Consider the following 43127-nt stretch of genomic DNA (forward strand, 5'->3'; position numbering starts at 1 on the left):
GTCGAACGCGCCTTCTGTCGCATCAAGGACTTCCGCCGCGTCGCCACCCGCTACGACAAGCTCGCCCGCACCTACACCGCAGCCATAGCCCTCGCCGCTATCGTCACGTGGTGGTTATGAGGCTGGACCCTAGCGCTGGCAAGCGGAACAGAAGAAACTGGACCGCCCGCCCTGCACGATCCGGCGGATCGTGCCCGCGCAACCGGGGGCGGTGCAGGGCGCGTCCTTGCGGTCATAGACGCGGAAGCTGTGCTGAAAATAGCCCAGTTCGCCGCTGGCCTGCCGGTGGTCGCGCAGCGACGAGCCGCCTGCGGCGATGGCATCGGTCAGCACGTTTCGGATGTGGCCCACCAGGGCCGCGACCCGGGCGGCGCCGATGCGCCCCGCCGCCCGGCGCGGGTCGATCCCGGCGCGATGCAGGGCCTCGGACACGTAGATATTGCCCAGGCCTGCGACGATGCGCTGGTCCAGCAGCGCCTGTTTCACCGGGACGCGCCGCACCGAAAGGGCCGCGGCCAGATAAGCGGGGGTGAAGCTGTCGTCAAAGGGTTCCGGCCCCAGATGGTCCAGCAGGGGATGGGCGCTGCCCTCGCGGATCAGATCGACCATGCCGAACCGGCGGGCGTCGTTGAAGGTGATGGTGGCGCCCGCATCGGTCGTCAGCACCACATGATCGTGGCGCGGCAGGATCGCCGGGTCGCGGTGGAAATCGCCAAGGCTGCCGCCCTGGACCAGCATCCGCCCCGACATGCCCAGATGCATCAGCAGCGTGCCGCCCCGATCCAGTTCCGCCAGCAGGTATTTCGATCGCCGCCGCAGCGCCGTGACCGTGGCCCCCGTCAGAACCTGCACCAGATCGGGCGGCAGGGGCCAGCGCAGGTCGGGGCGGCGCACCTCGGCCCGCGCGATGCGCGCGCCCTCCAGGTGCGGCACAAGGCCGCGGCGCACGGTCTCGACTTCGGGCAATTCTGGCAATCCGATCCCTTTCTCTGCATTGTGCCGCAGGCAGGCCGGGCTTATCTGGCGATGAAACAGGCGGACGGCAAGCGCATGAGCGAGAAGAAGCAGACCCATTTCGGTTTCCGGACCGTGGACGAGGATGCCAAGGCCGGAATGGTCCACGGGGTCTTTTCGTCGGTCGCCAGCCGTTACGACCTGATGAACGACCTGATGAGCGCGGGCATCCATCGCATCTGGAAGACCGCGATGATGGACTGGCTGGCCCCGCGCAATGGTCAGCATCTGCTGGACGTGGCGGGCGGGACGGGCGACATCGCCTTGCGGTTCCTAGACCGGGCGCCGGGCGCGCGCGTCACCGTCTGCGACATGACCGAATCCATGCTGGCCGAGGGCAGGAAGCGCGCCGATGCGGTCGAAAAGGGCGACCGGCTGGCCTGGGTCACGGGCGACGCGATGGCGCTGCCCTTTGCCGATGCCAGCTTTGACCGCTACACGATCAGCTTCGGCATCCGCAACGTCACCCGCATCGCCGATGCCCTGGCCGAGGCATATCGCGTCCTGCGTCCCGGCGGGCGGCTGATGGTGCTGGAATTCAGCCAGATCCCCGTGCCGGCGATGCAATGGGCCTATGACCGTTACAGCTTCAATGTCATCCCGGCCATGGGTCAGGCGGTCACGGGGGATCGCGACAGCTATCAGTATCTGGTGGAATCGATCCGCAAATTCCCCGACCAGGACAGTTTCGCCGACATGATCCGCACCGCCGGATTCGGTCGGGTGCATTATCGCAACCTGTCGATGGGAATCGCCGCGCTGCATTCCGGCTGGAAGCTGTAATGCGGGGTCCGCACAACCTGCTGCGCCTGATCCGCACGGGCGCGACCTTTGAACGCACGGGCGCGATGCGCGCGGTCCTGGACGCCGTCGAGGCGCCGCCCCGGCTGCGGGTTGCCGCCCGCGTGCTGGGCTGGCCGTTCCGCTGGCTGGGCTACAAGGGCGACCCGGCGTTGCCGCCGATCACGCGGGCGATCACCGCCCTGGGTCCGGCCTATGTCAAGTTCGGCCAGATCCTGTCCACCCGCGCCGATGTCGTGGGGGTGGAAATGGCCATGCAGTTGCGCCTGCTGCAGGATCGCCTGCCCCCCTTTCCGACCGACATCGCGAAACAGATCGTCCAGGCCGACCTGCGCCAGCCGGTCGATCTGCTGTTTTCAGAATTCTCGGAACCCGTGGCCGCCGCATCCATTGCCCAGGTCCACCGCGCCCGCGTGCGCGAAACCGGGCGCGAGGTCGCAGTCAAGGTGATCAGGCCCGGCATCGCCGCGGCCTTCCGCCGCGACATCGACGCCTTTCATTTTGCCTCAGGCATCATCGAGGTCCTGTCGCCCGGCAGCCGCCGCCTGCGCCCGCGCGATGTGGTCCGCCATTTCGAAGCCACCGTGACGGCCGAACAGGACATGCGGCTCGAGGCGGCCAATGCGTCCGAATTCGCCGAGAACACCAAGCACGATCCGGGATTCGCGATTCCCCGGCCGCTCTGGGATCTGTCCTCTCGCCGGGTACTGACCTCTGACTGGGCCGAAGGGCTGCCGATGGGCGACAGGGACGCGCTGATCGCGGCGGGCCACGACATCAGCCGCATCGCCACGCGGGTGATCCAGTTGTTTCTTCAACATGCCCTGCGCGACGGCTTCTTTCATGCCGACATGCATCACGGCAACCTGAAGGTCGCGGCCAATGGCGACGTGCTGGCCTATGACTTCGGCATCATGGGCGAAATCGACGAATACACCCGCCGCGTCTATGCCGAGATCCTGTATGGCTTCATCCAGCGCGATTATCGCCGCGTGGCGCGCGTGCATTTCGAGGCGGGCTATGTGCCCCGCGACCGCGACGAGGCGCAGTTCGCCCGCGCCCTGCGCGCCGTGGGCGAGCCGATCTTCGGCGCCGATGCCACGCGCATCTCGATGGCGAACCTGCTGGCCTATCTGTTCGAGGTCACCGAACGGTTCGGGATGCGCACCCAGACGCAGTTGATCCTGCTGCAGCGCACCATGGTCGTGGTCGAGGGCGTGGCCCGGTCGGTCGATCCGCAACTGAACATCTGGGACGCGGCAAAGCCCGTGGTATCGGATTACATCCGGTCCAACATCGGCCCCAAGGCCTTGGCGGGCGACATGGTCAAGGTGGCCCAGACCGTGGGCCGCTTCGGCCCGCTGCTGCCGCAGATCGTCGAACAGGCGCTGTGGGAACGCGCCCATCCCGAAGACGCCCGCCCCTCGCAGCCGATCCTGGCGCGGCGCGGCGCGCCGGTGTGGCTGGCGGTGGCGCTGGCTTTGGGGGCGGGCGCGGCGCTGGGAATGGCCCTGGCCTAGAAACAGAGGATTTCGGCCTCGGCCTCGGCGCGGCGCAGGTCGGCCACAATCTCGGTCATCTGGGCCATGCTCTTGAACATGCCGGCCCGTTCACCGGTGGTCTGCTGCATCCGCATCACCGTTTCGGCCTCGACATAGGCCTGAAAGGGCAGCACCTCGGCGATCCGGTCGATGGCGCAGGAACAGCGGTCCAGCATGTCGCGGGTCTGCCCGTTGGTGGCCATGCAGGCAAAGACATATTCGGCGCGTGCATTGGTGGGATAGTCGTTCACCGCCTGCGCATGAACCTGACCCGCGGCCAGGGCGATCAGCAGGGCAGCAGGGAACCGGCGGGTCATTGCAACTCCATCCGGGTCAGATAGCCGGGCTGCGGCCCCTGCGTTTCGGCGCGCAGCTCGCGGATCGGCTGACGGGGATCGCCCAGAACGAAGCTGAGCGTGAGGGTGCTGAAGCCGCCCATCCGGGGCGCGTTCGCATCCTGGGCAAAGGGGGAAAAGCGGGCCACCGAGCCGTCGCCCTGTCGGTCGATCTTGCCGCCCTCGAACAGGGCGTCCTTGATGCGGTTGCGGATGTAATGGGGGCTGCCGCCGGTCAGCCGCGCCATGTCGCGCGTGACCTGTTCCAGGAAAAAGGTCAGCACCGGATCGCCGCCCGACACGGGAAAGGGGCCGATCTCGCGCATTCGGGTATCGGTCTGCTGGACCAGGCGCAACACCGGCTGCTGGTCGGACGGGTCGATGGCTTGGGTCAAGGTCAGGCTGCCGTTCTTGATCGGCAGGAACCCTGGCATTTCCGGGCCTTCGACATGCAGGCTCCAGCGCAGACCGGCGTCTTCCAATGACCACGGCCCCCGATCGGCGAACACGGCGTCGCCTGCCTCGCCAGCGGGGGCCATGCCTGCCCATGCCGTCATCAGGATCGCCGCGACAAGGTTACGGATCATGCGTTTCCTCCCATATCCCTGCCGGACAGAGTTACGTTCCCCGGTCCGGGGTGCAAGCCCCGATGGCGGGGATCGGCCTTTGGTCGCAGGGCATCAGGCCAGGATCGCGCCCAGGATCTCGGCCAACTCGGGGGGGCGGACCGGCTTTTCCATCAGATGCACCCGCATCGCCGTGCAGCTTTTGGCGATCTGCGGGTCGCGATGGGCGGTGACCATGACGGCGGGTATCGCCCGGCCAGCGGCCCGGCGCAATGCCCGGATGGCCCGGATGCCCGTATCGCCGTTTTCCAGATGATAGTCGGCCAGGATCACGTCGGGGGGGTCGTCGCCCATCGTCGCCAGCGCCTCGGCCGTGCCGCCGGTGGCGCGCACGACCATGCCCAGCGCGTCGTGAAGGATCATTTCGTAGCCCCGGCGCATCTCGGGATCGTTCTCGACCACCAGGGCCAGACGACCGCGCAGGGGCAATGCGGACCGGCCCGATGTCGCGGGTCTCGAGGCCGGGCTGTTCTGGACAGGGGGCAGGCCCACCCGGAACAGCGTGCCGCGCATCGCCTCGGATTGCAGGTCGATGGGATGGCCCAGCTTGGCGCAGGCGCGGCGCACGATGGACAGGCCCAGCCCCATGCCGGGGGTGGTTCCGTCCCCCGACAGGCGCTGGAATTCGTCAAAGATGCGGTTGCGGTCCACCGCCGGGATGCCCATGCCCGTGTCATAGACACACAGCCAGCACAGCCCGCCGCGCCGGCGCGCGCCCACGGCCACGCCGCCCCGCTGCGTGTACTTGATCGCGTTCGACACCAGGTTCTGCGCAATGCGCCGCAGAAATACCGGATCGCTGTCGACCACCGCGTCGGTGGGCACGAATGACAGGCGCAGGCCCTTGGCCTCGGCCATGGGCGCGAATTCCACGGCCAGCCTGCGGAACAGATCGCCCAGGGGGACTGGCTGGCGGTTGAACTCGATCCGCTGGCTGTCCAGGCGCGAGATGTCCAGAACCGCATGCATCAGTTGTTCCACCGATTCAAAGGCGCCCGACAGCCGGCTGGTCAGTTCGGTCTGAAGTTCGTTCATCGGCGTGTCGGTCAGCATCGACAGGAACAGGCGTGCCGCGGACAGAGGTTGCAGCAGGTCGTGGCTGGCCGCACGCAGAAAGCGGGTCTTGGACCGGTTGGCTTCCTCGGCGCTGGCACGGGCCACGGCCAGTTCGCGGTTGCGCTGCGACAGGTCGGCCAGGGCGCGTTCCAGATCGCGGGTCCGGACCATCACCTCCTGTTCCAGGGCCACGGCGGCCTGGAACATCGACCAGGCCGAGCCGCGCGATTCCTCCAGCCGGTCGATACGGTCGATCAGCACCCGGTTGATGCGATCCAGCTTTTCGATCTGCCGTTCAAGGCTGTCGTCGTCACGCAGCATCGTCGCCGGCCGGTGCCTGGGGCATGAACGCCAGGCCCACGAAGGTCTGGTTCACATGCATCCCGCTGTGCTGTTCGCCATAGGTGTTGAAGCCCGCCACGCGATAGCGTGCCAGAAGCTCGGACATCCGCTCGGCCAGCCCCTCGCGTTCCACAGCCAGGCGGCGCAGGATGCAGTCGAACCCCAGAACCATCAGCGGCGGACGGGGCAGGGATGCCAGCGCCTCGGCGAATCCGCGCGTCATGTCCTCGGTCCGGCCCAGCGTCAGCACGGTGCCGGTGTCGATGGCCGACATCAGCGACAGGCCGCCGTCGGGGGTGGCCTCGCCGATGGCGCGGACATGGTGGCGGCGGCCCATGCGCAGCAGCAGGGGATGGCGGGCGAATTCGGTGGGCGTCAGCGACGCGGGGTCCAGCCCCGCCAGGCGGGCGTATTCCGCGGCTGCGGGTTCGGCGTTCAGTTCCAGGATGCGGCGCTTTTCGGGCAGGGCGGCGGTGACGACCATGCGGGTGGCGGTGGGGCTGAAATGGGCGAACGTGATCTCGGCCACGGCCAGATCGGTCTCGACCAGCAGAAACACCGCCGCGTTGTCGATGACGCGCCCATGCGCCAACAGCCAGGTCTGCTGAAAGGACAGCCCGTCGCCCGCCGACCCGCCCAGCGTCGGGACCGAGGGCAGGGCGGCGTCGATGCTGGCCACCAGCGCGTCCTCTTGCCCGGCCAGGCCATCCACCAGCAGCAGCCCGAACAGCGAACGGCGGGGATCGGGTCCGAATCCGGCATGCAGCCGGCGCAGCGTGGCCATCCAGTCCGACACCGGCAGCCGGTCCAGATCGGGCAGGATCTGCGCCTGCGCGCGAAAGCACGAGGATGGAAAGCCGATCGCCACGACGCTGTCGCTGGCATAGCCATTCGGCCCGATCTCTCCGGCCGACGAACATCCCGCGACGATACAGCCCTCGGGCAGGCCCTTGCGCAACGCCGCGTCCAGCGCGGCCAGATCGGGGCCATCCGCGCCAAAAACCAGCACCAGTCCCGGATCGGCGCCGCGCAGGCCTTCCAGCAGGATGCGACCGCAATCGGCCGCTTTGCGGTCGGCCTGCACGGCCACCGGCCCGGCGGCGCCCTCCCTCGCGGCCGGGCCGGTATTCATCAGCCCGCCTCGAACAGCCGGACCGTGTTGGCAAGCAGCACCGCCTGGGTGCGGCGGCGCGCGTTGATCTTGGACATGATGGCGGTGATGTGGGTCTTGACCGTCGCCTCGGCGATGGACAGTTCGTAGCTGATTTCCTTGTTCGCCTTGCCCTGGCAGATCAGCCGCAGGATCTTCATCTGCTGCGGCGTCAGGGTGGCAAAACGGCGGGCGAGTTCGGCCTTGGCGGCATCCTCGGCCTCGGCCTGTTCGGGGGCATAGCCGTCGGGGGTGACATGCTCGCCCTCCCACATGCGGCGCAGGCTGTCCACCAGGGCCTCGCGGCCCAGCGACTTGCTGACATAGCCCTGCGCCCCCGCCGCCATCGCGGCCGAGATCATGGTGCCGTCCAGGTCGGCGGAAATCATCGTGATGGGCACGTCGGGCAACTGCCGGCGCAGGGTCACGATCCCCTCGGCCCCGCGCGCGTCGGGCAGGTTCAGGTCCAGGATCACCGCATCGGGCGCGCCCTGCGACCGGATCTGGTCAAGCGCGGCGCCCAGGCTGCGGGCGGTGCGGACGTTTTTCAGGCCAAAGCTGATCTTGAGCGTCAGCGCCAGCGCGTCGCACATCAGCGGGTGGTCGTCCACGATCAGGATTTCGCGCACCTGATCGGCGCTTTGCCGTGGCGTCTGCGGCACGCGGGCCTGCATGGCTGCGGCTGTCATTCGTTCTCCTCCCATGTCGGCATGACCGCAGTCTCCTCCTGCGGATGCCATGGCCGATTGTAGGCCAGCCGCCCCGCAAAGCAAGCCGCATCTGCGACAAAGGTCGGACAGGCCCGGATCTGGGGGATCAGGCCGCCGCCTGCGCGGAAATCCAGTCGCGGGCGTCCGTCACCGTGGCATAGCCAAAGGCCAGCCCGCTCATCATCGCGGCATGAACATGGGCGGCGGGGACGGTGGTGCCCTGGAATTCCAGGTCGCGTGTCGCGCAGGCATCGGCGATCACCGTGGTCCGGTAGCCCAGGTCGGACGCGGCACGGGTCGCGGCGTCGATGCACATGTGGCTCATGGCGCCGACGATCACGACATCGGTGACGCCGTGCTTTTCAAGGATGGCTTGCAGGTCCGTATCCCTGAAGGCGTTGACCTGGGTCTTGGTCACCACGATCTCGCCGTCCCGGGGCGCGGCGGCGGGGTTGATCATGGCCCCATCGCTGCCCGGATGAAAGAAGGGCGCCCCAGGGTCGGCGAATTCATGGCGCACATGGACGATCAGGTCGCCACCTTCGCGGGCGGCATCCAGCACGGCCCGCGCCTTGGCGGCGGCATTTTCCATCCCTTCCAGCGGAAATTTCCCGCCGGGAAAATAATCGTTCTGGATATCCACGGCGACGACGGCGCGTTTGGTCATGATCGGTTCCTATCCGCTGACGGCTTCAAAGGTCTGGTCCCAGCGATTGCCATCGGTATCCTCGACCCGAACATGGATCGGCTGGCCATTGGGGGCATAGGCGAAACGGAACACCGGATCTTCGCTGATGGAAATCCCGGCCTCCAGGGAAAACAGCATTTCGTCGCCCTGCCGGACCTCGAGCCGGTCGATGAAATGGGCGGGAATGTTCAGAAGCGTCACCTGATCGCGCTGCAACCCGGAAAAGTTCGGGTGCCGGATCATCAGCGTGCCGACATGGCGCCCGTTTTCCGGTGCCGAGCGCCAGCGCATCTGGCCCATGGTCGCCTCGACCTCGGCCATGTCCTTGCCGGCGGGCGCCGAACAGCCCCCCGAGGCCTTGACGAACCGGCCCGCCATGACCCGGCTGCCGTTGCCCGTGTCGGCGATCACCCGCACATCCGAATAGCTGTCCACGCGCACGCGCATCTCGAAGTCCAGCGGCATCAGCGCGGGGCCGAAACCGTATTCGGCGGCCACGGGGGCCGGGTTCTCGTCGATGACCAGCGTCGCGGCCCGCACGGGCGGGGCATCCGCCGGCTGGACCAGGCGGACGGGAACGATGGCAGCCTCGTAGGCGCGCAGCGGTGCCTCGAGGTCAAGGACGGTCGCATCCTGCGCCACGTCGCCGGCAAGACCCAGGACGGATTGGCGCAGGTCCTCCCATGTGGCCGAGGGTTGCAGGGGGTTTTCCTGCGGCAGGGCCGGACCCCCGGCCAAGAGCAGGGCAGCAAGAAGCGCGGCTTTCATGACGTGTCTCCCTTCTTCATGCGGCGGTAGATCAGTTCGCCGGGATCGGCATCCGCATCGGCCTCGGCGCGGGCCACGACCTGCTGATGCAGCGGCGACAGCGAACAGACCGGATCGGTCGCCCGCGCATCGCCTGCCAATGCCATGGCCTGGCAGCGGCAGCCGCCGAAATCGACGGTCTTGCGGTCGCAGGACCGGCAGGGTTCGGGCATCCAGGCGGTGCCGCGAAAGGCGTTGAAGCTGTCGGACAGGTGCCAGATCTCGGCCAGGGGGCGGTCGCGGACATTCTCGAACTGCATCCAGGGGATCGACTGGGCGGCATGGCAGGGCAGCACCGTGCCGTCGGGCGCGACGTTCAGGCCCGTGCTGCCCCAGCCGCCCATGCAGGCCTTGGGATAGACGGCATGGTGGTCGGCGGGCACATAGTCGATGACCATGCGGCCGCGCAGACGGATCCGCGCGTCGTTCACGACGGTCCGAGCGAATGCCGCCTGTTCGCGCGTGGGCATCAGCGCACGGCGGTTCAGATCCGCCCAGCCGTGGAACTGCACGGTCGCCACCTCGATCCGCCGGGCGCCCAGGGTTTCGGCCAGATCGATCATGTCGGGCAGGCGTTCCAGGTTCTGGCGGTGGACCACGGCGTTGATGGTCAGGGGAAAGCCGATGTCCTGCACCCAGCCCGCGAAGCCCATCTTCTTGTCCCAGGAACCGGGATGGCCGCTGATCCGGTCGGCCATGTCGGGACGGATTCCCTGCAACGACAGTTGCACGTGATCGACGCCCGCGCGGTCCAGCTCCTCCAGCCGGTCGCGGGTGATGCCGATGCCGGATGTGATCAGGTTCACATACAGCCCCGCATCGCGCGCATGGGCCACGATCTGCGCCAGATCGCGCCGCGCGCCCGGTTCCCCGCCCGAGATATGGACCTGCAACACGCCCAGATCCGCCGCCTGCCGGAACACCCGGCCCCAGTCGTCGGCGGTCAGCTCCTGCGCGGCGCGGGTCAGTTCGACCGGGTTGGAACAATAGGGACAGGCCAGCGGGCAGCGATGCGTGATCTCGGCCAGCATGGCCATCGGCAGGCCGGGGGTGACGGGGTTGCCGTCCAGGTCGCGGGGCTGCTGTTGAAGCTGGTCCCTCATGGCCGTTCCCGGACAAAGACCATCCGCCGTTCGATCAGCCCGGTCAGGAAATCGCGCACGTCGCCCGCGATCTGGTCCGGCGGCGCATTATAGCGGGCGGCAAGGTCGCGGACGATGGCGCCCATGCTGCGGACGCCGTCCAGTTCCCCCAGGATCGCATCGCCGATGGCGTCCAACTGCATCGCGCGCTCGGGCGCCTGCAGGACCCGGATGCCGCGCACCCGGTCGTCGGCCAGCCGCACCCCGCGCGGCAGATAGGGAATGTCGTCGGCACCGATCAGCGGGGCGGGGGTGAGGCGGGCAGGCTGGACGGTCATGGCGCCATCCCCTCGCCCGGCCGCCAGGCGCCCGGCGGGATGTTGCCCTCGACATAGCCATGCCACAGCGCGTCAAGCTGCGCCCACAGCACGTCGGTCTTGAAGGTCAGCGCCGCCGCCGCCGCGTCCTGTCTTTCGCGCGTGTCGGCATGGGTCAGCACATAGTCCAGGCCGAATTGCACGTCTTCGGGCGCCTCGGTCAGGCGCTTCCTGAAATAGGCCAGGCTGGTGTCGTCGGCGAAATCGTAATGGGCCAGCAGCCCCTCGATCCGCTGGGCGTGAATTCGCGGGGCGAACAGTTCGGTCAGGCTGGCGGCCACCGCGTCCAGCAGGGGCATCTCGCGCACGAAGCGGACATAGGCATCGACGGCAAACCGCGTTGCCGGCATGATCCCCACGCCGCTGGCGACGTAATCGGGGTCCAGTCCCACCGCCTGCGCCAGCGCCAGCCAGCGGCGGATGCCGCCGCCCTCGGCCACAGTGCCGTCGTGATCCTCGATCCGTTTGCGCCAATGGCGGCGCAGGTCGGGATCCTCGACCCGGGACATGAAGGCCGCGTCCTTCATGGGGATTCGCGACTGGTACATCCAGCGGTTGATGACCCAGGCCCGCACCTCGTCGGGGGTGCAGTGGCCGCCATGCAGGCGTTTGTGGAACGGGTGGCGGTCGTGATAGCGCTGGGCGCCGATGGCGCGCAGCCGGGCCTCGAAATCCTCGCGCGATTGCGCCTGGTCCTGCACATCCTTCACAGCGTGATCTCCATTCCATCGCGGCCGACCTGCCAGCCGCCGGCCTCTGCTTCGTGCGTCTGCGGGCTGGCCGGATCGACCAGCGGATTGGAATTGTTCATGTGAACGAACACCCGCCGTTCCACCGGAACATCGCGCAGGGCGGCGATAGAGCCGGCCGCAGGCATATGGCCCATGCGCCGCCCGGTCTTGTGCCCCAGGCCCATGCGGATCATCTCGTCATCCTCCCACAGGGTGCCGTCGAACATCAGCAGGTCGGCCCCGGCGATTCTGTTCGTCAGCCAGTCCGGCAGATCGGCGCAGCCGGGAATATAAAGCGCCCGGCGCCCATTCGCCACAAGTTCCACGCCCACTGTGTTCTCGCCCATCAGGCCCGTCTCGACAACGGCACCTTCCTGATAGAGCGGCACCTTGCCCGGCACCGCGAACAGTGTCGCGGTCAGGCCCGGCGCGATCTCGACGCTTTCGTCCAGCACGACCGGCTGGCGCGCCACCAGATCGGCGCGCAGCGCGGCAAGCATGGGGTTGCCGGCCAGGGTCGCGTGGATCGCAGGCGTGGCGAACAGCGCAAAGGGCTGGCTTTCCCGCAGGGTCAGCAGGCCCGCCACGTGGTCGATGTCGCCATTCGTCACCAGCACCGACCGCAACGGCATGTCGCGCAGCCCGGTCGGGTACAGCGCAGGCGTCGCGGCCAGTTGCACCCGGATATCGGGCGATGCGTTCAGGATCGACCAGCTTTCCCCATCCGCGCTGACGGCGATCGAGCTTTGCGTCATGGCGGACAGGCGTCCGGTCCGCGCGCCATCGCAGTTGCGGCAGCCGCAGTTCCATTGCGGCAGACCTCCGCCCGCCGCCGCGCCCAGAACGATGATCCGCATGATCCTCCCGACGAAAAAACCCCGCCCGATGACGTCGGACGGGGCCGTCTAAGTTGCCCGAGGCATCTGCCTCAGAACAGGACGGGTTCGTCCTCGGCCGGGGCGTACATGTTGATTTCCATGCCGCAGGCGATTTCCTTCAGGGTAGGTTTGGTCCAAGCCATGCAGTCTCCTCCAGAGTTTGCTCGCGGTCCTTGCCGCAGGATGACATGTTAGAACAGGACCGTTGCGAATCAACAGGACTAAGGTCGCAAGTCACGAAAAGTTAGAGCATTAGTCCGGCCATCGGGAAGATTTGGACATGCTGTTTGCCGTTTTGTCGGCATGCCTGGCGGGAAACCCTGCATTTTGCGGGCCGGTGGTCCTGACCGGACGGCCCTTCGACACCGTATCCGAATGCCGGGAACAGGCACCGCGATTCGCGGCTGACTGGCTGGCGGGACAGCCCGGTCTGACCCAGGATGGGCTGGAATGCCGGGCACTCTCGGATCTGGCTGCGCTGCCGTTGCAGCCGGTGGCCGAGGGGGTCCATGTCCATCTTGGCCAGATCGCCCCGTTCGAGGACAGCCCGGACGGCCGGATCGCCAATCTGGGGGTGGTGATCGGGCGCGACAGCATCGCCGTGATCGACGCCGGCACCTCGCGCGCGCAGGGGCAGGCGCTGCTGGCGGCCATCCGGGGCATCAGCGACAAGCCGGTCAGCCATGTGATCCTGACCCATGCCCATCCCGATCACGCCCTGGGCGCCTCGGTCTTTGCCGAGGCCGGGGCGGCGGTGGTCGGTCATGGGCGGCTGGCCGATGCGCTGCGGACACGGGGGCCGGTCTATCTGGACAACATGACGCGGATTTACGGATCGGCCGCCATGATCGGCACGCGCATCGTGCTGCCAGATGTGGCGGTGACGGACCGTCTGGAGATCGACCTGGGCGGGCGCGTCCTGACCCTGACCGCGGCGGGGCCCGCCCACAGCGACAGCGACCTGACCGTGCTGGACCGCACCACCGAGACGCTGTTTGCCGGAGATCTGGTGTTTCGCGGCCTGACGCCCATCGTCGATGGATCCTTGCCCGGCTGGCTGGCATGGATGGAGGGCGCCGGGCATGGAGGGATGATCGTGCCGGGCCATGGCCCCGTGGCGGCCGATTGGTCCAGCGCGATCCTGCCCCAGCAGACCTTTCTGACGGCGCTTGGGGATGCCACCCGCCAGACGCTGGATGCGGGACTGCCCTTGTCGCGTGCCGTGCCCGCCATCGTCGAGGCCCTGCGGCCCCTGTCCGGGGAATGGATAGCCTTTCCGGACTCGGCGGCGCGCGATGCGACGGCGGTCTTCAAGGAACTGGAATGGCGGTAGGAATTGACACAACCCCCGGTTTCGGTTGACCATCGCCGCAACGCCGAAAACCAGGGGAGAGCAGGCACATGAAGGCATCGTTTTGCGCGACGGCGGCCGTGGCCGCGCTGATCGCGGGCACGGCACAGGCGCAACTGGTCATCGAAAAGAACAGCGACGACCGCATCGACTGGCAAAGCCTCGAGGATTTCGCGGCAGCCCATGCCGATCTGGACGGGCAGAGCGTCACCATCCTGGGGCCGTGGCTGGGGGTGGACCAGGAACTGTTCACCTCGATCGCCGCCTATTTCGAGGATGCGACGGGCGCGACCGTGAACTATTCGGGGTCGAACAGCTTTGAACAGCAGATCGTCATCGACAGCGAGGCCGGATCGCCCCCCGACATCGCCGTGCTGCCGCAACCGGGGCTGGCCGCCGAACTGGCCGCCAAGGGCTATCTGCGGGATCTGGGCGAAGACACTGCGCAATGGCTGCGTGACAACTATGCGGCGGGCGAAAGCTGGACCGCGCTTGCGACCTATGCCGGGCAGGACGGAACAGAACGCCTGTTCGCCTTTCCCTACAAGGCAGACGTGAAGTCGCTGGTCTGGTACGTCCCCGAGAATTTCGAGGATGCGGGCTATGAAATCCCCGAAACCTACGAAGAGCTGAAGGCGCTGACCGAACAGATCGCCGCCGACGGCGAGGTGCCGTGGTGCATCGGTCTGGCCTCTGGCGGGGCAACGGGCTGGCCCGCGACCGATTGGGTCGAGGATCTGATGCTGCGCCTGAACACGCCCGAGGATTACGACGGCTGGACCACCAACGCGCTGCCTTTCAACGATCCCAAGGTCGTGGCCGCCATCGAGGAGTTCGGCTGGTTCGCCAAGAACGACGCCTTTGTGGCGGGCGGCCCGGCATCCGTCGCCTCGAACGATTTCCGCGAAAGCCCGAACGGGTTGTTCGAAAGCCCGCCCGCCTGCTACATGCACCGGCAGGCCAGCTTCATCCCCTCCTTCTTTCCCGAGGATACCGTCGAGGGCGAGGATTACGACTTCTTCTACTTCCCCGCGCCCGCCGATGGCAGCATGGGCCAGCCGGTCCTGGGCGGCGGCACGCTGTTCGGGGTGTTTTCCGACAATCCGGTGGCGATGGCCTTTATCGAGTTTCTGAAAACGCCTGCCGCCCATGAATTGTGGATGGCGCAATCGGGGTTCACCACGCCCCATGCCGGCGTGAACATGGACGCCTATGCCAGCGACACTCAGCGCAAGATGGGCGAGATCCTTCTGGATGCCACGACCTTCCGCTTCGACGGGTCCGACCTGATGCCCGGTGCGGTCGGCGCGGGCGCCTTCTGGACCGCCATGGTCGATTTCGTGGGCGGGGCTTCCGCGCAGGAGGTTGCAGACCGCGTCCAGCAGACCTGGGCCACGCTGCAATAACGGCCGGATGCGGCGGCCCCGCCGCCGCGTCCCGTCATATCGGAAGGGACACGGATCATGGAACTGTTCTGGCTGGCCATCGGCACGATTGCCATCGGCGTCTTTGGATGCGTGGCGTGGTTCTGGGGGTCGAACCTGATCCTGGACCGCATCTATCCGCCGCGCGGCCCGAAGGCGGGGGACAATATCCGCAAGGCCAGCCAGATCCGGCCCTGGCTGTTTCTGGGACCGGCGATCCTGTTTCTGGCCGTCTATCTGGTCTATCCGATCTTCGACAGCCTGTGGCGATCGGTCCACAACGCGCGCGGGACAGAGTTCGTCGGCGGGGCGAACTATGCCTGGTTGATGGGCGACGGCAAGTTCCGCGAATCGATGCGCAACAACCTGGTCTGGCTTTTGGTAGTGCCGGCGCTGTCCACGCTGTTCGGGCTGATCGCCGCGCAACTGACCGACCGGCTGAAATGGGGTGCCATCGGCAAGTCGCTGATCTTCATGCCCATGGCGATCAGCTTTGTCGGCGCCGGGGTGATCTGGAAATTCATCTACGAATACCGTGCGCCGGGCGAAAATCAGATCGGCCTGCTGAACGCCATCGTCCAGGCCCTGGGCGGCGGGCCGCAGTTGTGGCTGACGCTGATCCCCTGGAACAATTTTTTCCTGATGGTGGTGCTGGTCTGGATCCAGACCGGGTTTGCCATGGTGATCCTGTCGGCCGCCCTGCGCGGCATCCCCGAGGAAACCATCGAGGCCGCGATCCTGGACGGCGCGTCCCCCTGGCAGGTGTTCTTCAAGATCAAGGTGCCCCAGATCATGGGCACCATTGCCGTGGTCTGGACCACCATCACCATTGTCGTGCTGAAGGTCTTCGACATCGTGTTCGTGATGACCAACGGGCAGTGGGGCACGCAGGTGCTGGCGAACCTGATGTACGACTGGATGTTCCGCGGCACGCCCGATTACGGCCGCGGATCGGCCATCGCCATCATCCTGATGCTGCTGGTCACGCCCATCATGATCTGGAACATCATAAACGCCCGCAGGGAGGTGCGCTGATGGAAGGCATGGCCGGACGGAAATCCTCGCTGGTCTGGGCGGTCAACATCGCGGCCTTCCTGCTGGTGCTGCTGTGGACCATCCCGACGCTGGGACTGCTGGTGTCGTCGTTCCGGGACCGGGACCAGATCCTGACCTCGGGCTGGTGGCAGTCGTTCTCGGCACAGGAAGCCACTGGTTTCGTGCGCACCGGCACGGCCGAGGATGCCGTCCAGCAGGACGGACTATATGTCATCGAAGGAACGGTTCTGACCGAGGGACAGTCCCTGATCGCCTGGGGCACCGGCCCGCGCGACCCCGCCGCCCACCAGCCCGGTGAGACGGTCGAGATCGAGGACGGCTGGCAACTGACCGTGGCCGAGGATGGCCGCTATCGCCTGACCTCGGCCGCCCCGTTCGAGATGCGCCGCGGTGAACGGATCTTCGTGACCACGGGCGCCCCCGCCCGCCTGACGACCGAAAATTACAGCCGGGTCCTGACCGCCGAAGGGCTGGGCCGCGCCTTCATGAACACCCTGACCGTCACGATCCCCGCGACCGTGATCCCGATCCTGATCGCGGCCTTCGCGGCCTATGCGCTGGCCTGGATGGATTTTCCGGGCCGGGCGCTGCTGACGGCCGCTGTGGTGGGCCTGCTGGTCGTGCCCTTGCAGGTGGCGCTGATCCCGCTGCTGCGGCTGCACAACGAACTGGGGATCGGCAAGGGATACCTGGGCATCTGGCTGGCCCATACGGGCTTCGGCCTGCCGCTGGCCATCTATCTGCTGCGCAACTACATGGTCGGCCTGCCGCGCGAGGTGATCGAATCCGCCCGCGTTGACGGCGCGACCGAATTCCAGATCTTCCGCAAGATCATCCTGCCGCTGTCCTTTCCGGCCCTGGCGTCATTCGCCATCTTCCAATTCCTGTGGGTCTGGAACGACCTTCTTGTCGCCACCGTTTTCCTGGGCAATACGCGCGAACAGCTTGTCATGACCGGCGTGCTGCGCGAGCTGATGGGATCGAAGGGCGGCGAATGGGAAATCCTTGCCACCTCGGCCTTCATCTCGATCGCGGTGCCGCTGGTCGTGTTCTTCGCGATGCAGAAATATCTGGTCCGCGGGCTGCTGGCCGGATCGGTGAAAGGTGGATGAATCTTGACGGACGCGAAAATCGACTGGTGGAAGGGCGGAGTGATCTATCAGATCTATCCGCGAAGTTTCCAGGACACGACCGGCGACGGTGTGGGCGATCTGCCCGGCATCACGCAGCGCCTGCCTTATGTGGCCTCGCTGGGGGTGGACGCGGTCTGGATTTCGCCCTTCTTCACCTCGCCGATGAAGGATTTCGGCTATGACGTCAGCGATTATCGGGGCATCGAGCCGCTGTTCGGCACCATGGAGGATTTCGACTTCCTGATCGAGCGGGCGCATGAGCTGGGCCTGAAGGTGATGATCGACCTGGTGATGTCGCACACATCCGACCAGCACCCCTGGTTCGTCGAAAGCCGCGCCAGCCGCGACAATCCCCGCGCCGACTGGTATGTCTGGGCCGAGCCCAAGCCCGACGGCACGGCCCCCAACAACTGGCTGTCGATCTTCGGCGGGCCCGCCTGGCAATGGGACGCCCGGCGCGAACAGTATTACCTGCACAACTTCCTGACCTCGCAGCCCGACCTGAATTTTCACAATCCGGCCGTTCAGGACGAACTGCTGGACATGGCGAAGTTCTGGCTGGACAAGGGCGTGGACGGATTCCGGCTGGATACCGTCAATTTCTATTTCCACGACGCCCAGCTTCGCGACAACCCGCCCCTGCCCCGGGAACAGCGCAAGTCCGACACGGCCCCGGCGGTGAACCCCTATAACCACCAGAGCCACCGCTACGACAAGTCGCAGCCCGAAAACATCGCCTTTCTGGAACGGATGGCCACGCTGCTGCGCGGCTATGGCGCCGCCGTGATCGGCGAGATCGGCGACAGCGAACGCGCCCTGGAGCTGCTCGAGGAATATACCGGCGTCGCGGGCCGGATGCAGATGTCCTATGTGTTCGATTTCCTGTCGGGCAGGGATCTGGCCGCAACCCGCATCGCCGAGGTATTCGACGCCTTGCATTCGGTGGCGCCCAATTCCTGGCCCTGCTGGGCGATGTCGAACCATGACGTCGTGCGCCATATCAGCCGCTGGAACCTGTCGGACCAGGCCGCCAAGGCCTATGCCACGATCCTTCTGTGCATGAAGGGGTCGGTCTGCCTGTATCAGGGCGAGGAACTGGGCCTGCCCGAGGCAGACATTGCCTATGAAGATCTGCAAGACCCGTATGGCAAGGAATTCTGGCCCGAATTCAAGGGCCGCGACGGCTGCCGGACGCCGATGGTCTGGGACATGGGGGTGAACGGGGGCTTTTCGACCGCCAAGCCCTGGCTGCCCATTCCCCACACCCATCTGCAACGCACCGTCGTCAGCCAGGAATCCGACGCCCAGTCGATGCTTCATCACTATCGCTGGGCCATCAACCTGCGGCGCAAGCATTCCGCCCTGCGCGGCGGCACCATGTCCGACATGACGGTTGATGGATCGATCCTGACCTTCACGCGCGCCGACACCCAGCAGACGCTGGAAATCCGGGCCAACCTGTCCGACGAACCTGTGGGCGGCCTGCGTCCCTGGCAGGTCCGGATCATCGAGGGATAGCGGCAAAGGGGGAACGCCGATGGCCGATCTGACACTGACCGATGTCGCCAAATCCTATGGTGACGTGCATGTTCTGCGAAACATCGACCTGAAGATCCGGTCGGGCGAATTCATCGTCTTTGTCGGTCCCTCGGGCTGCGGCAAGTCCACCCTTTTGCGGATGATCGCAGGGCTGGAGCGGATCACCGGCGGCACGCTGGAAATCGACGGGCAGCGGATGAACGACATCCCGCCCAGCCAGCGGGGCATCGCCATGGTGTTCCAGTCCTATGCGCTGTATCCCCACATGACGGTGCGCGACAACATGGCCTTTGCCCTCAAGATCGCGGGCAAGTCCAGGGCCGAGGTGCAGGAGGCCACCGACCGGGCGGGCCGGATGCTGCAACTGACCCCGTATCTGGACCGGCTGCCCAAGGCGCTGTCGGGCGGACAACGCCAGCGGGTCGCCATCGGGCGGGCCATCGTGCGCGACCCCAAGGTCTATCTGTTCGACGAGCCGCTGTCGAACCTCGACGCCGCCCTGCGCGTCGCCACCCGGATCGAGATCGCGCAGCTCAAGGCCTCGATGCCCGACCGCACGATGATCTATGTGACCCACGACCAGACCGAGGCGATGACGCTGGCCGACCGCATCGTGGTGCTGGCGGGCGGCGGCATCGCCCAGGTCGGCGCCCCGCTGGAGCTGTACGAACGCCCGGTCAACGAATTCGTCGCGGGGTTCATCGGCAGCCCGGCGATGAACCTGCTGCCCGGCCGCGTCAAGACCGTGGGGCCGGTGACGACCGTGGCGCTGGACGGCGGGCTGGAGGCGCAGGTGGCGATCCCGACCCGCGCGGGCGATCAGGACATGCCCGTGAACCTGGGTGTGCGGCCCGAGGACATGCGCGAAACCGAGGGCACCCCCGTCTTCGAGGGGACCGTGGACCTGACCGAGGCCCTGGGCGAGGTGACGCTGCTGTATTTCGGGACCCAGGCCGAAATGGTCCCGGTCATTGCAAAGCTTCCCGGCATCCATCCCGGCCTCAAGGGTCGGCGCGTACGGCTGACGGCCGATCCGCACGCCCTGCATCTGTTCCACAAGGGGCAGTCGCTTTTGTATCGCGACGGCGCGGACAGCCTGCCGCCCTATCAGCCGCGTCTGGCTGCGCCATCGGGCAGCCTGGGCGGCGCGCCCGCCGGTCCGCGCGATGGGGGCGACCGGATCGCGCAGGGGGTGATCAAGCCCGAAGGACCGGCCCGCTGAGCCCAGGTCCCCGGTCAGCGACCAAAGTCGTGAATTGCGCGATGGCGAATCTGCGCTAGTCTTCCGGCAGGAGGACTCATGGCACAGCGTAGCCACGCCGATCTCGTGGCCGAACAGTCGCAGTCGCGATCCGCGACCTCGGCTCTGGCCGCATCATGGCGGCGGTCCATGCTGAAGCATGGACTCGATCCCGCCGACGGGCGCCGTCCCGACCGCCTGACCGGCGACGAACTGGCCTGCCGCAGGCAGGCGATGGAGCGGTTCCTGCGCGTGGCCGCCCCCCAACTGGACCAGTTGTTCGGCCTGGTCGGCCTGTCGGGCTGCAATGTGCTGCTGACGGATGCCGAGGGCGTGGTGCTGGATCAGCGGGTGAATGAGGCCGATGCCGAACAGTTCCGCCACTGGGGCCTGTGGCAGGGCACCATCTGGTCCGAGGCGGCCCAGGGCACCAATGGCATCGGCACCTGTCTGGCCGAGGGCCGGCAGGTCACGATCCATCGCGAGGAACATTTCCGCACCCGCAACACCGCGATGTCCTGCATGGACGCGCCGATCTGGGGGCCGGACGGGCGGCTGCTGGCGGCCCTGGATGTCAGTTCCGCCCGCGCCGACCAGACCGAACGCTATAACCGGCTGATCAGCGCGCAGGTCGCGCAGACTGCCCGCGCGATCGAGGCGGTGTTCTTTCGCGCCAGCTTTCCCGGCGCGCGGATCGTTGCGGCCGACGATTCGACCGAGGCGGCCGTCCTGCTGGCGGTGGACAAGGACGACCTGGCCATCGGCGCCACCCGCGCCGCGCGCCGCGCCCTGGGGCTGGAACGCGAAGGCGCGATCCGCCCCCGTCCCGCCGCCGACCTGCTGGGTCGCGACGACGAGATGACGGGTTTCGACAAGGCAGAGCGGGCCGCCGTGGCGCGGGCCCTGGCGCGGGCAGAGGGCAATGTCTCGGCCGCCGCGCGCGCCCTGGGGATCGGACGGGCGACGCTGTATCGCCGCATGGCCCGGCTGGGCCTGGGCGAAAAATCCGGCTGACTGTCTCATCCATGAGACAGAAGCGGTCCTGCGGGATCGCGGTCCCGTTGCGCCGAATCGTTGCTGTGCCCATCTGTCATCAGGCCCCGAGGAGGGAGACTTCGGGGCGCACCTGAGGAGGAAACGATGCCGAACGACCAGACGCACGAATTCAAGGGCGTGGGCGTGATGCCCTTTGCCCGGCGTTACGACAACTTCATCGGCGGGCAGTGGACCGCGCCGAAATCGGGCCGCTATTTCACCAACACCACCCCCATCACCGGGGCCGAGATCGGCGAAATCGCCCGGTCGAACGCCGACGACATCGAGGCTGCGCTGGACGCCGCCCATGCCGCCAAGGACAAATGGGGCCAGACCGCCGCTGCGGAACGGTCGCTGATCCTGCTGCGCATCGCCGACCGGATGGAGCAGAACCTGGAATTGCTGGCCACCGCCGAAACCTGGGACAACGGCAAGCCGATCCGCGAAACGATGGCCGCCGACCTGCCGCTGGCGATCGACCATTTCCGTTATTTCGCGGGCGTGCTGCGCGCGCAGGAAGGCGGCATCAGCGAAATCGACAACGACACCGTCGCCTATCACTTTCACGAGCCGCTGGGCGTCGTGGGCCAGATCATCCCCTGGAACTTTCCGCTGCTGATGGCCTGCTGGAAGCTGGCCCCGGCGCTGGCGGCCGGCAACTGCGTGGTGCTGAAGCCCGCCGAACAGACCCCCGCCAGCATCATGGTCTGGCTGGATCTGGTGGGCGACCTGCTGCCGCCGGGCGTGCTGAACGTCGTCAACGGCTTCGGACTCGAGGCCGGCAAGCCGCTCGCGTCGAACCCGCGTATCGCCAAGATCGCCTTTACCGGGGAAACCACCACCGGCCGGCTGATCATGCAGTATGCGTCGGAAAACCTGATTCCGGTGACGCTGGAACTGGGCGGCAAGTCGCCTAACATCTTCTTCGAGGATGTCGCCCGCGAGGATGACGATTTCTTCGACAAGGCGATCGAGGGCTTTGTCATGTTCGCGCTGAACCAGGGCGAGGTCTGCACCTGCCCGTCGCGCGCGCTGATCCACGAAGGGATCTATGACCGCTTCATGGAACGCGCCCTCAAGCGGGTCGAGGCGATCAAGCAGGGCGATCCGCGCGACAGCGCCACGATGATCGGCGCGCAGGCATCGTCGGAACAAAAGGAAAAGATCCTGTCCTATTTCGACATCGGCCGCAAGGAAGGGGCCGAGGTTCTGATCGGTGGAGAGGCGGCCGATCATGGCGGCGAACTCTCCAGCGGCTATTACATCAAGCCGACGATCTTCAAGGGCCACAACAAGATGCGGGTCTTCCAGGAGGAGATCTTCGGCCCGGTCGTGTCCGTGACCACCTTCAAGGACCAGGACGAGGCGCTGTCGATCGCCAACGACACGCTGTATGGTCTGGGCGCGGGCGTCTGGTCGCGCGACGCCAACACCTGCTACCGCTTTGGCCGCGCGATCAAGGCGGGCCGGGTCTGGACCAACTGCTATCACGCCTATCCCGCCCACGCGGCCTTTGGCGGCTACAAGCAGTCGGGCATCGGGCGCGAGAACCACAAGATGATGCTGGACCATTACCAGCAGACCAAGAACATGCTGGTCAGCTACAGCCCCAAGAAGCTGGGCTTTTTCTGACGCGGGCGGGCCGGGGCGAACCTGGCCCGTCGCCGCACGTTCCCTGCCGTTGTGCAACCCTTCCCGTCGGCGCAACCAACGGCAGGGGACGGCGTTGAACCGGAAGCGATCGCTTCCGGTTCAACGCATGCCCAAGGACACCGCCATCCCCGACCCCCGCGATGCCGCGAAAGAGGCGGGGTTGGTCTATGTCAACGACGACATGCCGGGGATCACCCGGCAGCGGTCGGGAAAGGGGTTTTGCTATCGTGACCCCGACGGGCACATCATCACCGACCGTGCCGAACGCCGGCGGCTCGCAGCCCTGGGGGTTCCGCCCGTCTATACCGATGTCTGGATCTGTCCCGATCCGCGCGGCCATATCCAGGCGACGGGGCGCGATGCCAAGGGCCGCAAGCAATACCGCTATCACCCCGATTTCCGCGCCATCCGCGACAGCGCCAAATACGACCACATGCTGGACTTTGCCCATGCCCTGCCGCAGATCCGCGACCGTGTGGACCAGGACATGTCGCGCCGGGGACTGCCCGCCGAAAAGGTGCTGGCGACCGTGGTCCATCTGATGGAAAACACCATGATCCGCGTGGGCAATGCCGATTACGCCCGGCAGAACAAGTCGCACGGGCTGACTACCCTGCACGACCGGCATGTGACCTTTGACGGCAGCCAGGTGCGGTTCCGCTTCAAGGGCAAGTCCGGCAAGGAGTGGAACCTGGGCCTGAAGGACCGAAGGGTGGCCCGGATCGTGCGGGCCGCGCAAGAGATTCCCGGCCAGCACCTGTTCCAGTATCTGGATGACGACGGACAGCGGCAGAAGGTCACCTCGACCGAGGTGAACGGCTATCTGCGCAAGATTTCCGGCCGGGACGTCACCGCCAAGGATTTCCGCACCTGGACCGGCACGGTGCTGGCGGCCCTGGCCCTTGCGGAATACGAGACAGGCGACAGCGAAGCCGCCGCCAAGCGCAACATCCGCGAGGCCATCGAACGGGTCGCGGCCCGGCTTGGCAACACCCCGACGATCTGCCGCAAATGCTATGTCCATCCCGAAGTCATCGACGCCTATCTGGCCGATGAGTTAAAGCTGGAACTGCGCGACGAGATCGAGGAGGATCTGCAACAACCCGGCCTTCGCCCCGAAGAGCGGCAGGTGCTGGAGTTCCTGAAGAAAAGGCTGAAGACATGAGCACGGTCACCGCCACCCCCGCCGCCCTGGACCTGATCGCCGAGATCGTGGCCGATCACGGCCCGGTCCTGTTCCACCAGTCGGGCGGCTGTTGCGACGGGTCGTCGCCGATGTGCTATCCGCAGGGCGATTTCCGCGTGGGCGAGCGCGACGTGAAGCTGGGCGAAATCGGCGGGGCGCCGTTCTACATCAGTGCCAGTCAGGCCGAGGCCTGGGCCCATACCGACCTGATCATCGACGTGGTGCCGGGACGCGGCGGCATGTTCAGCCTGGACAACGGTCGGGAAAAACGGTTCCTCACCCGGTCGGAAATCTGTTCGGTCTGATTGGCAGGACGCGGGCCGTCGCCTATAACGCCCCCAGCAAAGGGGATCGGACCATGGCATACAGCGTTTTCATCGATGGCGAGGCGGGCACCACGGGGCTGCAGATCCGCGAGCGGCTGGAAACGCGCGACGACATCCGCCTGATCGGGATCGACCCCGACCGCCGCAAGGATGCCGATGCCCGGCGTGCGGCCTTTGAACAGGCGGATGTCGCGATCCTGTGCCTGCCCGACGATGCCGCGCGCGAGGCCGTGGCCTTGGCGCGGGATCTGGACACGCGGATCATCGACGCATCCACCGCGCACCGGGTGGACCCGGATTGGGTGTTCGGGTTCCCCGAACTGAACGCGGGCGCGCGCGACCGGATCGCGGGCGCCCGGCGGGTCAGCAATCCCGGCTGCTATCCCACCGGCGCCATTGCGATTCTGGCGCCGTTGGTCGCGGCGGGCCTGATCGCGCCGGACGAGGCGCTGTCGATCAACGCCGTCAGCGGTTATACCGGCGGCGGCAAGGCGTTGATTGCGGAATACGACCGCGGCGAGGCTCCGGCCCATTTCGTCTATGGCCTCAACCAGCGGCACAAGCATATCCCCGAAATCATGACCCACGCGGGCCTGACCCGGCAGCCGATCTTTGCGCCGGCGGTCGGCAACTTTGCGCAGGGCATGGTCGTGCAGGTGCCGCTGTTCCTGAACGACCGCAGGACGCTGGACAGCCTGACCGCCGTGCTGTCAGACCATTATGCCGGGCAGCGCTTCATCGAGGTCGGGGACGATCCCGGGGCGCGGATCGTGCCGACCGACCTGAACGACACCAACCGGCTGCGCATCACCGTGCAGGGGGACGCGCAGAGCGGCTGCGCCACGGTGGTCGCGGTTCTGGACAACCTGGGCAAGGGCGCCTCTGGCGCAGCGGTCCAGAACCTGAACATCATGCTGGGGGCCGACGAAGGCGCCGGGCTCTAGCATGGCCCGGACCTAGGGCGCCGCAACGGCCCCTTCGGCCAGACGCACCAAATCGGCGGCGGGCCGGGCGCCGGCCTGCCGGGTGATTTCCCTGCCGTCCCGAAACAGGACAAAGGCCGGAATGCCCCGGATGTTCCAGCGATCCGAGGCCTGGGGATGGGCCTGAGTGTCGATCTTGGCCAGCCGCGCGCGGCCTTGCAGCGCGGCCGCGGCCTTTTCGAATTCCGGTGCCGTCATCCGGCAGGGGCCGCACCACGGCGCCCAGAAATCCACCAACAGCGGCACCTGATCGGTCCGCGCCGCCTTGTCCAGCGTCGCCGGATCGACCGCAACGGGTTTCCCGGGCATCAGCGGCGCGCCGCAGGTGCCGCATTTCGGCTGGGCATCCAGCCGGTCGGCGGGAACGCGGTTGGTCTGCGCGCAGGACAGACAGACGATCTTTCTGGGCGACATCATGGCCTCCTGTTTCCACGGGAATATGAGGCCGCGATGGCGGGGTTCAAGCCGGTGCGGCCTGTCCTGCGGCTGCCTTATTCCGCCGCCTCGGCATAAGCTTCCAGCGGCGGGCAGGTGCAGACCAGGTTGCGGTCGCCATAGGCGTTGTCCACCCGGCCCACCGGCGGCCAGTACTTGTCCACCCGGAACGCGCCCGCCGGAAAGCATCCCTGCTCGCGGCTATAGGCGCGGTCCCAGTCGGCCACCAGATCCTCGACCGTGTGGGGGGCGTGGCGCAGCGGGCTGTCGGTCGCCGCGATCCGTCCTTCCGCAACCTCGGTGATTTCGTCCCGGATCGCCAGAAGGGCCGTGATGAAGCGGTCGATCTCGGCCTTGGTCTCCGATTCCGTGGGTTCCACCATCAGCGTGCCCGCGACAGGCCAGCTCATGGTGGGCGCGTGGAAGCCGTTGTCGATCAGCCGTTTGGCGATGTCGTCCACGGTGACGCCATGTTCGGCAAAGGGCCGCGTGTCGATGATGCATTCATGCGCGACCCGGCCCCGGTTGCCCATGAACAGGATCGGATAGGCCCCGGCCAGGCGGGCGGCGATATAGTTCGCGTTCAGGATCGCCACCCGCGTCGCCTGCGTCAGCCCCGCCCCGCCCATCATCAGGCAATAGGCCCAGGAAATCAGCAGGATCGACGCGCTGCCAAAGGGCGCCGCGCTGACCGCGCCGCTGTCGTCGTCGCGCGGATCGCCCGGCAGGAAGGGTGCCAGATGCGCCTTGACCCCGATCGGTCCCATGCCGGGGCCGCCGCCGCCATGCGGGATGGCAAAGGTCTTGTGCAGGTTCAGGTGGCTGACATCGCCGCCGATCTCGCCCGGTTTGACCAGTCCGACAAGCGCGTTCATGTTGGCCCCGTCGATATAGACCTGCCCGCCATGCCTGTGGGTGATGTCGCAGACCTCGCGCACGGTGTCCTCGAACACGCCATGCGTGCTGGGATAGGTGATCATCACCGCCGCCAGCCGGTCGCCCGCCTTGGCGGCCTTGTCCGCGAAATCCTCGAGGTCGATGTCGCCGTTCGGCGCCGACTTCACCACCACGACCTTCATGCCGCACATCTGCGCCGAGGCCGGGTTGGTGCCATGCGCCGAAACCGGGATCAGGCAGACATCGCGATCCTCGCCCCGCGAACGGTGATAGGCGGCGATGGTCAGAAGCCCCGCATATTCGCCCTGCGCGCCGCTGTTGGGCTGCATGGAAAAGGCGTCGTATCCGGTGATCTCGCACAGCTTCCCGGTCAGATCGGCGATCGCCTCGCCATAGCCCGCAGCCTGATCGACGGGGGCAAAGGGATGCAGCGCGCCGAATTCGGGCCAGGTGATCGGCATCATCTCGGCCGCGGCGTTCAGCTTCATGGTGCAGGATCCCAGCGGGATCATCGCCCGGTCCAGCGCCAGGTCGCGGTCCGACAGGCGGCGCATATAGCGCATCATCTCGGATTCCGCGCGGTTCATGTGAAAGACGGGATGGGTCAGGTAATCCGATTCCCGCAGCAGATCCTCGGGGATGGCCGGGGCGGTCGCGGGTTCGGCCGCATCGGCGATGCCAAAGGCATCCAGCAGCCGCAGGATCACGCCGGCATCGGTGGTTTCATCGACGCTGATGCCCACCCGGTCGCGGCCCACGCGGCGCAGGTTGATGCCGCGTTGGCGGGCGGCGGCCAGGATGCCCGCCTGGCCCACGCCCACCTTGACGGTGATGGTGTCGAAGAACGCCTCGGGCGCCACCTCGGCCCCCGCGGCCCGCAGCGCATCGGCGATGGTGACGGCGTGCAGATGCACCCGCTGGGCAATCGCGCGCAGGCCGACGGGGCCGTGAAAGACGGCATAAAAGGACGCCATCACCGCCAGTAGCGCCTGCGCGGTGCAGACGTTGGACGTGGCCTTTTCGCGGCGGATGTGCTGTTCGCGGGTTTGCAGCGACAGCCGATAGGCCTGGTTGCCCTTGGCGTCGATGCTGACGCCCACGATCCGCCCCGGCATGGTACGCTTCAGATCGTCCCGGCAGGCCATGAAGGCCGCGTGCGGCCCGCCATAGCCCATCGGCACGCCGAACCGCTGCGACGATCCCACCGCGATGTCGGCCCCCATGGCCCCCGGCTCCTTCAGCAGGCACAGCGCCAGAAGGTCGGTCGCCACGATGGCCAGGGCGCCCGCCTTGTGCAGCGCCTCGATGTCCGGGCTCAGGTCGCGGATATGGCCGTAGGTGCCGGGATATTGAAAGATCGCACCGAACACCTGATCGGGTTGCAGGTCGTCGATCGAGGCCTTGACGATGCGGATGCCCAGGGGTGCGGCCCGCGTTTCGACCACGGCAATGGTCTGGGGATGCAGGTCATGGGCCACGAAGAACGCATCAGCCTTGGACCTGGACTGCCGCTGCGCCATGGCCATCGCCTCGGCCGCCGCCGTCGCCTCGTCCAGCAGGGACGCATTGGCGATGGGCAGGCCGGTCAGATCGGCCACCATGGTCTGATAATTCAGCAGGGCTTCCAGCCGCCCCTGGGCGATTTCGGGCTGATAGGGCGTATAGGCCGTGTACCAGGCCGGGTTTTCCAGGATGTTGCGCTGGATCGCCGGGGGCGTCACCGTGCCGTAATAGCCCTGGCCGATCAGGCTGGTCATCACGGTGTTCCTGGCCGCGACCTGTCGCATCCGCTCCAGCAGCGCCGCCTCGGACAAGGCGGGCCAGTCAAGCGCCCGGTCCTGCCGGATCGCGGCGGGGATGGTCTGCTCGATCAGCGCGTCCAGGCTGTCGGCGCCGACAGCCTTCAGCATCGCCTCCATCTCGGCCGGGGACGGCCCGATATGGCGGCGGTTGGCGAAATCGTCGGGGTTGTAGTCGGTGGGGGTCCAGCGGGTCATGGTCGCCATCTCTCCAGGGCGTCTTTGCCTTGGTTCAAATATCCTCGGGGGTCCGGGGGCAGACAGCCCCCGGCTTGGCCATCAGCCGATCAGCGCCTGATAGGCGGCCTCGTCCATGAAGCCGTCCAGGGCAGCGGGATCGGTGGGCTTGATGCGAAAGAACCAGGCGGCCAGCGGGTCGTCGTTCACGCGGCCCGGCGCGTCGGACAGGGCCGTGTTGACCGCCGTGATCGTGCCCGCAATGGGGGCCGCGATGTCGGATGCCGCCTTGACCGATTCGATCACCACGATCTCCTCGCCCGCCGCGACCTCGCGGCCCACGTCGGGCAGTTCGATGAAGACGACATCGCCCAGTTGCTCGCTGGCATGGGCGGTGATGCCGACGACGATCTCGTCGCCCTCGGCGCGCAGCCATTCGTGGTCTTGGGTGTATTTCAGCATGGGTTCAGGCTCCTCGGCGTTTGTAGGACGGCGTGATGAAGGGCAGGGGGACGATGGCGGCGGGAACGCGCTTGCCGCGCAGTTCGGCGTAGACCGTTGCGCCATCCGGCAGTTCCGCAGGCAGGCGGGCCATGGCGACCGGACCGCCGACCGACGGCCCGAAGCCGCCGGACGACACGTGGCCGATGGGGCTGCCCCCCTCGGCCTCGGCAAAGATCGCCACGCCTTCGCGGATGGGCGCCCGGCCCTCGGGGCGCAGGCCGCGCCGGATCGCCGCCGGTCCGCTGCTCAGTTCCGCCAGCACCGCGTCATCTCCCGGAAAGCCGCCTTCGCGCGCGCCGCCGCTGCGCCGGACCTTGGGGATCGACCAGCCCAGCGCGGCCTGCGCGGGGGTCACATCCGGGTCCATGTCATGCCCGTAAAGCGGCATTCCGGCCTCCAGCCGCAGGCTGTCGCGGGCGCCCAGGCCGATGGGGGCCACCTCGGGCTGGTCCAGCAGGGCCTGGGCAAAGGAGTGCAGTTCCGGGGCAGGAACCGAGATCTCGAACCCGTCCTCGCCGGTATAGCCAGACCGGGAGATCCACAGATCGACCCCGTTCCAGGCGTGGACCCGGCTGTCCATGAAGCGCATGTCGGCTGCCTCGGGCACCAGCCGGGCCAGCACATCCGCCGCCAGCGGCCCTTGCAGGGCCAGCAATCCGCGGTCGGCGACGGGCGTCACCTGCACCCCCGCCAGAGTCTGAAGATGGGCGATGTCCCGATCCGCGCAGGCGGCGTTGACCACAAGCAGGAAATGATCGCCCCGGTTGGCAAACATCAGGTCGTCCAGGATGCCGCCCCGGTCGTTCGTGAACAGCCCGTAACGTTGCCGCCCCGGCGCCAGGCCCAGGACATCGGCGGGGATCAGGCGCTCCAGGGCCAGGGCGGCTGTTTCCATGCGGCCGTCGCGGGGCGTCACCAGAACCTGTCCCATGTGGCTGACATCGAACAGCCCCGCCTGTGCGCGGGTGTGCAGGTGTTCGGCCATGACGCCCATCGGGTATTGAACCGGCATGTCCCAACCCGCAAAGGGCACGGTGCGGGCGCCCAGCGACCTGTGCAGATCGTAAAGGGGAGTCCGGCGCGGATCGTCGGTCATGCGACCTCCTTCTCAAACAGCCGGACAGCCGGCATCGGGTTGCGGGCGGATGCCCGTTCGATGCCCCCTCTGTCCCTGCCCGGCCCGGTTCAACCGTTTCGGGCGCCTGAGATCGTTATCCCTTCGGCGGACGCGAACGCCACTCTCCAGAGTTCTGGCGGAAAACGGTCCTTCTGCCTGAGAGTTCGCCGGGGCGGCTGCTCCTTCGGCACTGGCGCGGGCCAGCTTCTCCCGAATTCCGATGGACGAGAGCTAGCCGCGCGTTCGGCGCAAGGCAAGCCTTTTGTCGGACACCCCCTGCCGCCGGGATGGTCCGGCGGCCTAAAGCGTGGCGTTCAGGGCGCCGCCGTCCAGCAGAAGGTTCTGCCCGATGATGAAGCGGGCCTGCTGGCTGCACAGGAAGGCGCAGGCGGCGCCGAAATCCGCCGCTTCGCCATAGGTGCCGGTGGGAATCCCCGCCTGTCGCTGGCGCCGCGCCTCGTCCAGGGACAGGCCCTGCTTCTCGGCCACGCCCGTGTCCAGGCTGACCGCCCGGTCGGTGGCATGGATGCCGGGCAAAAGGTTGTTCACGACGACGCCGTGGCCCGCCACCTGCCGCGACATGCCGGCGACAAAGCCTGTCAGCCCCGCGCGCGCCGTGTTGGACAGGCCCAGCACCGACACCGGTGAGCGGACCGAGGCCGAGGTGATGTTGACCACCCGGCCCCAACCGCGATCCATCATGCCGGGAACCAGGGCCTGCATCAGCGCGATGGCCGACAGCATGTTGGCATCGATGGCGCGGATGAAGTCATCGCGGTTCCAGTCCCGCCAGTCGCCGGGGGGCGGGCCGCCCGCGTTCGTGACCAGAATGTCGGCCTGACCCACGGCGTCGAGCACGCGGTCCCGGCCTTCGTCGGTGGTGATGTCGGCGGCAACCGGGGTCACGCTGACACCGTGTTTCGCGGCAATCTCAGCGGCCGTACGGGCGATTTCGGATTCGGTGCGGCTGTTGACGACCAGATCGACCCCCGCCTCGGCCAAGGCCTCGGCGCATCCGCGGCCAAGCCCTTTCGACGCCGCGCAGACCAGTCCGCGCTTTCCCCTGATGCCTAGATCCATGACCATCCCTCCTGCTCTGCCGGCAGAATGCGCGCCAAGCGGGAAATGTCAAACCCAAGGAGGGAGCAGGCGGCCAGGGGGGGTGGTGATGCCCAGGGCCGCTTCGATCCATGACGACGAACCCGGCAAGGCAGGCCCCCGAGGCTATTTCGCGCAGGCGCGAATCGGCCCCATCATCGGCAAGCCCGGACACGAAAGGCCGATTTCCTGTCCTGATCCGGCCCTTTCCGGCGATCTGGGCCGAGCCGAGGAGCGGGCCGAGGCTCTCTGCCATGGCCCAGGTCCGGCGGGGATGGGTAGGGGGCCGAAGCCTTTGGGTGGCGGGTGAGAGAATGTCTGGGGTGATAAACGTCTGACCCGCCACCCTTGTCGCGATGTGGCTCTCTGCCGGCGGGTGCGGGCAGCTCTGACGACGACTGGGCGATGTCCGGGCTGCGACTGCGCAATGGGGGGCCGTGCAGGCTGTCCCTATCCGCCCGGTTGACCGCCAAGGCACGCGAAAGGGCCAGCGATTCGGTCCGGAGTGGACCGGCGCCGTCAGGGACGCTGCATGAGCTGTTCCACCGCCGGCTGGCTTCCGCAGCCGACGATCATTCGATCCTGGTTTCCTGGAACAAGGTGCCAGCCGATGTCATCGGCTGGCTGCCGCCGCAGGACGGCGGGCTGCATCTGGCCCTGCGGCCGGCGTCACTGGCCGCATCGCGACACCCGGCCTTGGCACCGAGGGAATGTTTTGGTCAGATCCTGATCCGGCGATACGCCACAGCCGGTGTCAGGCTGCTGCCTGCGCGGCCGTTCGGATGGCCGCGATGGTGGCGCCATAAGCCTTTGCCCGGTTCACCGAGCCGCCCTGGAACACGGCCGACCCCGCCACCAGCACATCCGCCCGGGCCCTGGCGGCCAGGGGAGCCGTGGCCGGGTCGATGCAGCCATCTCCCTGAGGATGGGGACCGGTCGCCGATCATGCCGCGCAGCCTGGCGATCTTCAATCTGGGTGCGATGAAACTTCTGCCCGCCGAAACCGGGGTTCACCGTCATCACCAGCACCATGTCGCACGAATCCGGCAGGTATCCGACTGTCTTGACAGGGGTGCCGGGATCGAGCGCGATTTCCGCCTTTTTCCCGGTGGCCCGGATCGCTTGAAGGGTAGGGGGGCCATGGGCTCCCGCCTCGACATGGGCGGTGATGATGTCCTCACCCGCCTCGGCAGGGGCCTTGGATAAAGGGATCGACCGGGGCGATCATCAGATGCACGCCCATGACCGTGCGGACATGGGGACGAAAAGCGTGCAAGGCGCGCGGGCCGAACGTCAGGTTCGGCACGAAATGGCCATCCATGACATCCGCATGGACCCCGCCGGCGCCCTGCGCCTCGATCGCCTGGATTTCGCGTCCGGAATCGGCGAAATCGGCAGGCAGGATCGACAGGGCGAACTTGATGGACCGGTCGAAGGCCACGGCAATCTTTTTGGCAACACTTGGCAGGCCTTGGCTCTTCGTGCCCATGTCCCGTCAAGTCCGTCCTGTCACGCCCGCCCCAAAGCGCCCATGGGCAGAGGCAGACACTGACACGGCCGGAACGGCGGCGGCACAAGAACTGTCTTGCCAATGACCCGGATGGCGCAGCCGCGTCCGGTCGTTCCATGGCCACGCCGGTTTTTTTACCGCGCGTCGCGCAACGCCTCGACCTCGCTGGCCAGGACCGATCCTCCGCCCAGAAGGATCAGCTTTGCACCTTGGGCCCCCATTTCGGCCTCGACGACCCTGGCATAGGCCCCTACCGGATCTTCGGAAATCACCTCGCCCGCGCGACTGCTTTCGACAGTAAAGGAATAGCGGCCGTCGGGCAGTTTCCCGCCTTGGGCGTCGCGGCCATACCAGTCGATCTGACCCTCTCCGGGGCCGATCTCCTCGCGCGCGATTTCAGCCCCGGCCGCATTGCGCGCAACCAGGACGACGCTGTCGGCGCGGCTGTCCGGTGCAATGTCCAGGGTCACGGGTTCGTCGCCGAACCAGACAGGCTCGGTCGTGCGGACCTCCTTGCCGATCCATGTCGCAACCTGCCCCAGTCCATCGCCAAGCTGAGCGGCCATCTGCGCCAGAAGCTTGTTGGTCTGGGCCTGCTGCTCGACTCCGGAAAAGGTTGCAAGCTGGACCGCGAAATCGCTGCCCTCCATCGGATTGAGCGGGTCCTGGTTGCGCAGTTGCGTTGTCAGCATCTTCAGAAACGTGTCGAAATTCGCCGAGATGGCCGACGAGGCGTTGGCCGTGCCGGTCGCGGTCGCCGAGGTTGCAGCGGGCGCGCCGCCAAGCGAGGGGATCATGAGGAATGTCCTTTCAGATGCGGATGTCCAGCCGGGCCGAAACGGCGACCGGCGTCCAGGCCAGGGGTACGACCGGCGCGGGGATGGTTGCTGAAATTCCGGCGCGACCGTCGGGGGCCAGCCCGGCAGGATCGTCCCGCTGATCGGAAGAATCAGATGGCGTGTCGCCCCGGAACTCGAACGAGGCCTGCCCCATTCCGGCGTCGCCCAGGCATTCCTGCAAAAAGCTGCCGTTGCGGCGCAACTGGTCCAGAACCTCGGGGCGTTCGACCCAGATCGTCACATGCGGCGCCTGATCGGGTCCCGATACCACCATCCGCAGCCGGCCCAGTTCCTCGGGCGCCAGGGCGATCTCGACCACTTCGCCCCGGGTTATGACCAAAGCCTCGGCGATCTGCCGGGCAACGGGGAGCGCGCGGGCAGAGCGCGGATCGGCCAGGCCCGTCCCCTCGGCCATGCGGGTTTGCGCCGTCAGCGGATCGGCGGGTGACAGACCGGCATCAAGGGCCGGAATGTCGGCAAAGAGGCTTTCGGAAAAAGCTGTCCTGTCGGGGAGGGACATATCGAACACGGGGGCATCCGGCCCCGGTCCGGGAATCGGTCTGACGATCGGACGGCCAGCAAAGGGGGTCGGAGCAGGGGGGGGGCTGGCCAGACCCGGTTCCTCGGCCGCCATCCTGCCCTGCGCCGCCAGCGCATCGGCGGGCAGCAGGCGGGTATCGCGGGCCTGGACATCGGCGGGAAGCCGTTCCGCAAGGTCTGTCTTTTCAAGGGTTCGGGTTGCGGTTGCAGGGTCATCCGGCCGCGCGGGTTCAGCGATCTGCCGGGAAATCCGAACGGCCCGACCGGAGAGACCGGCACGCGATTCGACCAGATCGGATCCCTCGGTTTCCGTGCGGGCCCGCACCACCGGATCGGCGGGCACCAGATCGGCCTCGGTGGCCGGAACGCCGGCTGGCAGTCGTCCGGCAAGGCTTGGCCCCTGCGTCGTGTATGTCCGAGGTTGCGTCGCCAGCGGATCGGCGGGCACCAGATGAGCGTTGCCGACCGAAGCCCCTTTTTCGAGGGGCCCGGCAGGACCTGCATGGCCAGGACCCGGCCCTTCGGGCGCGGCGCCTTTCGGAAGACCGGCCGGCTCCGCCCTGTCTGGGGCAATGTCGGAAAGAGCCGGGGCGGTGGGTTGCGGCAGGCCGGGGATCAGCCCTGCGTCCGCCCCCCGGGTCGCGGCAGGGGGGATGGGCGCGGTTTGCAGGCTGGCCAGCGGGAACAGCAAATCCTGGTCCGCGGTGCGGCTGTCAGGGGGCTGACCCTCCCCCGCGCCCACGACCGCACCGTCCGGCATCGGCATGGCCTTTTCCATCGGCAGGCCGTCCGGCATGGGCGATACCTCCGCCGGCAGATCCCTGTCGGCTTTCTGGACGGTGCTTTTGTCATGCCGTTCGGACAGGGCACCGCTTATTCCCGATAGCGCCTCGACCAGACGTTGCAGAGGGTCGGAGGGGGCATCGGTCCAGGACTGGCTGTCCACTGGAGGCCATGCGGCAAGACCCCCCGCAGGGTCTGCGCCCAGTGAAAAATCCGTACCAGACTCATCGCCCTCGATTCGCGGCGTTGTTTCGGCAGGCGCCGTGGCCTGCAAGGCGATCGTGATCGGCAAGACCATGCTCTGCGACATCCCCGAGATTCCCGGTTGAACCTCACATTTGATAACCCGAATTTCTTACTGTTTATTTACCGCGGTCGGTTATCCAGAAAAAAACCGTTCCAAATCGAGGAAACCATGCTGGTCACGCCGATTCCCGCCTTGCCCGCACCACCAAAGCCCGGTTCCGCAGACCAGTTGGAACAGGCCTTTCTCGAGGAGATGCTGAAATACTGCGGCCCTCGGACGTCCGAGGGCGCCTTTGGCGGCGGTATCGGCGAGGATCAGTTCAGCAGCTTTCTGTCCCGGGAATATGCCGCAGTGCTGGCGGCGCAGCTTGATCTGGGTCTTGCAACGCGAATGGATCTGTCATGAAGCCCGCTCACAAATCCCTGCTGGACGCCGTTCAGGACGCCCTTGTGGCCGGCGACGCCTCTCTGACCCTGGCCCGGATCGAGCTTCTGGCCAAACGGCTGGAGCGGGACCGGATCACGCCCGAAGCCCGAGCCGAATTCGAAGCGGCGCTGCTGCATCTGCGCCGCCTGGCCGAGGATTCGGCGCGCGGCACGCAACGCGCCATCGACCAGATAAAGGACATTCTTGCCACCGCCCGGACGCTGCAAACCTATGACAGCACGGGCCGCCGCCGCCAGACCGCCACCGCAGCGGACCTGCCCCAGCGGTTTTGAATAAAATCCTTTGTGTTCAAAGTTTGAGCGGCGGAGGCAAATTCACTATCCATCAATCACCGGCTGCTAGGACTGCGGTCATGCCGAAAACGGCACAGGGCAAGCGCCCGGGGTCAGAAGGCCAAGACGCCAAACAGCGGATGCAAAGCATCCATCATATCAGAGGATAAGATGTCCAGTATTCTGACCAACAACGGCGCCATCGTCGCCCTGCAGACCCTCAAGAACGTGAACTCCAGCCTGAACAAGGCACAGTCGGAAATCTCGACCGGCAAATCCATCAACAGCGCCAAAGACAACGCGGCGGTCTGGGCGATTTCCAAGGTGATGGAAACCGATCAGTCGGCCTTCAAGGCCATCCAGTCGAACCTGAACGTGGCCGACGCGGTCGTGGGAACTGCCCGCGCCGGTGCCGAGCAGATCACCAACCTGCTGAAGGAAATGAAGGAACTGGCGATCGGCGCGGCCAATGACGCGGCCGATTACGGAAAGATCCAGACCGACATTGCTGCCAAGCAGGAACAGATCGCCTCGATCATCGGCGCTTCGCAGTTGAACGGCATCAATCTGCTGGCAACCGATGTGAATGGTTCGGGTGGCACCAGCTTCACCGTTCTGGGCTCGCTTGACCGGGTGAACGGCACCGCCGTGACCACCGCCGGCAACATCGTCGTGGCAGGCGTCGATTTCGAGGTCGATATCGAAGGCGCGACGATCACCACCATCAGCGATCGCGCAACCGCCCAAACCGCCATCGGTGAAATCGAGGCCCTGATCGATGTCGCCGTCCAAGGTGCGGCCGATCTGGGTTCTTCCGGCAAGCGCATTGCAGACCAGGCGAATTTCGTCGGCAAGCTGGCCGATTCGCTGAAGGTGGGCATCGGCTCGCTGGTGGACGCGGACATGGAGGAGGCCTCGGCCCGCCTGCAGGCGCTGCAGACCCAGCAGCAGCTTGGCATCCAGGCGCTGTCGATCGCCAACCAGTCGCCGTCCGCGATCCTGTCGCTGTTCCGCTGATCCCGATCGGTAGGGGCGCCCCTGGCGCCCCTTCCCCTCTCCCGCCGAACCCCCCAGATCAGGAAGGTCAACCTTGAACGCGGTTCCGTCATTTGCCGGGCATGGCTACGGCAGCAACGTCGTCCGCACAGCGCGCGACGCCGAATACGAAGTCATTTCACGGGTTACTCATCTGCTGCGCCGGGCAGCAGGCGGCGGCTTCGGCCCCGACCTGATCGCGGCGGTTCACAAGAACAACGAATTGTGGACCATTCTGGCCGCCGATCTGGCCAGCCCCGGAAACGCGCTGCCCGATGAGGTCAAGGCAGGGCTTCTTTCGCTTGCTGCGTTCTCGTTGCGCCAGGGTCATCAGGCGCTGGCCGGGTCTGCCCAGGTAGACCCGCTGGTCGACGTCAACATAGCCCTTATGCGCGGCCTGCGCCACGAGGCCGCGGCATGAGCGGCCTGGTCCTGAAACTGGCCCCGAATGAACGGGTTCTGATCAACGGCGCGGTGATAGAGAACGGCGACCGCCGGTCCAAGATCGCCATCCGTACGCCCAATGCCCGGGTCTTGCGTCTCAAGGACGCCATTCATCCCGACCGCGCCATTACCCCTGTCGCCCGCGCCTGCTATATCGCGCAACTGATCCTGTCGGGTGATGCCCGACCCGACGAGGGCAGAGGGCAGTTGCGGCTGGCCATCGCCCAGCTTGCGCAGGTGTTCGACACGGCCGCGGCGCAAGCGGCGCTAAGGGACGCTGCCGCCAGCGTCGAGGACGATGCGATCTATCCTGCCTTGCGTCGGCTGCGCGAACTGCTGCCGCTCGAAGAGCAGCTTTTGCAGGCACGCCGCCAGTGAGGACGCCATGACCCCGGCCATCAGCATCGGACTGGGCGGCATTGCAGGCTGGCGTGTCCTGCAGCGGACCGAGGCCCGTCAAATAGAAATCACCGCCAAGGATGCGATGATCCAGCGGGCGACCGGATATTTTCGCGAAAACCTGACGGCCAGCACGACGGCAGAGGATCTGGTTGGCGATTACCGCATGTTGCAGGTCGCCCTGGGGGCTCATGGCCTGGATGGCGATCTGGCCAACAAGGCATTTATCCGCAAGGTTCTGGAATCCGATCTTGGCGACAGATCGTCTCTGGTCAACCGGCTGGGGGACAAGCGCTATCTCAAGCTGGCGCAGCAATTCCAGACGCGCGACAAGGCCGCGACGCGGGAAGACATGACCCAAGCCTATATCCAGCAACAGTTCCAGAAGCGTGTCGGCCAGAGCGACGAAAGCTATCGCCTTGCCTTGAATGCCCGCAACGAACTTCAGACCTTTGCAACCCGTGCTTCCAGCGATCGGACCATGTGGTTCGAGGTTCTGGGCAACAAGCCCCTCCGCAGGGTCTTCGAAGGCGCATTCGGATTCAGCCCGTCGATGGGCGGCCTGTCTGTCGATCGGCAGGTGGAGGAGTTCACCAAGGCATCCGAACGTGTTCTTGGCAGCAGCAGCTTTGCCAAGCTCGGCACCGCCGAAACCGTAGACAAGCTCATCACCCGCTTCCTGGCCCTGTCCCAAGCTCAGACCAACACCGGCAGCAACCGCTATAGCGCCGCTCTCAGTCTTCTGACCCGATAAGGGTGGCCGACCGCGCCTTTCTGGTGGCGATTCCAGGGGCGGCGGCCCATTTCGGACAGGATGGCCCCTGGCCATGCCCGATTCATTCCCTCAAAAATATTTTTCCTCGCTGCAAACCATCACGCCAGGCAGGAATGGCAAAGGCGTCGGCCCGATATTCCCATGCAGGCGGATCACCTCGGCCCGACGTTGTGCAAGACAACGGCAGGACCGTGTGTCCTGATCTTCATATCCTTGGCCAAAGGGTTCCAAGCAAGGCCAGCGACTGCACGGACACGGCGGACATTGCTGTCGTCGCTGCCCGCTGCAATGGTGCCGCTTGCCGGACGGGATACGAGGCCGACTGCTTCTGCGACCCTCTCGCAGCGCGCGGAATTGACGCCTGCATTCATCTGACTAAAGGGGAAAATCCATCTCCTCCATAAAAAAAGCGATTATATACATTGCAAATAGAATCGTGATCGACTAGATCGATGGTAAGGAAAAGGAACCTTGCCATGTCGATCCTGAGCCGCCCCTACTTCCACGACGAAGAAGCCGCATTTGCTCACTTGGAGCAGGTGATGTGGCCGACCGGCACGGAATGCCCGCACTGCGGCGTGGTCGGCACTGGCGTTAAAATCCCTGCCAACATTGAGAAGCGCGTTCGCAATGGTCTGTGGAAGTGCGGCGACTGCAAGAAGCAGTTCACCGTCCGCGTCGGCAGCGTCTTTGAGGCGTCCAAGGTGCCGCTGCACAAGTGGCTGCAAGCCGTCTACCTGATGACCAGCAGCAAGAAAGGCGTGAGCGCACATCAAATGCACTGTGCGCTCGAAGTGACCTACAAGACTGCATGGTTCATGGCACACCGTATCCGTGAAGCGATGAAGGACGACACCCTGGCAGGCTTCGGCACTGGCGGCGGTGTTGTTGAGGTTGATGAAACCTTCATCGGTAACGACCGCAGCGTGAAGCCGAAAGGTGAGAAGAAAGGCCGTGGCTATGCTCATAAGCACAAGGTTCTGTCACTGGTGGATCGTGGCACAGGCCGCGCCAAGAGCATGGTCGTTGATGACCTGAAAGCCACGACTCTGCTGCCGATCCTGCGCGAGAACATTGCCCGTGAGGCGACCGTTTACACCGACGAAGCAGGCCAGTATCGCAGCCTGTCGGACGACTTCGCAGGCCATGATTTCACCCGCCACGGTGCGGGCGAATATGTGCGCGGCGACGTCCACACCAACACGATTGAGGGCTATTTCAGCATCTTCAAGCTCGGCATGAAGGGCGTCTACCAGCACTGCGGCAAGAAGCACCTGCACCGCTACGTTGCCGAGTTCGAGTTCCGTTATAATCACCGCTCCGCCAATGGCGTTGAGGATGCGGAACGGTCGGTGCTAGCGCTTCTCGGCGCTCGCGGCAAACGGCTCACATATCAAGGGCCTGATTCGAAAGCCTCGCGCGCGTATCACTAAGTAGTCTATTGTGTCAAGTGACGCCTTGTGTTATTGTCAGATCGACTCCCTCGGTAGGAGCCTCCAACCTAAGGCTGGAGGAGCTAGCGACAGCTAGTGGCAGCCGTAGCGCTTGCCTACTACCGGGGGACGATCTTAGCGAAGTTGCCGATGCCAAATTGTGAACTTGCCAGCCTTGGCTGTGTCTATCTTAGGGTTTCTTACGCCTGAACGATAAAGAATATAGTCGGATAGTTCGGATCGTGCGGGTGATGCGTCTTGCTTGGTGCGATGCCCATTAAGATGGAAAGCTATTGCACCAGCAAAGATATCAGACACCCACAGCAGCGGAGTAGTTTTGCTGTTTCGGAATTGGCAGCGCCGATAAGGCCAATCACGGCGATCCCCCGCCTTGCGCCTGCCGCGATTGAGGATAAGACGCAAATCTTCCGGGGTTTGGTTGGTGTTTCTCTGGTCTAGGTAAACATAGAAGTATGCGCTACCGTAGAGCCGCGCAAACTTACTAGCTAGCTGGTATATTTCCTTGTTGAACCCCACCTCTGATGAGCCGTCGTTATAAGCGCGGTGGTTTACCTTGCTAGTGTCAACAACAAGGCTGTGGAACTGAGCGGACACGAAGGACGGGTCATCAAAGAAGCAGTCAACAAGCCGAGTGTAGGCGGCCATTTTGGAGCGTGAGACTTTGCCCCACTTCATCTCGCCGTGTGCAAGTTCTGGAGACCTGGATTCAATCAGTTTTGCGGCGGCTTCTGGAGCCGCATCTGTCCGTATTACAACGCCGCCCAGCATAAGATAGCGGCACTGTGTTTGACTACTTTCATCAATATAAACATCAACGAACATGGAAGAACATGAGTAACAAACCGCCGCAGAGTCAATCCGACAAGTTCAAAGACCTCGCCTGCGAAGTCGAGGCGGACGAGGATGAAGCAGCGTTTGATCGTGCACTAGCAGCTATGCGGACGACCGATAAGCCGTCGAGCGTCATTGAAACGGGCAGGGGCGGGAAACAGGATGCTAAAGGCCGCGATCATTGAGCCACTTCCCGCAGACTGGCTTGGAACGTTTAGACCGTAGGCAACAACAAACACCGGCATACATAAACCTCCATGATTCGTAGGTTCAGCTTACAAGTTGGGTAGCCTGTTTGCGAAGTATATAATCGCCATAACTTTGCCCGTGGAAAGGAAGGATCTTAAATACAGCGTGACTAATCATTCCGCCCAGCGCGGCCGCGCAGGTCCACAGGTGGCTGCGCCGACGCGTGCAGCAGGGCGAACTGCCGCCCGGAGCGTGCATCAGCCAGACCGAGATCGCTTCCATGATGGTCATCAGCCGCCTGGCCGGCGAAGGCTTGGCCAAGGTCTGGCCGCAGCGCGGGACCTTTGTCAGCCGGATTTCGATTTCGGCTGTTTTGTCGGCGCGCTTCATCCGCGAGGCGGTCGAGGCCAACCTGGCCCGGATCGTCGCCGCATCCTGCCAAACGGATGCTCTGACCAGGATGCAAGAGGAAATCGCCCTTCAGCATCGCGCCGATCAGGCAGCGGATGTCGAGAGCTTCATCGAATCAGACGATCGTTTCCACCAACTTCTGGCCCGTGCCGCAGGGCAGGAACCTGTCTGGGCGGCTCTGGATCGCCTCAAGGCGCAGATGAACCGGTTGCGGTACCTGTCGATGCAGAGCTTGACCGCAGCCTGACCATCGGCCAGCACCAGCAGATTCTGGATGCCCTGCGGCAGAGAGATCGTGACGCTGCCGAAAATGCCATGCGCAACCATCTGTGCCCGATGCTGACCGAAATCCCGTTGATGGTGGCGGCCCAGCCCGACTATTTCACCGATTGGAAGAAGATTCGATGCAGCACGCATGGCACGGACCCGATCCGCATATCTCTGTCACCACGGCCGCGATCCGGTTTGACATCCGGCGGATTTTTCCATCCTTGGTGCCGGCCAGCCCGGCCTTTGGGCGTTTCGAGGGGCCGGCAGCCCGGCGTGGTCCGGGACTGGTCCTGTTCTGCCGCCCCGGACCTGCATAATGCCGCGCATCCTGTCGTTGGGCGAGGCGATGGTGGAACTGGGCCGGGCGGACCACCCTGACCTGTGGCGGCCGGGCATCGCGGGCGACACGCTGAACACCGCCTGGTATCTGCGCCGGTTGCTGGGCGCGGATTGGCAGGTCGATTACTTGTCGCGCGTGGGCACGGGCGCGTTTTCCCAGCAGATGGTGGATTTTCTGGCGGCCCCGGGGGTCGGCACCACCCATATCGGGCGCGATCCGGACCGGGAAATCGGGCTGTATGCCATCGGTCTGACGAACGGCGAACGCAGTTTCGCCTATTGGCACGACACATCCGCGGCCCGGGGGCTGGCGGATGATCCGGCGGTCCTGGACGCGGCGCTCGACGGGGCGACGGTCGCCTATTTCTCGGGAATCACGATGGCGATCCTGCCGCCGGAAGCCCGCACGAACCTGTTGGGGGCGCTGGCGCGGGCCCGGACGACAGGGACGCGCGTGGTCTTTGACCCGAACCTGCGCCCGCGCCTGCGGACTGATGCGGGCATCATGCGGCAGGGCATCAGCGATGCGGCGGCGGGCGCCGATCTGGTGCTGCCCAGCTTTGACGACGAAGCGGTGCATTTTGGCGATGCCGACCCCCAGGCAACCGTCACGCGCTATCTGGCACGGGGCGCGGGGCAGGTGGTGGTCAAGAACGGCGGCGGGTCGATCCGCTTTGGCGGGCACGAGGGTTTCGGGATCATCACCGGCCTTGAACCTGAAACCCCCGCGGACAGAACGGCGGCAGGCGACAGCTTCAACGCCGGCTATCTGGCGGCCTGGTTGTCGGGCGCGGATTGCGCGGCGGCGATTGCGGCGGGACACGACCTCAGCCGCAAGGTGATCCGCCATCGCGGTGCCCTGGTGGCCGAGGGGCTGTAGGGGTGGGGTTCACCCCATCCGTTCGGCGACCATGGCCCGCGTGCCGTTCCGCACCAGACCCGATAGCGCCGCCGCCAGCTCTGCCGCAAAGCCTGGATCGCTGCGCAGGGCGGGGGGGAACACCTCGGCCATTCCCAGGAACCCTGCCACCGTTCGCGCCGGATTGTCCTGCCACGGCGCGACCCGCCGTCCGGAAACACAGGCAAGCGGCAGGACCGGCTGCCAGACTTCCAACTCTGAACAAGACGCGCGCCTAGTGTCTGGACCCATAAACGGGATTCCCCGCTGGGCCGAAGTGTGATTCCCTGCGGTTTGAAGCAGGAGGACGGACATGGCTTCGGAGTTCTGGTTAAGCGACGCGCAGTTTGAAC

At 66.0% G+C, this 43127-nt stretch carries 48 protein-coding genes, 1 pseudogene and 1 riboswitch; of the genes and pseudogenes, 26 read left to right on the top strand and 23 right to left on the bottom strand.

Annotation, left to right across the window (positions count from 1 at the left end; genetic code table 11):
- A partial coding sequence (locus tag EYE42_RS15125) for a transposase (protein WP_165455820.1) occupies nt 1-120 on the top strand: 120 nt, incomplete at its 5' end.
- A gap of 9 nt (nt 121-129) precedes the next feature.
- Here the strand turns inward: EYE42_RS15125 and mutM are convergent.
- Entirely contained in the window at nt 130-975 is an 846-nt protein-coding gene (gene mutM, locus EYE42_RS15130) for a bifunctional DNA-formamidopyrimidine glycosylase/DNA-(apurinic or apyrimidinic site) lyase (protein WP_130992151.1), read from the bottom strand.
- A gap of 75 nt (nt 976-1050) precedes the next feature.
- On the opposite strand from mutM, the gene ubiE reads away from it, so the two are divergent.
- Both ubiE and ubiB read left to right on the top strand, forming a co-directional pair.
- Entirely contained in the window at nt 1051-1797 is a 747-nt protein-coding gene (gene ubiE, locus EYE42_RS15135) for a bifunctional demethylmenaquinone methyltransferase/2-methoxy-6-polyprenyl-1,4-benzoquinol methylase UbiE (RefSeq protein WP_130992152.1), read from the top strand.
- Nucleotides 1797-3335, top strand: a complete 1539-nt coding sequence (ubiB, locus tag EYE42_RS15140; RefSeq protein WP_130992153.1) for a 2-polyprenylphenol 6-hydroxylase — start codon at nt 1797-1799, stop codon at nt 3333-3335. Before ubiE ends, ubiB begins: the two co-directional genes overlap by 1 nt.
- Here ubiB and EYE42_RS15145 read toward each other — a convergent pair.
- The 12 genes from EYE42_RS15145 to pqqA all read right to left on the bottom strand — a co-directional run bounded on the left by EYE42_RS15145 (nt 3332) and on the right by pqqA (nt 12281).
- Nucleotides 3332-3673: a hypothetical protein gene (locus EYE42_RS15145; protein ID WP_130992154.1), complete on the bottom strand. Its 342-nt coding sequence runs from the start codon at nt 3671-3673 to the stop codon at nt 3332-3334. The genes ubiB and EYE42_RS15145 overlap by 4 nt on opposite strands.
- Nucleotides 3670-4278, bottom strand: a complete 609-nt coding sequence (locus tag EYE42_RS15150; protein WP_246020846.1) for a hypothetical protein — start codon at nt 4276-4278, stop codon at nt 3670-3672. Before EYE42_RS15150 ends, EYE42_RS15145 begins: the two co-directional genes overlap by 4 nt.
- 93 nt (nt 4279-4371) lie before the next feature.
- Nucleotides 4372-5694, bottom strand: a complete 1323-nt coding sequence (locus tag EYE42_RS15155; protein WP_130992155.1) for an ATP-binding response regulator — start codon at nt 5692-5694, stop codon at nt 4372-4374.
- Entirely contained in the window at nt 5684-6847 is a 1164-nt protein-coding gene (locus EYE42_RS15160) for an FIST N-terminal domain-containing protein (protein WP_130992156.1), read from the bottom strand. Before EYE42_RS15160 ends, EYE42_RS15155 begins: the two co-directional genes overlap by 11 nt.
- Nucleotides 6847-7554: a response regulator transcription factor gene (locus EYE42_RS15165; protein ID WP_130992157.1), complete on the bottom strand. Its 708-nt coding sequence runs from the start codon at nt 7552-7554 to the stop codon at nt 6847-6849. Before EYE42_RS15165 ends, EYE42_RS15160 begins: the two co-directional genes overlap by 1 nt.
- A gap of 127 nt (nt 7555-7681) precedes the next feature.
- The gene (locus tag EYE42_RS15170) at nt 7682-8242 is read right to left on the bottom strand and encodes a cysteine hydrolase family protein (protein WP_130992158.1); all 561 of its coding nucleotides are present in this window, start codon (nt 8240-8242) and stop codon (nt 7682-7684) included.
- A gap of 9 nt (nt 8243-8251) precedes the next feature.
- Nucleotides 8252-9031, bottom strand: coding sequence for a quinoprotein dehydrogenase-associated SoxYZ-like carrier (locus tag EYE42_RS15175; protein WP_130992159.1), 780 nt, complete (start codon nt 9029-9031; stop codon nt 8252-8254).
- A complete protein-coding gene (pqqE, locus tag EYE42_RS15180) occupies nt 9028-10173 on the bottom strand; it encodes a pyrroloquinoline quinone biosynthesis protein PqqE (protein ID WP_130992160.1) in 1146 nt (381 codons plus the stop codon). Before pqqE ends, EYE42_RS15175 begins: the two co-directional genes overlap by 4 nt.
- The gene (gene pqqD, locus EYE42_RS15185) at nt 10170-10490 is read right to left on the bottom strand and encodes a pyrroloquinoline quinone biosynthesis peptide chaperone PqqD (protein WP_130992161.1); all 321 of its coding nucleotides are present in this window, start codon (nt 10488-10490) and stop codon (nt 10170-10172) included. Before pqqD ends, pqqE begins: the two co-directional genes overlap by 4 nt.
- Nucleotides 10487-11239 (bottom strand): pyrroloquinoline-quinone synthase PqqC, encoded by a 753-nt coding sequence (pqqC, locus tag EYE42_RS15190; RefSeq protein ID WP_246020847.1) that lies wholly within the window; start codon nt 11237-11239, stop codon nt 10487-10489. The genes pqqD and pqqC overlap by 4 nt, the downstream gene beginning before the upstream one ends.
- Nucleotides 11236-12117, bottom strand: coding sequence for a pyrroloquinoline quinone biosynthesis protein PqqB (gene pqqB / locus EYE42_RS15195; RefSeq protein ID WP_130992162.1), 882 nt, complete (start codon nt 12115-12117; stop codon nt 11236-11238). Before pqqB ends, pqqC begins: the two co-directional genes overlap by 4 nt.
- A gap of 71 nt (nt 12118-12188) precedes the next feature.
- On the bottom strand, nt 12189-12281 hold the full coding sequence (gene pqqA / locus EYE42_RS15200) for a pyrroloquinoline quinone precursor peptide PqqA (RefSeq protein WP_076522366.1): 93 nt from the start codon (nt 12279-12281) through the stop codon (nt 12189-12191).
- 137 nt (nt 12282-12418) lie between these two features.
- Here pqqA and EYE42_RS15205 point away from each other — a divergent pair, with 137 nt between their 5' ends.
- The 11 genes from EYE42_RS15205 (at nt 12419) to argC (ending at nt 25025) form a co-directional block, all read left to right on the top strand.
- Nucleotides 12419-13471, top strand: a complete 1053-nt coding sequence (locus EYE42_RS15205) for a quinoprotein relay system zinc metallohydrolase 2 (RefSeq protein ID WP_130992163.1) — start codon at nt 12419-12421, stop codon at nt 13469-13471.
- A 68-nt stretch (nt 13472-13539) separates the two neighbouring features.
- A complete protein-coding gene (locus tag EYE42_RS15210; RefSeq protein ID WP_130992164.1) occupies nt 13540-14895 on the top strand; it encodes an ABC transporter substrate-binding protein in 1356 nt (451 codons plus the stop codon).
- A gap of 57 nt (nt 14896-14952) precedes the next feature.
- Entirely contained in the window at nt 14953-15948 is a 996-nt protein-coding gene (locus EYE42_RS15215) for a carbohydrate ABC transporter permease (protein ID WP_130992165.1), read from the top strand.
- A complete protein-coding gene (locus EYE42_RS15220) occupies nt 15948-17081 on the top strand; it encodes a carbohydrate ABC transporter permease (RefSeq protein ID WP_130992166.1) in 1134 nt (377 codons plus the stop codon). The genes EYE42_RS15215 and EYE42_RS15220 overlap by 1 nt, the downstream gene beginning before the upstream one ends.
- A 3-nt stretch (nt 17082-17084) precedes the next feature.
- Nucleotides 17085-18620: an alpha-amylase family glycosyl hydrolase gene (locus EYE42_RS15225; protein WP_246020848.1), complete on the top strand. Its 1536-nt coding sequence runs from the start codon at nt 17085-17087 to the stop codon at nt 18618-18620.
- A 19-nt stretch (nt 18621-18639) separates the two neighbouring features.
- A complete protein-coding gene (locus EYE42_RS15230; protein ID WP_130992168.1) occupies nt 18640-19863 on the top strand; it encodes an ABC transporter ATP-binding protein in 1224 nt (407 codons plus the stop codon).
- A 78-nt stretch (nt 19864-19941) separates the two neighbouring features.
- The gene (locus EYE42_RS15235) at nt 19942-20895 is read left to right on the top strand and encodes a helix-turn-helix domain-containing protein (RefSeq protein WP_170309515.1); all 954 of its coding nucleotides are present in this window, start codon (nt 19942-19944) and stop codon (nt 20893-20895) included.
- A 126-nt stretch (nt 20896-21021) separates the two neighbouring features.
- The gene (gene adh / locus EYE42_RS15240; protein ID WP_130992169.1) at nt 21022-22548 is read left to right on the top strand and encodes an aldehyde dehydrogenase; all 1527 of its coding nucleotides are present in this window, start codon (nt 21022-21024) and stop codon (nt 22546-22548) included.
- A gap of 127 nt (nt 22549-22675) precedes the next feature.
- On the top strand, nt 22676-23734 hold the full coding sequence (locus tag EYE42_RS15245) for a DNA topoisomerase IB (protein ID WP_130992170.1): 1059 nt from the start codon (nt 22676-22678) through the stop codon (nt 23732-23734).
- On the top strand, nt 23731-24060 hold the full coding sequence (locus EYE42_RS15250) for a DUF779 domain-containing protein (RefSeq protein WP_130992171.1): 330 nt from the start codon (nt 23731-23733) through the stop codon (nt 24058-24060). Before EYE42_RS15245 ends, EYE42_RS15250 begins: the two co-directional genes overlap by 4 nt.
- A gap of 53 nt (nt 24061-24113) precedes the next feature.
- Entirely contained in the window at nt 24114-25025 is a 912-nt protein-coding gene (gene argC / locus EYE42_RS15255; RefSeq protein WP_130992172.1) for an N-acetyl-gamma-glutamyl-phosphate reductase, read from the top strand.
- A 12-nt stretch (nt 25026-25037) separates the two neighbouring features.
- Here argC and trxC read toward each other — a convergent pair whose 3' ends face one another.
- The 5 genes from trxC to EYE42_RS15280 form a co-directional block, all read right to left on the bottom strand.
- Complete coding sequence (trxC, locus tag EYE42_RS15260) at nt 25038-25478, bottom strand: thioredoxin TrxC (protein ID WP_130992193.1); 441 nt, start codon at nt 25476-25478, stop codon at nt 25038-25040.
- Nucleotides 25479-25555: 77 nt separating this feature from the next.
- A complete protein-coding gene (gcvP, locus tag EYE42_RS15265; RefSeq protein WP_130992173.1) occupies nt 25556-28393 on the bottom strand; it encodes an aminomethyl-transferring glycine dehydrogenase in 2838 nt (945 codons plus the stop codon).
- A gap of 81 nt (nt 28394-28474) precedes the next feature.
- The gene (gene gcvH / locus EYE42_RS15270) at nt 28475-28834 is read right to left on the bottom strand and encodes a glycine cleavage system protein GcvH (protein ID WP_130992174.1); all 360 of its coding nucleotides are present in this window, start codon (nt 28832-28834) and stop codon (nt 28475-28477) included.
- Nucleotides 28835-28838: 4 nt separating this feature from the next.
- Nucleotides 28839-29972 (bottom strand): glycine cleavage system aminomethyltransferase GcvT, encoded by a 1134-nt coding sequence (gcvT, locus tag EYE42_RS15275; RefSeq protein WP_130992175.1) that lies wholly within the window; start codon nt 29970-29972, stop codon nt 28839-28841.
- Between the two features lie 155 nt (nt 29973-30127).
- A riboswitch (glycine riboswitch) is annotated at nt 30128-30216 on the bottom strand.
- A 77-nt stretch (nt 30217-30293) separates the two neighbouring features.
- Nucleotides 30294-31073 carry an SDR family oxidoreductase gene (locus EYE42_RS15280; protein ID WP_130992176.1) on the bottom strand — a complete coding sequence of 260 codons (780 nt, stop codon included), beginning with the start codon at nt 31071-31073 and terminating at the stop codon, nt 30294-30296.
- 88 nt (nt 31074-31161) lie between these two features.
- Between EYE42_RS15280 and EYE42_RS15285 the strand changes: the two genes are divergently transcribed.
- On the top strand, nt 31162-31401 hold the full coding sequence (locus EYE42_RS15285) for a hypothetical protein (protein WP_130992177.1): 240 nt from the start codon (nt 31162-31164) through the stop codon (nt 31399-31401).
- A gap of 444 nt (nt 31402-31845) precedes the next feature.
- On the opposite strand, the pseudogene EYE42_RS15290 reads toward EYE42_RS15285, so the two are convergent.
- The 3 genes and pseudogenes from EYE42_RS15290 to fliK form a co-directional block, all read right to left on the bottom strand.
- Nucleotides 31846-32532, bottom strand: a pseudogene (locus EYE42_RS15290) (ribulose-phosphate 3-epimerase).
- Between the two features lie 203 nt (nt 32533-32735).
- Entirely contained in the window at nt 32736-33398 is a 663-nt protein-coding gene (locus EYE42_RS15295) for a flagellar hook capping FlgD N-terminal domain-containing protein (protein WP_130992178.1), read from the bottom strand.
- Between the two features lie 13 nt (nt 33399-33411).
- Nucleotides 33412-35073 carry a flagellar hook-length control protein FliK gene (gene fliK / locus EYE42_RS15300; protein WP_130992179.1) on the bottom strand — a complete coding sequence of 554 codons (1662 nt, stop codon included), beginning with the start codon at nt 35071-35073 and terminating at the stop codon, nt 33412-33414.
- 105 nt (nt 35074-35178) lie between these two features.
- Between fliK and EYE42_RS15305 the strand changes: the two genes are divergently transcribed.
- The 7 genes from EYE42_RS15305 to EYE42_RS15335 all read left to right on the top strand — a co-directional run bounded on the left by EYE42_RS15305 (nt 35179) and on the right by EYE42_RS15335 (nt 39815).
- Nucleotides 35179-35415, top strand: a complete 237-nt coding sequence (locus EYE42_RS15305) for a rod-binding protein (protein WP_130992180.1) — start codon at nt 35179-35181, stop codon at nt 35413-35415.
- The gene (locus tag EYE42_RS15310) at nt 35412-35729 is read left to right on the top strand and encodes a hypothetical protein (RefSeq protein ID WP_130992181.1); all 318 of its coding nucleotides are present in this window, start codon (nt 35412-35414) and stop codon (nt 35727-35729) included. The genes EYE42_RS15305 and EYE42_RS15310 overlap by 4 nt, the downstream gene beginning before the upstream one ends.
- 171 nt (nt 35730-35900) lie before the next feature.
- Nucleotides 35901-36746 (top strand): flagellin N-terminal helical domain-containing protein, encoded by an 846-nt coding sequence (locus tag EYE42_RS15315; protein ID WP_130992182.1) that lies wholly within the window; start codon nt 35901-35903, stop codon nt 36744-36746.
- Nucleotides 36747-36819: 73 nt separating this feature from the next.
- Entirely contained in the window at nt 36820-37185 is a 366-nt protein-coding gene (gene flaF / locus EYE42_RS15320) for a flagellar biosynthesis regulator FlaF (protein WP_130992183.1), read from the top strand.
- Nucleotides 37182-37586, top strand: a complete 405-nt coding sequence (flbT, locus tag EYE42_RS15325; protein ID WP_130992184.1) for a flagellar biosynthesis repressor FlbT — start codon at nt 37182-37184, stop codon at nt 37584-37586. Before flaF ends, flbT begins: the two co-directional genes overlap by 4 nt.
- 7 nt (nt 37587-37593) lie before the next feature.
- The gene (locus EYE42_RS15330; RefSeq protein WP_165455821.1) at nt 37594-38361 is read left to right on the top strand and encodes a DUF1217 domain-containing protein; all 768 of its coding nucleotides are present in this window, start codon (nt 37594-37596) and stop codon (nt 38359-38361) included.
- 497 nt (nt 38362-38858) lie between these two features.
- Nucleotides 38859-39815 (top strand): IS1595 family transposase, encoded by a 957-nt coding sequence (locus EYE42_RS15335; protein WP_130992186.1) that lies wholly within the window; start codon nt 38859-38861, stop codon nt 39813-39815.
- 135 nt (nt 39816-39950) lie between these two features.
- On the opposite strand, the gene EYE42_RS15340 is transcribed toward EYE42_RS15335, so the two are convergent.
- A complete protein-coding gene (locus tag EYE42_RS15340; protein ID WP_130992187.1) occupies nt 39951-40658 on the bottom strand; it encodes a DUF3800 domain-containing protein in 708 nt (235 codons plus the stop codon).
- A gap of 8 nt (nt 40659-40666) precedes the next feature.
- Between EYE42_RS15340 and EYE42_RS15345 the strand changes: the two genes are divergently transcribed.
- From EYE42_RS15345 to EYE42_RS15355, 4 genes are all read left to right on the top strand, one after another.
- Entirely contained in the window at nt 40667-40852 is a 186-nt protein-coding gene (locus EYE42_RS15345; protein ID WP_130992188.1) for a hypothetical protein, read from the top strand.
- A gap of 284 nt (nt 40853-41136) precedes the next feature.
- The gene (locus EYE42_RS16520) at nt 41137-41514 is read left to right on the top strand and encodes a GntR family transcriptional regulator (RefSeq protein WP_281277826.1); all 378 of its coding nucleotides are present in this window, start codon (nt 41137-41139) and stop codon (nt 41512-41514) included.
- Between the two features lie 32 nt (nt 41515-41546).
- Nucleotides 41547-41915, top strand: a complete 369-nt coding sequence (locus EYE42_RS16525) for a hypothetical protein (protein WP_281277828.1) — start codon at nt 41547-41549, stop codon at nt 41913-41915.
- On the top strand, nt 41854-42756 hold the full coding sequence (locus tag EYE42_RS15355; protein WP_170309516.1) for a sugar kinase: 903 nt from the start codon (nt 41854-41856) through the stop codon (nt 42754-42756). The genes EYE42_RS16525 and EYE42_RS15355 overlap by 62 nt, the downstream gene beginning before the upstream one ends.
- A gap of 9 nt (nt 42757-42765) precedes the next feature.
- On the opposite strand, the gene EYE42_RS16530 is transcribed toward EYE42_RS15355, so the two are convergent.
- Nucleotides 42766-42888 (bottom strand): hypothetical protein, encoded by a 123-nt coding sequence (locus EYE42_RS16530; RefSeq protein WP_281277827.1) that lies wholly within the window; start codon nt 42886-42888, stop codon nt 42766-42768.
- Between the last annotated feature and the right edge of the window lie 239 nt (nt 42889-43127).

Source organism: Paracoccus subflavus, assembly GCF_004310345.1.
In the GTDB taxonomy this organism is placed as follows: Bacteria; Pseudomonadota; Alphaproteobacteria; order Rhodobacterales; family Rhodobacteraceae; genus Paracoccus; species Paracoccus subflavus.

Coding starts and splice junctions, on each gene's coding strand:
- ubiE (WP_130992152.1), top strand. CDS start 1,051: ATGAGCGAGAAGAAGCAGACCCATTTCGGTTTCCGGACCGTGGACGAG.
- ubiB (WP_130992153.1), top strand. CDS start 1,797: ATGCGGGGTCCGCACAACCTGCTGCGCCTGATCCGCACGGGCGCGACC.
- EYE42_RS15145 (WP_130992154.1), bottom strand. CDS start 3,673: ATGACCCGCCGGTTCCCTGCTGCCCTGCTGATCGCCCTGGCCGCGGGT.
- EYE42_RS15150 (WP_246020846.1), bottom strand. CDS start 4,278: ATGATCCGTAACCTTGTCGCGGCGATCCTGATGACGGCATGGGCAGGC.
- EYE42_RS15155 (WP_130992155.1), bottom strand. CDS start 5,694: ATGCTGCGTGACGACGACAGCCTTGAACGGCAGATCGAAAAGCTGGAT.
- EYE42_RS15160 (WP_130992156.1), bottom strand. CDS start 6,847: ATGAATACCGGCCCGGCCGCGAGGGAGGGCGCCGCCGGGCCGGTGGCC.
- EYE42_RS15165 (WP_130992157.1), bottom strand. CDS start 7,554: ATGACAGCCGCAGCCATGCAGGCCCGCGTGCCGCAGACGCCACGGCAA.
- EYE42_RS15170 (WP_130992158.1), bottom strand. CDS start 8,242: ATGACCAAACGCGCCGTCGTCGCCGTGGATATCCAGAACGATTATTTT.
- EYE42_RS15175 (WP_130992159.1), bottom strand. CDS start 9,031: ATGAAAGCCGCGCTTCTTGCTGCCCTGCTCTTGGCCGGGGGTCCGGCC.
- pqqE (WP_130992160.1), bottom strand. CDS start 10,173: ATGAGGGACCAGCTTCAACAGCAGCCCCGCGACCTGGACGGCAACCCC.
- pqqD (WP_130992161.1), bottom strand. CDS start 10,490: ATGACCGTCCAGCCTGCCCGCCTCACCCCCGCCCCGCTGATCGGTGCC.
- pqqB (WP_130992162.1), bottom strand. CDS start 12,117: ATGCGGATCATCGTTCTGGGCGCGGCGGCGGGCGGAGGTCTGCCGCAA.
- pqqA (WP_076522366.1), bottom strand. CDS start 12,281: ATGGCTTGGACCAAACCTACCCTGAAGGAAATCGCCTGCGGCATGGAA.
- EYE42_RS15205 (WP_130992163.1), top strand. CDS start 12,419: ATGCTGTTTGCCGTTTTGTCGGCATGCCTGGCGGGAAACCCTGCATTT.
- EYE42_RS15210 (WP_130992164.1), top strand. CDS start 13,540: ATGAAGGCATCGTTTTGCGCGACGGCGGCCGTGGCCGCGCTGATCGCG.
- EYE42_RS15215 (WP_130992165.1), top strand. CDS start 14,953: ATGGAACTGTTCTGGCTGGCCATCGGCACGATTGCCATCGGCGTCTTT.
- EYE42_RS15220 (WP_130992166.1), top strand. CDS start 15,948: ATGGAAGGCATGGCCGGACGGAAATCCTCGCTGGTCTGGGCGGTCAAC.
- EYE42_RS15230 (WP_130992168.1), top strand. CDS start 18,640: ATGGCCGATCTGACACTGACCGATGTCGCCAAATCCTATGGTGACGTG.
- EYE42_RS15235 (WP_170309515.1), top strand. CDS start 19,942: ATGGCACAGCGTAGCCACGCCGATCTCGTGGCCGAACAGTCGCAGTCG.
- adh (WP_130992169.1), top strand. CDS start 21,022: ATGCCGAACGACCAGACGCACGAATTCAAGGGCGTGGGCGTGATGCCC.
- EYE42_RS15245 (WP_130992170.1), top strand. CDS start 22,676: ATGCCCAAGGACACCGCCATCCCCGACCCCCGCGATGCCGCGAAAGAG.
- EYE42_RS15250 (WP_130992171.1), top strand. CDS start 23,731: ATGAGCACGGTCACCGCCACCCCCGCCGCCCTGGACCTGATCGCCGAG.
- argC (WP_130992172.1), top strand. CDS start 24,114: ATGGCATACAGCGTTTTCATCGATGGCGAGGCGGGCACCACGGGGCTG.
- trxC (WP_130992193.1), bottom strand. CDS start 25,478: ATGTCGCCCAGAAAGATCGTCTGTCTGTCCTGCGCGCAGACCAACCGC.
- gcvP (WP_130992173.1), bottom strand. CDS start 28,393: ATGACCCGCTGGACCCCCACCGACTACAACCCCGACGATTTCGCCAAC.
- gcvH (WP_130992174.1), bottom strand. CDS start 28,834: ATGCTGAAATACACCCAAGACCACGAATGGCTGCGCGCCGAGGGCGAC.
- gcvT (WP_130992175.1), bottom strand. CDS start 29,972: ATGACCGACGATCCGCGCCGGACTCCCCTTTACGATCTGCACAGGTCG.
- EYE42_RS15280 (WP_130992176.1), bottom strand. CDS start 31,073: ATGGATCTAGGCATCAGGGGAAAGCGCGGACTGGTCTGCGCGGCGTCG.
- EYE42_RS15285 (WP_130992177.1), top strand. CDS start 31,162: ATGCCCAGGGCCGCTTCGATCCATGACGACGAACCCGGCAAGGCAGGC.
- EYE42_RS15295 (WP_130992178.1), bottom strand. CDS start 33,398: ATGATCCCCTCGCTTGGCGGCGCGCCCGCTGCAACCTCGGCGACCGCG.
- fliK (WP_130992179.1), bottom strand. CDS start 35,073: ATGTCGCAGAGCATGGTCTTGCCGATCACGATCGCCTTGCAGGCCACG.
- EYE42_RS15305 (WP_130992180.1), top strand. CDS start 35,179: ATGCTGGTCACGCCGATTCCCGCCTTGCCCGCACCACCAAAGCCCGGT.
- EYE42_RS15310 (WP_130992181.1), top strand. CDS start 35,412: ATGAAGCCCGCTCACAAATCCCTGCTGGACGCCGTTCAGGACGCCCTT.
- EYE42_RS15315 (WP_130992182.1), top strand. CDS start 35,901: ATGTCCAGTATTCTGACCAACAACGGCGCCATCGTCGCCCTGCAGACC.
- flbT (WP_130992184.1), top strand. CDS start 37,182: ATGAGCGGCCTGGTCCTGAAACTGGCCCCGAATGAACGGGTTCTGATC.
- EYE42_RS15330 (WP_165455821.1), top strand. CDS start 37,594: ATGACCCCGGCCATCAGCATCGGACTGGGCGGCATTGCAGGCTGGCGT.
- EYE42_RS15335 (WP_130992186.1), top strand. CDS start 38,859: ATGTCGATCCTGAGCCGCCCCTACTTCCACGACGAAGAAGCCGCATTT.
- EYE42_RS15340 (WP_130992187.1), bottom strand. CDS start 40,658: ATGTTCGTTGATGTTTATATTGATGAAAGTAGTCAAACACAGTGCCGC.
- EYE42_RS15345 (WP_130992188.1), top strand. CDS start 40,667: ATGAGTAACAAACCGCCGCAGAGTCAATCCGACAAGTTCAAAGACCTC.
- EYE42_RS16520 (WP_281277826.1), top strand. CDS start 41,137: ATGATGGTCATCAGCCGCCTGGCCGGCGAAGGCTTGGCCAAGGTCTGG.
- EYE42_RS15355 (WP_170309516.1), top strand. CDS start 41,854: ATGCCGCGCATCCTGTCGTTGGGCGAGGCGATGGTGGAACTGGGCCGG.
- EYE42_RS16530 (WP_281277827.1), bottom strand. CDS start 42,888: ATGGCCGAGGTGTTCCCCCCCGCCCTGCGCAGCGATCCAGGCTTTGCG.